Origin of the sequence: Nonomuraea sp. NPDC049400 (genome assembly GCF_044466425.1) — a bacterium.
Lineage (GTDB): Bacteria > Actinomycetota > Actinomycetes > Streptosporangiales > Streptosporangiaceae > Nonomuraea.
The window spans coordinates 56160-101579 of record NZ_JBITMP010000019.1 but is presented as its reverse complement, the minus strand read 5'-3'; the positions used below and the strand labels follow the sequence as shown (position 1 = coordinate 101579).

Annotated in this window: 44 protein-coding genes and 1 pseudogene; 15 read left to right on the top strand and 30 right to left on the bottom strand. The window is 68.9% G+C overall.

Annotation, left to right across the window (positions count from 1 at the left end; translation table 11 throughout):
* Positions 1-265: 265 nt before the first annotated feature.
* The 14 genes and pseudogenes from ACIBVN_RS28785 to ACIBVN_RS28720 all read right to left on the bottom strand — a co-directional run bounded on the left by ACIBVN_RS28785 (position 266) and on the right by ACIBVN_RS28720 (position 11981).
* Positions 266-589: a DUF2469 domain-containing protein gene (locus ACIBVN_RS28785; RefSeq protein ID WP_026215037.1), complete on the bottom strand. Its 324-nt coding sequence runs from the start codon at positions 587-589 to the stop codon at positions 266-268.
* A gap of 39 nt (positions 590-628) precedes the next feature.
* Positions 629-1297 carry a ribonuclease HII gene (locus ACIBVN_RS28780; RefSeq protein ID WP_397141533.1) on the bottom strand — a complete coding sequence of 223 codons (669 nt, stop codon included), beginning with the start codon at positions 1295-1297 and terminating at the stop codon, positions 629-631.
* Positions 1298-1349: 52 nt separating this feature from the next.
* Positions 1350-1946, bottom strand: a complete 597-nt coding sequence (lepB, locus tag ACIBVN_RS28775) for a signal peptidase I (RefSeq protein WP_397141531.1) — start codon at positions 1944-1946, stop codon at positions 1350-1352.
* Positions 1946-2803, bottom strand: coding sequence for a signal peptidase I (gene lepB, locus ACIBVN_RS28770; protein ID WP_397141529.1), 858 nt, complete (start codon positions 2801-2803; stop codon positions 1946-1948). The genes lepB (ACIBVN_RS28775) and lepB (ACIBVN_RS28770) overlap by 1 nt, the downstream gene beginning before the upstream one ends.
* A 141-nt stretch (positions 2804-2944) precedes the next feature.
* Positions 2945-3307, bottom strand: coding sequence for a 50S ribosomal protein L19 (gene rplS / locus ACIBVN_RS28765; RefSeq protein WP_397141527.1), 363 nt, complete (start codon positions 3305-3307; stop codon positions 2945-2947).
* Positions 3308-3444: 137 nt separating this feature from the next.
* Positions 3445-4224 (bottom strand): tRNA (guanosine(37)-N1)-methyltransferase TrmD, encoded by a 780-nt coding sequence (trmD, locus tag ACIBVN_RS28760; RefSeq protein WP_397141525.1) that lies wholly within the window; start codon positions 4222-4224, stop codon positions 3445-3447.
* Entirely contained in the window at positions 4224-4724 is a 501-nt protein-coding gene (gene rimM / locus ACIBVN_RS28755; protein ID WP_397141707.1) for a ribosome maturation factor RimM, read from the bottom strand. Before rimM ends, trmD begins: the two co-directional genes overlap by 1 nt.
* A 65-nt stretch (positions 4725-4789) precedes the next feature.
* Positions 4790-5035 (bottom strand): RNA-binding protein, encoded by a 246-nt coding sequence (locus tag ACIBVN_RS28750; RefSeq protein ID WP_113699978.1) that lies wholly within the window; start codon positions 5033-5035, stop codon positions 4790-4792.
* A gap of 1 nt (position 5036) precedes the next feature.
* A complete protein-coding gene (gene rpsP / locus ACIBVN_RS28745; RefSeq protein ID WP_397141523.1) occupies positions 5037-5477 on the bottom strand; it encodes a 30S ribosomal protein S16 in 441 nt (146 codons plus the stop codon).
* A 670-nt stretch (positions 5478-6147) separates the two neighbouring features.
* Positions 6148-7710, bottom strand: a complete 1563-nt coding sequence (gene ffh, locus ACIBVN_RS28740) for a signal recognition particle protein (protein ID WP_397141521.1) — start codon at positions 7708-7710, stop codon at positions 6148-6150.
* Positions 7711-7767: 57 nt separating this feature from the next.
* On the bottom strand, positions 7768-8328 hold the full coding sequence (locus ACIBVN_RS28735) for an ATP/GTP-binding protein (RefSeq protein ID WP_132637705.1): 561 nt from the start codon (positions 8326-8328) through the stop codon (positions 7768-7770).
* Positions 8329-8335: 7 nt separating this feature from the next.
* Positions 8336-8665 (bottom strand): annotated as a pseudogene (locus ACIBVN_RS28730) (DUF742 domain-containing protein); the annotation flags it as partial.
* Between the two features lie 191 nt (positions 8666-8856).
* Positions 8857-9279 carry a roadblock/LC7 domain-containing protein gene (locus ACIBVN_RS28725; RefSeq protein WP_397141519.1) on the bottom strand — a complete coding sequence of 141 codons (423 nt, stop codon included), beginning with the start codon at positions 9277-9279 and terminating at the stop codon, positions 8857-8859.
* Positions 9276-11981 carry a nitrate- and nitrite sensing domain-containing protein gene (locus tag ACIBVN_RS28720; protein ID WP_397141517.1) on the bottom strand — a complete coding sequence of 902 codons (2706 nt, stop codon included), beginning with the start codon at positions 11979-11981 and terminating at the stop codon, positions 9276-9278. The genes ACIBVN_RS28725 and ACIBVN_RS28720 overlap by 4 nt, the downstream gene beginning before the upstream one ends.
* 639 nt (positions 11982-12620) lie before the next feature.
* Here ACIBVN_RS28720 and ACIBVN_RS28715 point away from each other — a divergent pair.
* The 10 genes from ACIBVN_RS28715 (at position 12621) to ACIBVN_RS28670 (ending at position 21826) form a co-directional block, all read left to right on the top strand.
* A complete protein-coding gene (locus ACIBVN_RS28715) occupies positions 12621-13496 on the top strand; it encodes an ABC transporter substrate-binding protein (RefSeq protein WP_397141515.1) in 876 nt (291 codons plus the stop codon).
* Positions 13493-14302, top strand: a complete 810-nt coding sequence (locus tag ACIBVN_RS28710) for an ABC transporter permease (RefSeq protein WP_397141513.1) — start codon at positions 13493-13495, stop codon at positions 14300-14302. Before ACIBVN_RS28715 ends, ACIBVN_RS28710 begins: the two co-directional genes overlap by 4 nt.
* Positions 14299-15075 carry an ABC transporter permease gene (locus ACIBVN_RS28705; RefSeq protein ID WP_397141511.1) on the top strand — a complete coding sequence of 259 codons (777 nt, stop codon included), beginning with the start codon at positions 14299-14301 and terminating at the stop codon, positions 15073-15075. Before ACIBVN_RS28710 ends, ACIBVN_RS28705 begins: the two co-directional genes overlap by 4 nt.
* A 14-nt stretch (positions 15076-15089) precedes the next feature.
* A complete protein-coding gene (locus ACIBVN_RS28700) occupies positions 15090-16538 on the top strand; it encodes a dihydroorotase family protein (protein ID WP_397141509.1) in 1449 nt (482 codons plus the stop codon).
* A gap of 94 nt (positions 16539-16632) precedes the next feature.
* A complete protein-coding gene (locus ACIBVN_RS28695) occupies positions 16633-17619 on the top strand; it encodes an ABC transporter substrate-binding protein (protein WP_397141507.1) in 987 nt (328 codons plus the stop codon).
* Positions 17616-18389 (top strand): ABC transporter permease, encoded by a 774-nt coding sequence (locus tag ACIBVN_RS28690; protein WP_397141505.1) that lies wholly within the window; start codon positions 17616-17618, stop codon positions 18387-18389. Before ACIBVN_RS28695 ends, ACIBVN_RS28690 begins: the two co-directional genes overlap by 4 nt.
* Positions 18386-19165, top strand: coding sequence for an ABC transporter permease (locus ACIBVN_RS28685; protein WP_397141503.1), 780 nt, complete (start codon positions 18386-18388; stop codon positions 19163-19165). The genes ACIBVN_RS28690 and ACIBVN_RS28685 overlap by 4 nt, the downstream gene beginning before the upstream one ends.
* Before the next feature lie 57 nt (positions 19166-19222).
* Entirely contained in the window at positions 19223-20179 is a 957-nt protein-coding gene (locus tag ACIBVN_RS28680) for an ABC transporter substrate-binding protein (RefSeq protein WP_397141501.1), read from the top strand.
* The gene (locus tag ACIBVN_RS28675; RefSeq protein WP_397141499.1) at positions 20176-20955 is read left to right on the top strand and encodes an ABC transporter permease; all 780 of its coding nucleotides are present in this window, start codon (positions 20176-20178) and stop codon (positions 20953-20955) included. Before ACIBVN_RS28680 ends, ACIBVN_RS28675 begins: the two co-directional genes overlap by 4 nt.
* Before the next feature lie 31 nt (positions 20956-20986).
* The gene (locus ACIBVN_RS28670; protein ID WP_397141497.1) at positions 20987-21826 is read left to right on the top strand and encodes an ABC transporter permease; all 840 of its coding nucleotides are present in this window, start codon (positions 20987-20989) and stop codon (positions 21824-21826) included.
* Between the two features lie 10 nt (positions 21827-21836).
* Here the strand turns inward: ACIBVN_RS28670 and ACIBVN_RS28665 are convergent, their stop codons facing one another.
* The 6 genes from ACIBVN_RS28665 to ACIBVN_RS28640 all read right to left on the bottom strand — a co-directional run bounded on the left by ACIBVN_RS28665 (position 21837) and on the right by ACIBVN_RS28640 (position 27870).
* A complete protein-coding gene (locus ACIBVN_RS28665) occupies positions 21837-22280 on the bottom strand; it encodes a hypothetical protein (RefSeq protein WP_397141495.1) in 444 nt (147 codons plus the stop codon).
* A gap of 6 nt (positions 22281-22286) precedes the next feature.
* Positions 22287-23651: an aldehyde dehydrogenase family protein gene (locus ACIBVN_RS28660; RefSeq protein ID WP_397141493.1), complete on the bottom strand. Its 1365-nt coding sequence runs from the start codon at positions 23649-23651 to the stop codon at positions 22287-22289.
* Between the two features lie 104 nt (positions 23652-23755).
* A complete protein-coding gene (locus ACIBVN_RS28655; protein ID WP_344986855.1) occupies positions 23756-24343 on the bottom strand; it encodes an ATP/GTP-binding protein in 588 nt (195 codons plus the stop codon).
* Positions 24324-24743 (bottom strand): DUF742 domain-containing protein, encoded by a 420-nt coding sequence (locus tag ACIBVN_RS28650; RefSeq protein ID WP_397141491.1) that lies wholly within the window; start codon positions 24741-24743, stop codon positions 24324-24326. Before ACIBVN_RS28650 ends, ACIBVN_RS28655 begins: the two co-directional genes overlap by 20 nt.
* Positions 24743-25165 carry a roadblock/LC7 domain-containing protein gene (locus tag ACIBVN_RS28645; protein ID WP_020546542.1) on the bottom strand — a complete coding sequence of 141 codons (423 nt, stop codon included), beginning with the start codon at positions 25163-25165 and terminating at the stop codon, positions 24743-24745. The genes ACIBVN_RS28650 and ACIBVN_RS28645 overlap by 1 nt, the downstream gene beginning before the upstream one ends.
* The gene (locus ACIBVN_RS28640; RefSeq protein WP_397141489.1) at positions 25162-27870 is read right to left on the bottom strand and encodes a nitrate- and nitrite sensing domain-containing protein; all 2709 of its coding nucleotides are present in this window, start codon (positions 27868-27870) and stop codon (positions 25162-25164) included. Before ACIBVN_RS28640 ends, ACIBVN_RS28645 begins: the two co-directional genes overlap by 4 nt.
* A gap of 626 nt (positions 27871-28496) precedes the next feature.
* Here ACIBVN_RS28640 and ACIBVN_RS28635 point away from each other — a divergent pair.
* The 4 genes from ACIBVN_RS28635 (at position 28497) to ACIBVN_RS28620 (ending at position 31958) form a co-directional block, all read left to right on the top strand.
* The gene (locus ACIBVN_RS28635; protein ID WP_397141487.1) at positions 28497-29495 is read left to right on the top strand and encodes an ABC transporter substrate-binding protein; all 999 of its coding nucleotides are present in this window, start codon (positions 28497-28499) and stop codon (positions 29493-29495) included.
* Entirely contained in the window at positions 29492-30307 is an 816-nt protein-coding gene (locus tag ACIBVN_RS28630) for an ABC transporter permease (RefSeq protein ID WP_397141485.1), read from the top strand. The genes ACIBVN_RS28635 and ACIBVN_RS28630 overlap by 4 nt, the downstream gene beginning before the upstream one ends.
* Complete coding sequence (locus ACIBVN_RS28625) at positions 30304-31110, top strand: ABC transporter permease (protein WP_397141483.1); 807 nt, start codon at positions 30304-30306, stop codon at positions 31108-31110. Before ACIBVN_RS28630 ends, ACIBVN_RS28625 begins: the two co-directional genes overlap by 4 nt.
* Before the next feature lie 77 nt (positions 31111-31187).
* On the top strand, positions 31188-31958 hold the full coding sequence (locus ACIBVN_RS28620) for an ABC transporter ATP-binding protein (protein WP_349456240.1): 771 nt from the start codon (positions 31188-31190) through the stop codon (positions 31956-31958).
* Positions 31959-32645: 687 nt separating this feature from the next.
* Here ACIBVN_RS28620 and ACIBVN_RS28615 read toward each other — a convergent pair.
* The 9 genes from ACIBVN_RS28615 to sbnA form a co-directional block, all read right to left on the bottom strand.
* A complete protein-coding gene (locus ACIBVN_RS28615) occupies positions 32646-32918 on the bottom strand; it encodes a hypothetical protein (protein WP_397141481.1) in 273 nt (90 codons plus the stop codon).
* A gap of 237 nt (positions 32919-33155) precedes the next feature.
* Complete coding sequence (locus ACIBVN_RS28610) at positions 33156-34361, bottom strand: type III PLP-dependent enzyme (RefSeq protein WP_397141479.1); 1206 nt, start codon at positions 34359-34361, stop codon at positions 33156-33158.
* The gene (locus ACIBVN_RS28605) at positions 34358-35146 is read right to left on the bottom strand and encodes an HpcH/HpaI aldolase/citrate lyase family protein (protein ID WP_397141477.1); all 789 of its coding nucleotides are present in this window, start codon (positions 35144-35146) and stop codon (positions 34358-34360) included. The genes ACIBVN_RS28610 and ACIBVN_RS28605 overlap by 4 nt, the downstream gene beginning before the upstream one ends.
* On the bottom strand, positions 35146-36975 hold the full coding sequence (locus ACIBVN_RS28600) for an IucA/IucC family protein (RefSeq protein WP_397141475.1): 1830 nt from the start codon (positions 36973-36975) through the stop codon (positions 35146-35148). The genes ACIBVN_RS28605 and ACIBVN_RS28600 overlap by 1 nt, the downstream gene beginning before the upstream one ends.
* Positions 36972-38684, bottom strand: coding sequence for an IucA/IucC family protein (locus tag ACIBVN_RS28595; protein ID WP_397141473.1), 1713 nt, complete (start codon positions 38682-38684; stop codon positions 36972-36974). Before ACIBVN_RS28595 ends, ACIBVN_RS28600 begins: the two co-directional genes overlap by 4 nt.
* The gene (locus tag ACIBVN_RS28590) at positions 38681-39955 is read right to left on the bottom strand and encodes an MFS transporter (protein ID WP_397141471.1); all 1275 of its coding nucleotides are present in this window, start codon (positions 39953-39955) and stop codon (positions 38681-38683) included. The genes ACIBVN_RS28595 and ACIBVN_RS28590 overlap by 4 nt, the downstream gene beginning before the upstream one ends.
* Positions 39955-41748: an IucA/IucC family protein gene (locus ACIBVN_RS28585; RefSeq protein ID WP_397141469.1), complete on the bottom strand. Its 1794-nt coding sequence runs from the start codon at positions 41746-41748 to the stop codon at positions 39955-39957. The genes ACIBVN_RS28590 and ACIBVN_RS28585 overlap by 1 nt, the downstream gene beginning before the upstream one ends.
* Before the next feature lie 26 nt (positions 41749-41774).
* Positions 41775-42812 carry a 2,3-diaminopropionate biosynthesis protein SbnB gene (sbnB, locus tag ACIBVN_RS28580; protein WP_397141467.1) on the bottom strand — a complete coding sequence of 346 codons (1038 nt, stop codon included), beginning with the start codon at positions 42810-42812 and terminating at the stop codon, positions 41775-41777.
* A 60-nt stretch (positions 42813-42872) separates the two neighbouring features.
* On the bottom strand, positions 42873-43835 hold the full coding sequence (gene sbnA, locus ACIBVN_RS28575; protein ID WP_397141465.1) for a 2,3-diaminopropionate biosynthesis protein SbnA: 963 nt from the start codon (positions 43833-43835) through the stop codon (positions 42873-42875).
* A 252-nt stretch (positions 43836-44087) separates the two neighbouring features.
* On the opposite strand from sbnA, the gene ACIBVN_RS28570 reads away from it, so the two are divergent.
* Positions 44088-44852, top strand: coding sequence for an ABC transporter permease (locus ACIBVN_RS28570; RefSeq protein WP_397141463.1), 765 nt, complete (start codon positions 44088-44090; stop codon positions 44850-44852).
* Positions 44853-44979: 127 nt separating this feature from the next.
* Here the strand turns inward: ACIBVN_RS28570 and ACIBVN_RS28565 are convergent, their stop codons facing one another.
* Positions 44980-45351: a VOC family protein gene (locus ACIBVN_RS28565; protein ID WP_397141461.1), complete on the bottom strand. Its 372-nt coding sequence runs from the start codon at positions 45349-45351 to the stop codon at positions 44980-44982.
* Positions 45352-45420: the final 69 nt, after the last annotated feature.

The window sequence follows — 45420 nt, the reverse complement described above, 5'->3', positions numbered from 1 at the left end:
CGTTGAGCGCTCGGGCACACGGGGTCGCGGGCGTTGAGCGCTCGGGCACACGGGGTCGCGGGCGTTGAGCGCTCAGGCATGCAATCGGACCGTCATGACGGCGCTTCCGAGCGGGTACGCGAGGCCTGAGCAGCCTACGAAAGGGCCGGTACTCATCCCCCGAGAGCACCGGGCGCGCGCGTGAACAAGCCAGCGCCCCTACGAAGGAAGAAGGAAGAGGGCGCGTGGAGACGATACCCAGGGCGGAGCCGCCGGGCCCAGGCCGTTACCCCGAGAACCCCTCCTTGGGCATCTCCAGGTCCGCCTTGGCCAGCTCCTCCACGTTCACATCCTTAAACGTGACCACCCGCACGTTCTTCACGAACCGCGCCGGTCGATACATGTCCCACACCCAGGCGTCCTGCATCTTCACGTCGAAGAAGACGTCGCCGTTCTCCGCGGTACGGACGTCGAGATCGACCGAGTTGGTCAGATAGAACCGCCGCTCAGTCTCCACCACGTATGTGAACAAACCGACGACATCTCGGTATTCGCGGTAAAGCTGCAGCTCCATCTCGGTTTCGTACTTTTCGAGATCTTCTGCGCTCATCGCGGTCCTCCTGTCGTACCGGTCCCCCGGTTTGCCTGGTCAGGCAACCCCGGCCCCCATTTCATTTTCACCCATCTCCCTCGCCACCGTGACGAAGGAGTAACGGTGATCAGGACACGGACCGTGCGTTTCCAGCGCCAGCCGATGTCCTGGTGTGACATACCCCTTGTGCTCCGCGAAGCCGTACTGCGGGTAACGCTCGTCGAGCGCGACCATGAGGCGGTCTCGAGTCACCTTGGCCACGATCGACGCGGCCGCCACGCATGCGGCCACCTGATCCCCCTTCCACACGGCCAAAGACGGCGCCGGCAGCCCCGGCACCGGGAAGCCGTCCGTCAAGATGTACTCCGGATCACAAGGCAACTGTGCGACAGCTCGCCGCATTCCTGAGACGTTGCATTTGTGAAGACCTTTAGCGTCGATCTCCCCCGGCGGAATGATCACGATGCCGACGTGCGAGACACGGACGATCTGGTCGTAGAGGCGTTCGCGCACCGCCGGGGCCAGCAGTTTCGAGTCGCCGAGGCCGTCGATCTGCCTGCGCAGGATCACGGCCGCGACGACGAGCGGACCCGCGCAGGCGCCGCGGCCGGCCTCATCGACGCCAGCGATGGGGGTGAGGCCGCGGCGGGCGAGCGCCCGCTCATAGGCGTAGAGGCCGGAATCGCGCCGGACGACGCTCGGTCGAGGACGGAACGCAACTGTCATGACAGAGGCAGCGTACGCCCCATACGCCGCGAACCGCGACTGGAAGCGACCGCTACTTGACCTTGTCGAAGGTGTCAGGACGGGAGAAGAGATAGCCTCGCGACAGCGGCCAGTAACGCACCACGGCCTTGCCGATCACGTCGTTCTCCGAGATGAACCCGCCTCCGGGCTCCTCCATGTGGGCCCGCGAGTCGGCCGAGGCGCTGCGGTGGTCCCCCATCAGCCAGAGCTTGCCTGCGGGCACGGTGACGTTGAACTTATCGCCGGAAGCGTAATCGCCTGGGTACAGGTAGGAAGACTCGTCCAGCGGCGTGCCGTTGACGGTGATGCGCTTCTTGGAGTCGCAGCACACCACCTTGTCGCCGCCGATGCCGATGACCCGCTTGATGGTGTCTTCACCGTTGTTCCAGCCCTTGAACACCACGATGTCGCCCCGGTCGGGCTTGCCCGCGAGCTTGTTGACGAAGACCCGGTCGTTGATCAGCAGGGTGTTCTCCATCGACACGGACGGGATGTAGAACGAGCCGACCACGAACGCCTGCAGCAGCAGCGCGATGCCCACGCCCAGGACCAACAGCAGGACGGTCTCGCGGAAGCCGCCCTTTTTCTTCTCTTTCCCCACGCCCTCCGCCTTCTTGGTGACGGCCATCAACGCCTCCTGCGCCAGCGGCGACGAATCAGAACCAAGGGTACGGCCAGCCCGAACCCGGCGATCATCGGGACGGACCCGCCGAGCGCCTGGAGCGCGGGCTGCGCGAACGTATCGGGAATGTCGATCGAGGACGCCCGGTTGAACGGCCAGACGATCACGAAGGCGCGCCCGACAACCTGACTGACGGGAATGGAGCCGCCACCCGCGTCACCGGTATGGGAGCGGGAGTCGAGCGAGACCGACCGGTGGTCGCCCATCACCCAGAGCCGCCCTTCCGGCACCGTGATGTTGAAGAACCTGTCGGACGGCACGTTACCCGGATAGAGATAGCTCTCCTCATCGATGGGCGTGCCGTTGACCGTGATGCGTCCCTTGGAGTCGCAGCACTTGACGTGGTCGCCCCCGACGCCGATGACCCGCTTGATGTAGTCCTTCTCGCCGGGCACGAGACCGAACGCCGTGCCGACCCACCGGAAGAACGCCGCGACCGGGTTGGACGGCTCCTCCATCTGGAACTCGCCGTCCCAGGAGTCGACGCCGGAGAACACCACCACATCGCCGCGCTCGATGTCACGGGTGTGGTAGACGAGCTTGTTGACCAGGACCCTGTCGTTCTTGAGCAGGGTGTTTTCCATCGACTCCGACGGAATGTAGAAGGCCTGGACCACAAACGTCTTGATGATCAGGGCCAGCACCAGTGCGACGACGACAAGAACGGGAAGCTCTTTCCAGAACGACCCCTTCTTCTCCTTTTTCCCATCTTTTGCTGGCTTCTGAGTCTCTTCGGCGACCACGTCCACCTCGTCCTCGACAGGGCGGCGCGCAGCGCCGTACTCCTGGCTCTCGCTAGTCATCGCTGACGAGCCTAGATGATGCATCGGCTCGACAAGCCTCGACCGACGTTACACCCACGCACGAGTCGCTCCACATAAAGGAAACGGCCCTGTAAAGCCGAATGGCCCGCGCGAAGGGCGCGGGCCATGGGATAGACCAGGTTACTTCGCGGCCGTGGTCTCGCGCTTCTCGCGGATGCGGGCGGCCTTGCCGCGCAGGTCACGCATGTAGTAGAGCTTGGCGCGACGCACGTCGCCGCGGGTCACGAGCGCGATCTTCTCGATGACCGGGCTGTGCACGGGGAAGGTACGCTCGACGCCGACGCCGTAGCTGACCTTGCGGACCGTGAAGGTCTCGCGGGCGCCGCTGCCCTGCCTGCGCAGCACGAAGCCCTTGAAGACCTGGATACGGGAGCGGTTTCCTTCGACGACTCGTACGTGAACCTCGAGCGTGTCACCGGGGCGGAAATCCGGCACGTCGCTGCGCAGGGTCGCCTTCTCGAGCTCCTGGATCTTCGTGTGCATGAGAGCTGTCCTCAAGTCCTCGTGAGCACGCGGAGGTCCACCCGGCCGTGGCTCGCGGCGGACACGCCTGCTGATGTGGTGAGCCCGGGACCGTTTCCCGGGCATGACGGACCAACCGAATGACGGTTGGCAGCGATTCAGTTTGCCATATCTTCCGGCCCGACGCGAAACGACAGCTCATCGAGGAGCTTCCTGTCGTGCTTGTCGAGCGTCTCGGGGTCGAGCGCCGCCGCCAGCTCCGGCCTGTTCAGCACGGTACGGCGCAGCGCCTGATCCCGCCGCCATCTGGCGATTTTTCCGTGATGCCCGGACAGCAGCACCTCGGGCACCTCGTGCCCTCGCCAGACAGGCGGCTTCGTGTAGACGGGACCTTCCACCAGATTCCTCATGGAACCGGGCGCGAAGGAGTCGTCCACGACCGACTGGGCGTTGCCCAGCACACCGGGCAGCAGCCTGCCGATGGCCTCGACCATGACCAGCACCGCCACCTCGCCGCCGGCCAGCACGTAGTCGCCGATGCTGACCTCGTCCACGCGCAACCGCGAGCCGTACTCGGCGATGACACGCGAGTCGATGCCTTCGTATCGTCCGCACGCGAACAGCAGCCACGGCTCCCCCGCCAGCTCCTGCGCCAGCTCCTGGGTGAACGGCCGCCCGCTCGGCGTCGGCACGATCATCCGCGGCGCGCCGTCCCCGATCACGGAGTCGACGGCCTCGCCCCACACTTCGGGCTTCATGACCATGCCGGGCCCCCCGCCGTAAGGGGTGTCGTCCACGGTCTTGTGCAGGTCGTGGGTCCAGTCTCGGAGCTGGTGTACGCGTACGTCGAGCGTGCCGCGCTCGCGGGCCTTGCCGATCAGCGAGACGTCGAGCGGCGCGAAGTACTCGGGAAAGATCGTGATGATGTCGAGCCGCATCACAGAAGGCCCTCTGGCGGATCGACGACCAGCCGGCCGGCCTCCAGGTCGATCTCGGGCACCAGCGCCTTGACGAACGGGATGAGCGCCTCCTCCGCCCCGCTCCTCCGCACCACCAGCAGATCCTGGCCGTGGTGCAGGACGTCGGTGACCTCGCCCACGGGCTCTCCCGAGGCGGTCTCCACCGCCAGGCCGATGAGCTCGTGATCGTGGAACTCGTCCGGGTCGTCCGACGGCGCCACGTCGGACGAGTCGATGACCAGCATGGTGCCCCGCAGCTCCTCGGCCGCGTCGCGGTCGTCGACGCCCTCCAACGACAGCAGCAGGATGCCCTTGTGCCAGCGGCCACCCGCGACGACGAGCGGCCCCCTGTCGCGGGGATCCGTCGCGACCGACGTGCCCACGGCGAAGCGCAGCTCGGGATCGTCGGTGAGCACCTCGACGGTCACGTCACCGCGTACCCCGTGTGGACGGCCGATCCGGCCGACGACCAGCTGCAACATGAACTCCTAACGCAAGCGCCCCCACCGGCCGGCAAAGCCGATGAGGGCGCGGAAACCTGACGCTAACGGACTGTTTCGTGCAGGTCGAGCAGATCGACCCGTACGTACTTCCCGTCGGCCAGGGCGTTCACAACGGTGCGCAGCGCCTTGGCGGTGCGCCCGCCGCGTCCGATGACCTTGCCCAGGTCCTCGGGGTGCACCCGGACCTCCAGGACGCGCCCGCTGCGAATGCGGCGTGCGCGGACCCGGACATCGTCTGGATGTTCGACGATGCCCTTAACGAGGTGCTCGAGAGCCTCCTCGAGCACGTCAGGCCTCGCCCTCGGTCTGGGTCTCGGCGGGGGCCTCGGCCTCTTCCTTCTTCTTGGCCTTCTTCGGCGTGGTGGCGGCCGTGCCGGTGTCGCCACCGGACAGCGCCTCCTTGGCCGCGGCCTCGTAGACGGCGTGACGGTCAGGCGCGGGCTCGGCGACCTTCAGCGGCGCCGGGGCGGGCTCGCCCTTGAACTTCTGCCAGTCACCGGTGAGCTTGAGCAGCTTGAGCACGGGCTCGGTCGGCTGCGCGCCGACACTCAGCCAGTAGGCCGCACGCTCAGCGTTGACCTCGATGCGCGAAGGGTTTTCCTTCGGGTGGTACAGGCCGATCTCCTCGATCGCCCGGCCGTCACGCTTGGTGCGGCTGTCGGCGACGACGATACGGTATTGAGCGTTGCGGATCATGCCGAGCCGCTTGAGCTTGATCTTGACTGCCACGGGTGTGGTCTCTCCTGCATTCGAGCGTGGGTGAACGGCATCTCGCCGAGTGGGGCACGACGGGACGACGCTCCAGGGACAAACGTGTCCGGCGGGAGGTGAGAGGGCACCCGCCTGGTCACGGTGTTCCAACATGTCATTGTGCCAGATCGACGGCACTGCCAGCGACGTCCCTCCACGGCGCGCCGCGCCGTCCGCGCCCGAACTCCTCCGGGCGGCGGGCCACCTCCCGCGCGAGGGGCCTGTGCGAACGCGTGCCGTCGACGTGCAACGTACGCGGCGCACCACGCGAACGCTGATCCAGCAGGCACAACAGTCCGCGCGGCACACCACCGCGTGCGCACCGGACTGCGGGCATGCCACGGCCCGCATGGCTGCCGCAAAAGCACCCAACTCAGGCGGGGCTCCTGCGCGAAAAGGCCGTGTGGCGGTGGCCTGCCAGAAAACAGGCCACCGCAGAGGTTGAAGCAGCGCAAAGGCGAGCCCGCGCGGAAGGTGGGCCACCGCGAAAGTGGGCCACCGCGAAAGTGGGCCACCGCGAAGGTAAGGCAGCCCGAAGGCGAGCCACCGCGAAGTGGGCCGCGTGAAACCGCGGGGCCAGTCCCAAGGCGACCCGCCGGAAAGTGGCCCGCCGGAAAATGGGCCGCCGGGACGCAGGTCCCGGCGGTGGTCAGTTCTGGCCGGGCAGCCGGAGCTTGGAGGGGTCGAAGCCCGGAGGCAGCTCCATGCCCGGAGGCAGCTTGCCACCCAGATTGCCCAGCACCCCGCCCTTCTTGGGCGCGCCGTCGGCGGGACCGTCGGCGGGGCCGTCGGCGGCGGCCTTGCCGAGTGCGGCCTTGCGCGGGTCGCCGCTGACGCGCCGCCCCTTCTTGGCCTTCTTCTGCGCCTTGGCGGCCTTGCCACGACCACCCGGCATGCCGGGAATGCCCATGCCGCCCGCCATCCGCTTCATCATCTTCTGCGCGTCGAAGAAACGGGTGACGAGGTTGCTCACGGCGCTGACCGAGACGCCGGAGCCGGCCGCGATGCGGGCGCGGCGCGAGCCGTTGATGATCTTGGGATCCTGGCGCTCCGCGGGCGTCATCGAACGGATGATGGCGGCGATGCGGTCAAGGTCGCGGTCGTCGATGGAGTTGAGCTGGTCGCGCATCTGCCCCATGCCGGGCATCATGCCCAGCAGGTTTTTGATCGGCCCCATCTTCTGGACCATCATCATCTGCTCGAGGAAGTCCTCGAGCGTGAAGTTTTCGCCCGACGTGAGCTTGGTCGCCATCTTGGCGGCCTGCTCCTCGTCGAACGTCTTCTGGGCCTGCTCGATCAGGGTGAGGATGTCACCCATGTCGAGGATGCGGGAGGCCATCCGGTCGGGGTGGAAGGCGTCGAAGTCTTCCAGCTTCTCGCCCGTGGAGGCGAACATGATCGGCCGGCCGGTGATGTGGCGGACCGAGAGGGCGGCGCCGCCTCGGGCGTCGCCGTCGAGCTTGGTCAGCACGACCCCGTCGAAGCCGACGCCCTCCATGAACGCCTGCGCCGTCGTGACGGCGTCCTGACCGATCATGGCGTCGACCACGAACAGGACCTCGTCGGGCGAGACCGCGTCGCGGATGTCGGCGGCCTGCTTCATCATCTCCTGGTCGATGCCCAGGCGGCCGGCGGTGTCGATGATGACGACGTCGTGCTGCAGGCGCTTGGCCTCGTCGACCGACCTGCGGGCGACCTCGATCGGGTCGCCCACGCCGTTGCCCGGCTCGGGGGCGTAGACCGCGACCTGGGCGCGCTCGCCCACGACCTGCAGCTGCTGGACGGCGTTGGGCCGCTGCAGGTCGGCGGCGACCAGCAGCGGCGCGTGGCCCTGCTCGCGCAGCCACTTGGCCAGCTTGCCCGCCAGCGTCGTCTTGCCCGAGCCCTGTAGACCCGCGAGCATGATGACGCTCGGCGGCGTCTTGGCGAAGCGGAGCCTGCGGGTCTCCCCGCCGAGGATCGCGATCAGCTCGTCATTGACGATCTTGACGACCTGCTGCGCCGGGTTGAGCGCCTGGGAGACCTCGGCTCCGCGGGCGCGCTCCTTGACCTGGGCGACGAACGCCTTGACCACCGGGAGCGCGACATCGGCCTCCAACAGGGCGATGCGGATCTCGCGGGTGGTGGCGTCGATGTCGGCATCGGACAGCCGGCCCTTGGACCGGAGGGAGGAGAAGACCGATGTCAACCGGTCGGAAAGCGTCTCGAACACGTGGTTGGCCAGTCCTCGAAGCGAATGAACGTCTAAGACTCCAGCCTATCCGCTCCTCTAGCCGCTCCAGCCTGGCACGGCCATGCGGACTGTGAGCGCGTGCTCGACGAGGTTGATCAACGCCGCCTTGACCGAGTCCTTCGACCTGGCGTCCAGGCGCACCATCGGGATGTGCGGCGCCAGGGTGAGCGCGTCGCGCACCTCGGCGTCGCTGTGGGCGTACTGGCCGTCCCAGCCGTTCACCCCCACGATGAACGGCAGCTGGGCCTCCTCGAAGTAGTCGATCGCCGGGAAACTGTCCGCCAGGCGCCGGGTGTCCACGAGCACGACCGCGCCGATCGCGCCGCGTACCAGGTCGTCCCACATGAACCAGAACCGGTGCTGCCCGGGCGTGCCGAACAGGTAGAGGATCAGGTCACGGTCGAGCGAGACGCGGCCGAAGTCCATGGCCACGGTCGTGGTCGACTTCAGGGGCGTCATGCCCAGGTCGTCGATGCCCTTGGAGGCGTCGGTCATGACGGCCTCCGTGGTCAACGGCATGATCTCCGACACCGCGCCGACGAACGTCGTCTTGCCCACTCCGAATCCGCCGGCGACGACGATCTTCGTCGAGGTCAAACCGGGGCTAGAGCCTGCGAAGTCCACTGAGCACCCTTTCCAGCAGGTTGACGTCCGGCCTACCCGCATCCAGCTGCGGCTGATGCACCCGAACCAGGCCTTCTGCCGCCATATCCGCGATCAGAACACGCACCACACCGAGCGGGATCCGCAACAGCGCCGAGACCTCGGCCACCGACCTGACCTGCAGGCACAGCTGGCTGATCGCTTTGTACTCGGGGGTGATGTGCGAGAACTCCCTGTGCTCGGCGGTCGCCGAGGAAACCAGGGCCTCCATGGCCAGCTTGACCTTGGGCGCGGTCCGCCCGCCCGTGACGGCGTAGGGCCGTACCGGCGAGGCGGGGTCAGAGCTGGGGGGCGACGGTGGCGGCTGCCAGCTAGGCGGTGGAGGCTGCCAGTTCCCGCTGTTCTGGGAGTCCCAGGTACCGCTGTTCTGGGAGTCCCAGGTACCGCTGTTATGGGAATCCCAGGTACCGCTGTTATGGGAGTCCCAGCCCCCGCTGTTCCATCTGGGATCTGTCACCTACATCACCTGGTCTGGCTGGCGCGCAGCTCCGCGCGCACAGCCGGGGTAAGCACCTGACCGGCGCGATCAACCATCAGCGTCATCTGGTACGCCACCAAACCCATGTCACAGTCCGGGGCAGCCAGCACCGCCAAACACGAACCATCACTGATCGACATGATCAGCATCAGCCCGCCTTGCATCTCCACAATCGTCTGATTGACCGCACCACCCTCGAACACCCTGGCCGCACCCTGCGTCAGACTCACCAGACCCGACGCGATCGCAGCCAACTGATCAGCCCGGTCAGCCGGAAACCCCGACGAGGCCGCCAACGGCAACCCGTCCGACGAGACGACCACCGCGTGCGCGACGCCTGGGACCGTGCTGACGAAGTCGGTGATCAACCAGTCCACCCCACGTGCCGACTGGCTCAAGTCATTCATGCGCGCTCATCCCTGCTTTCAACACTTCTCGGACCGGAGGGATAGGCCCTGCCCTCGCTGATGTCGTCACGTGCCGCCCTGAACCCCTGCTGGAAGCTCGAAAGCCGGCTGCGCACCCGCTCCGGCGACACCGACGGCATGGGGGCGACCCCCTTGGGGGCCGAGACGGTGTCGGCGGAGCCGGGCACCAGGTTCGCCTTCGGCACCCGCTTGGGCAGGCCTGCCGCCGTCTGACCGTCACGTACGGGCTCCGCGGCCGCCTCCGCCGCGCTCCATCCCGCGTCGGCCTTGGCCGAGCCCCAGGTGGCGCTGCTCTCGCTGCCGTGGTCGAACCAGGCCGACTCGACCGAGGCGAAGATCGGGAGGTATTCGTCGCCTGCGGGCTTCACGGCTGGGATGGGGCCGGTCGCCGCGGACTCGGTCTCGGGGAAGTCGTACCGCGGCTGCCCCATGTCCATCTGGTCGCCGCTGAAGGAGGACCGCCTCGGCAAGGGGTTGTTGTCGGGCTCCCAATCGCCTGGCCGGCTGTTGGAGTTGCGCGACGGCACCCAGACGTCTGAGGTGTCGTAACCGCCGCCACTGCCGCGCTGGTCGGACGGCCAGCCCACGTTCATGCCCGGCGAGGACGGGAACGACGGCTGGGAGGGGAACGATGGGTGCCCGGGTCCCGGCTGGTAGCCTCCCCCGCCCCACTGGGCAGCGGGTGGCGGCGTCGGGGGTTGCATGGGCTGCCGAGCGCCGAAGCCCTCGTCGTACGAGTCCATGGTTCCCATGCCGTTGCCGACGGGGGGCGCGTACGCAGGGGACTGCGTGCCGAGGAGCGCTTCCGGCATCAGGACCATGGCGGTCAGCCCGCCTGTGCCGTGGGGGCGCAGCTGCACCCTGATGCCGTGGCGGTGCGCCAGCCTGGCGACCACGAACAGGCCCATGCGGCGTGACACCGACACGTCCACGGTGGGAGCGTTCGTCAGCCGGTCGTTGGCCTGGGCCAGCTCCTCCTGTGTCATGCCGATGCCGGAGTCGCTGATCGACAACATCATGCCGCCGCCGTCGATCCTGCTGCCGGAGACCGTCACCCTGGTCTCGCGGGGCGAGAACGACAGCGCGTTCTCGACCAGCTCGGCGATGAGGTGGATGACGTCGTTGACGGCCTGGCCGGCCACGGCGACGCCGTCGGGCACCTGGAGCACGACCCGCTCGTAGTTCTCGACCTCCGACAGCGACGCGCGAGCCACGTCCACCAGCTTGACCGGCTTGCTCCAGCGCCGCGGCGGGTCCTGACCGGCGAGCACCAGGAGGTTCTCGCTGTTGCGCCGCATACGGGTGGCCAGGTGGTCCAGCTTGAACAGGTTCCCCAGCCGCTGCTCGTCCTGCTCGCCCTGCTCCAGCCCGTCAATCAAGGTGATCTGCCGCTCGACCAGCGTCTGGCTGCGCCGCGACAGGTTCACGAACATCGCGTTCACATTGCTGCGCAGCCTGGACTCCTCGACGGCGAGGCGCACGGCCTCGCGGTGCACCTCGTCGAACGCCCGCGCGACTTCACCGATCTCGTCGTTGGAGGCGACACCAATGGGCTGGACGTCGACGTGGTCACTGACGTTCTCGGCCTCACGCAGCTGGCGCACGGTGTCGGGCAGGCTGCGACCGGCGATGAACAGGGCCTCCCTGCGCAGCCTGCGCAGCGGGCCGCTCAGCAGGCGCGCCATGAACACGGTGACCAGCAGTACGAGGATGAGCAGGAGCACGATCGCGCCCGCGACGATCACCGCGCTCTGCTGCTCGGCGCCTTCCAGGGCGCGGCTGCGCAGCACGATGGAGTCGGCCGCCTGCTGCTCGACCTTGCGCATCCCGTCGATGGTCTCGCTGATGGCGCTGAACCAGCTCTTGCCGTCACGGGTGAGCCCGAGCTTGACGTCCGACACGGGCAGGCCCTCGTCCTGCAGGAACAGGGCCCTGGCGGAGATGACCTCGGCGCGGTCCACGGCCCTGCCGCTGACGATGTCGTCGTACGCCTGGCGGAGCTCGAGCGGGACCTGCGACCTGAAGGTGGCGAGCTCGCTGTTCTTCTGGGCGCGGGCGGCGATGTAAGCGTCGAGCTCGTCCGGGCCGAATCCTCTGGTGGCCAGGGCCGCCACGAGCAGCGCGCGCTGGGTGGAGACGTACTGCTTGGCCCTGGCGAGGGCGGCGAAGCCCGCGCCGATCGCGGACAGGTCCTTGTCGACCGCACCCTGGTCGATCTGATCGTTCAGCGAGAGCAGGTCCGAAATCGTCCGGTCGTAAAGACCGATAACGGAGTTCACGTCGAGCTGGGACTCGATCGCGGTCTTGCGTGAGGTGGCGAGCTCGTCAAGGCGGTTCTTGATGCGCAGGGCCTCCGGCGCCTGGGCGCTGTCGGACTTCGCCAGCGTCTCCACACCGGGCCTGACCTCGGTGACGAGCTTATTCACGATCTCGTACTGAGCGGCGACATCCGACGGAGCCTGGTTTCCGCCTCTGCGGCCCTGAGCGACGTAGCGGGCGGTGAGGTCACGCTCCAGCTCCACGTCGTGGGCGAGGGCGGTCAGCTGGCTCGCCAGTACGGCGACTTCGTTGACCTTGGCGTACTCGCTGGCGGTGGCGATCGATGTGGTGACCCGCAGGCCAGCGAACACGAGCGCCGCGAGGGTCGGAATGAGGACCAGGACCAGCAGCTTGGAGCGCACTCGCCAGTTACGCAGGGAGAAGCGGCCCCCCGCTCGCTTGCCTGCCGCGCCCCCCGGCACAGGCGTCTTCGGCCCGCGGGACGCACGTCGTGGGGCTTCCTCTATTAAGCCCTGATCACCGCCCGCAGAGGGGACAACAGTCTTCACTTGCCTCCGCAACCTCTCCTCGGATGCTCTGGTGCACGAAGATCACGTCATGCACACGTTTACCGTGTGACGCCGACGCACCCTTGGGGCGAGAGCTAATTGGAGCACATCAACCAGAGATCGGCCAAGGCCGCAAAGATCACGGTCGACACACAGCCCTACATATTACGCAAGTCACAACACCTTCCCCAGACCTCAATAGTCAAGGCTGGGACCCCAAACCAATCGGACAAATGACTTTAAATCGTCATATATGTGGATATATCTTGTTAATTCCGATGACCTTGCTCCCTCCGGAACTACGGCCTGCGCTAGGGTGCCAGCGTTACTGAACACCCCCCGTCAGCGTCACCCCCCGGTTCAAAAGGAGACCCCGCAATGCGGTTCGGTGCATTAGGGCGTACTGCCCTGGTTGGGCTTGTGGCCACCCTCGTCGCGACTGGGTGCTCAAGCTCGGACGACAAGGGAGGAAGCTCTGGCGCCGCCGCCGGTATGAAGACCGACCTGCTGATCGGCCAGTACCCCGGTGCGGACTCGGCGCCGCTGTTCATCGCCCTTGAGCGCGGCTTCTTCAAGGAGGAGGGCCTCAACGTCAAGCAGGAGGCCATCCAGGCTCCTCAGGCGGTCCTCGGCAAGCTCTCCAACGGGCAGATGGACGTCGTGCTCGGCAGCTACGCCACCATCCTGACCATCCAGGAAGCGGGCACCGAGAAGTTCAAGTACATCGCCGACTCCTACCAGGGCGCGCCCAACGCGTTCGGCATCATGGTGAAGAAGGACTCGCCCATCAAGAAGGTCGCCGACCTGAAGGGCAAGAAGATCGGCGTCAACGTCGCCGCGGGTCTGGGCACGCTCACGATGAGCCCCCACCTGAAGATCGCCGGCCTGGACCCCAAGAAGGACGTCAACTACGTCGTGGTCCCGACGGACCAGTGGATCCCCTCGCTGGACAAGGGCAGCGTGGACGCCGTCTGGATGACCGACCCCTACGTCAGCCAGGCGAAGAAGCAGCTCGGCGCCACCATGCTGGTGGACACCATGTCCGGCCCGACTGACGGCCTGCCGATCACGGGCTGGGCGGCCACCGACAAGTGGACCCAGAACAACCCCAAGACGCTCGCGGCCTTCCAGCGGGCCATGGCCAAGGCCCAGCAGGTCGCGGCCACCGACCGGAGCGCGGTGACGAAGATCCTGCCGACCTACACCAAGATCCCGGCTGAGACCGCCGCCACCATCAACCTGGGCAACTACCCGACCTCGCTGAACGCCCAGCGCATCCAGCGGGTGGCCGACCTGATGCTCGACGCCGGCATGCTCAAGCAGAAGATCGACGTCAACTCAATGATCTACTCAGCCCCACAGGGATGATGAGCACGATCAGTCCGGTGCGGCGCGAGCGGGTTCCGCTCGCGCGCGCCAAGCTCCTCAAGATCTCCCGCCACGCCGCCAGCGTGGCGGGTTTTCTGCTTGCCTGGCAGATTCTCGGCATGTGGGGCCTGGTCAAGTGGCTGCCGCCGGCCGCGGACACACTGGCCAGGACGGCCGAGCTCGCCGTCGACCCGGACTTCCTCGAGGACCTGGGGGGCACGCTCATCGCCGCGGCCATCGGGCTGCCGCTCGCCATCCTGGTCGCCGTCCCCATCGGCCTGCTGCTGGGAACGGTCCCGGTGGTCGAGGAGATGACCCGGGTGTTCGTGGAGTTCCTGCGCCCCATTCCCTCGGTCGCGCTGATCCCGCTGGCGCTGTTCTTCTTCCAGCCGGAGATCAACGCCAAGATCGCTCTGATCGTGTTCGCCGCCTCCTGGCCGATCCTGATCAACACCCTGTACGGCGTGCGCGACGTCGACCCGGTGGGCAAGGAGACGCTGCGCTCGTTCGGCTTCGGAGCCGGCGCGGTGATCTGGCGGGTCTCCCTGCCGAGCGCGGCGCCCTTCATCGCGACAGGCGTACGGCTGGCCGCCTCCATCACGCTCATCCTGGCCATCAGCGTGGAGTACATCGTGGGCGGTTCGAGCGGCATCGGCGGCTTCCTCATCGAGGCGAGCACGGGCATCGGCATGGACGCGATGATCGACGTCGTCGCGGTGCTGCTGTGGGCCGGCGCGATAGGAATCGTCGTCAACACCCTGCTCATGCGCGCCGAACGCCGGCTCTTCAGGTGGCGAGAGGCATGATCCGCACACTGGTCAAGCGGCTGTGGCTGGTCCCCGTCGTCTTCGTCGGCTGGGAGCTGCTGGCGAAATCGCTCGCCACTCCGTACTTCCCCGCACCGACCGTGATCCTGTCCCGGATGTACGAGATGTGGTTCTCCGGACCGTACATCCTCACCGAGGAGGCCGTCGGCAACTTCCTGCCCAGCCTGGTCAGGGTGATCGGGTCCTGGGCCGTCGCCGTGGTCGTGGGCGTGGCCCTCGGCGTCGCGATCGGCAGGACCGCCTGGCTGGCCGACTACGTCGAGCCGTTGATCGAGTTCGGCCGGGCGGTGCCGCCCCCCGTGATGCTCCCGGTCTTCCTCGTGCTCTTCCAGATGGGCACGCAGGTGCAGGTCGCGACCATCGTCTTCGGCATCATCTGGCCGATCCTGCTCAACTCCATCGACGGCGCACGTAACCTCGACGACCTGAAGGTCGATACCGCCGCCGTCTTCGGCGTGCCCGCCCACCTGCGGTTCTTCCGGATCATCCTGCCCGCCGCGGCACCGAAGATCTTCGCGGGCCTCCGCCTGAGCGTGTCGCTGGCCCTGATCCTGATGGTCATCTCCGAGCTCAAGGCCAGCACCGAAGGCATCGGCTACCTCCTCAACCTGGCCAGCGGCAACGCCGACATGCCGGCCATCTGGGCCGGCGTCCTGCTGCTCGGCGTGCTCGGCTTCGCATTCAACTCCCTGTTCCTCATGGTCGAGCGGCGCGTGCTGGCCTGGCACCGCGACGCCCACCGCATCGCTTAGGAGAGACCATCCCTGTGACAGAGCTGCTGCTGAAGAACGTGAAGGTCGTGACCCACGAGCGGGACGAGCCCGTCGACGCGGACATCGCCGTCTCGGACGGCCGCATCGTACGGGTGGAGCCGGGGCTGACCGGAGCCGGCGAGGTGATCGACGGCGGCGGCAAGCTGGCCTTCCCCGGGGTCGTGGACGCCCACCAGCACTGGGGCATCTACAACCCGCTGCCGGAAGACACCGAGTCGGAGAGCCGCGCGAGCGCTCAGGGAGGCGTGACGACCGCGCTCACGTACATGCGGACCGGACAGTACTACCTGAACAAGGGCGGCCCCTACGCCGAGTTCTTCCCTGAGGTGCTCAGGCAGGCCGAGGGCAGGGCCTACGTCGACTACGGGTTCCATCTGGCGCCCATGTCCAGCGGGCACATCGGCGAGCTGCCCGATCTGGTGGAGCGGTTCGGGGTCCCGTCGTTCAAGATCTTCATGTTCTACGGCGGGCACGGGCTGCACGGGCGCTCCGACGACCAGCGCGCGTTCCTCATGCTGCCGGAGGGCGAGCGCTACGACTACGCGCACTTCGAGTTCGTGATGCGCGGCGTGCAGGCGGCCAGGGAACGCCTGCCCGAGCTGGCGAGCGAGATCTCGCTGTCGCTGCACTGCGAGACGGCCGAGATCATGACCGCGTACACGAAGCTCGTCGAGGAGGCCGGAGACCTGAGCGGGCTGGCCGCCTACAGTGCCTCCCGTCCGCCACACTCGGAGGGGCTGGCCGTCTTCATCGCCTCCTACCTCGCCCACGAGACGGGGCTGGCCAATGTCAACCTCCTACACCTGTCCTCCGCCAAAGCCCTGGACGCGGCCGTCCGCATGGCGGCGACGTTCCCGCACATCGACTTCCGCCGCGAGGTCACGATCGGTCACCTGCTCGCCGACATCGACACGGCCAGCGGCATCGGGGGCAAGGTGAACCCGCCGATCAGGCCGCGCGATGACGTCGAAGCCCTGTGGGGGCACGTGCTCGACGGCACCGTCGACTGGGTGGTCAGCGACCACGCCTGCTGCCGCGACGAGCTCAAGTTCGGCGACCCGCGCGATGACGTCTTCCTGGCCAAGGCCGGGTTCGGCGGCGCCGAGTACCTGCTGCCCGGACTGATCACCGAGGGGCGTCGCAGGGGCCTGCCGTACGGCAGGATCGCCGCGCTGACCTCGTGGAACCCCGCCAAGCGGTACGGCCTGCGCACCAAGGGCACGATCGCGCCCGGTTTCGACGCCGACATCTGCCTGGTCGACCCCGGGCACACCTGGACTGTGCGGGCCGAGGACTCGGAGTCGACGCAGGAGTACACGCCGTTCGAGGGGTTCGAGCTGACCGCGAAGGTCACCGACACGTTCGTGCGCGGCAACCAGGTGCTGGACGCCGGCAAGATCGTCGGCCGGCCGGTGGGCCGCTACCTGCACCGGCCCGCCTGAAAGGTCCATGCGCCTGCCAATTCGATCATTCCTCAGGTACGCTCACGCAAAGTAACGTGTCTCGCTCTCCCGAATCCCACGCAGGAGACCCCCCATGGCACGCAGACTGCGTCGTTCCGCACTCGCGCTCGGCCTCGCCGCCGCCCTCGCGCTCACCGGCTGCAGCGGGGGCGGCGCGCCCCCGGGTGCGCCGGCCGGCGGCGACGGCCTGGAGAAGACGACCATCAAGGTCGGTGCGTTGCCCATTCCCGATCCCGTGGCGCTCTACATCGCCAAGGCGAAGGGCTACTTCCAGGCAGAGGGCCTGACGGTGCAGCCGGTCACGATCACCGGCGGCGCCGCCGCGCTGCCGCAGATCGAGAGCGGCGCCCTGGACATCACGCAGACCAACTACGTCTCGATGTTCCTGGCCGTCAGCCAGGGCAAGAAGCTCAAGCTGGTGGCTGACATGTACCAGGCGGCTCCCAACACCTTCGAGATCATGGTTCCCAAGGACTCGCCGATCCAGACGGTGGCGGACCTGAAGGGCAAGACCGTCCTGGTAAACAACCTCAGGAACATCGCCACTCTGGCGGTCACGACGCAGCTCAAGGCGGCCGGGCTCAGCGAGACGGACGTCAAGTTCGCGGAGAAGCCGTTCCCCGAGATGGGCAACGCGATCAGCACCGGGCAGGGGGACGCGGGCTGGATCACCGAACCGTTCATCACCGCCAACAAGAGCAAGCTCGGCTTCCGCACGATCGCCGACACCATGACGGGACAGACGGCGGATCTGTCCATCGCGGGCTGGATGGCCACCGACGAGTGGGCGAAGGAAAACCCGAAGACGCTGGCCGCGTTCCAGCGGGCGATCTCCAAGGCGCAGCAGCTCGCCTCGAGTGACCGCAAGGTGATCGAGGCCACGCTGCCGACGTACACGAAGATCGACGCCAAGACCGCCACGGCGATCAAGCTGGGCGCGTATCCGAGCGCGCTGGATGCGGCCCGGCTGCAGAAGGTGGCCGACCTCATGCTCGAGTACAAGTACATCCGGAGCCCGGTCGACGTGAAATCGCTCGTCGCGGCGCCGGCGGGCGGATGACCGGTGCGCGCCTGCTCCGCGGCGCCGCCGGCGCCGCGGGCTTCCTTGTGGCCGGAGAGCTGGTCATCCGCTTCGGCCTGAGCGAGGACCTTCTGTTTCCGCCGCCCTCGGCCATTCTGTACGAAGCCGCGCGCCTCCCGGCGGACGCCGGCTTCCTGGCCGGCGTCGGCACCACGCTCGCCAACTGGGCGCTCGGCCTGCTGATTGCCATCGCGGTGGCCGTGCCCGCGGGCGTGCTGCTCGGCGCGCTGTCACCGGTGGAGCGGGCGATCAGGCCCGTGCTCGAGTTCATGCGCCCGATACCCTCGGTGGCCATCATCCCGCTCGCCATCCTGCTGATCCCGGTGGACGAGCTGATGAAGGTCTCGGTCATCGTGTACGCGTCCATATGGCCGATCCTGATCAACACCATGTACGGCATGCACGACGTGGACCCACTGGCCAAGGAGACCCTGCGCAGCTTCGGCTTCGGCCCCCTGGCCGTGCTCGCCAGGGTGAGCCTGCCCAGCGCGGCCCCGTTCGTCGCGACGGGAATCAGGATCGCCGCCGGGATCGCGCTCGTCCTGGCCGTCAGCGCCGAGCTGGTGGCCGGCGGCGTCGCCGGAATCGGCGTCTACGTGAACGTGGCCGGCAGCGGCAACAGGATGGACCTCATGATGGCGGCGACGTTCTGGGCCGGCGTCTTCGGCGTGCTCGCGAACGTGGTCCTGCTCGCCGGCGAGCGCCGCCTGTTCCGCTGGCACCACGCGCGGACGGGGGCGGCCGCGTGAAGGCCGTGGCCAGGCTCTGGGTGGTCCCCGTGGTGCTGGCCGTCTGGGAGATCGCCGGGCGCGCGATCAGGGACACGGACTTCCCGCCGCCCACGACGATCGTGTCCCGGATGCACGAGCTGTGGTTCTCCGGTCCGCCCGCCCGCGCGTTCCTGACCGAGGAGGCGATCGCGAACATCCTGCCGAGCCTCGGCCGCATGTTCGGCGGCTGGGTCCTGGCCGCGCTGATCGGGATCGTGGCGGGCATGCTGCTCGGGCGCTCGCGCACGGCCACCGACTACGTGGACCCGCTGATCGAGTTCGGCCGGGCCGTGCCTCCCCCACTGCTGCTGCCGGTGTTCCTCGTGCTGTTCCACGCGGGGCTGACCACGCAGCTGGCGACCATCGTGTTCGGCGTGGTCTGGCCGGTGCTGCTCAATTCGATCGACGGCGTCAGGTCGGTGGACCCCACGTACACCGACACCGCCACGGTCTTCAACCTGTCGAGGCTGCAGCGCCTGCGCGTGGTCATCTTCCCCGCCGCCTCGCCTAAGATCTTTGCGGGGCTGCGGCTGAGCCTGTCGCTGGCGCTGATCCTCATGGTGATCACCGAGCTCATCGGCGGCACCGACGGCATCGGCTACCGGCTGCTGAACGCGCAGCGCAGCTTCGACGGGGCGGGGGTATGGGCGACGATCGCGTTGCTCGGCGTCCTCGGCTACGTCGTGAACTCCCTGTTCGTACTGGCCGAGCGCCGCGTGCTCGTCTGGCACAGGCAGGCCACCGGTAGTCCGTGAACCCTCATGACTGGAAAGGCAGTGGCGATGAAGCTGGCCAGGTTTGTAGTCGCGGGTATGGCGATCGCGCTGACGCTCAGCGCGTGCGGCGGAGGGGGAGGCGGCGGCCAGACAAGCGCGGGCGGCCCCGCGTCCTCCGGCGGGCTGGAGAAGACCCAGCTGCTGGTCGGCGTGGTGCCGGTGCCGTCGTCCGCGCCGCTGTTCATCGCGGAGAAGCGCGGTTTCTTCAAGGAGGAGGGCCTGACCGTCAAGACGGAGATCATCCAGGCTCCGCAGGCGGTCATGCCGAAGATCCTCAACGGCAGCATGGACGCGTTCCTGACGAGCTACGTGTCGCTGATGGCGATCAACGACTCCGGCGCGGCCAAGCTCAAGCTCTTCCAGCACAGCCAGGAGGCCGCCCCCAACGTCGCCGGCGTCGTCGTGGCCAAGGGCTCGCCGATCAAGGCCCCCGCCGATCTCAAGGGCAAGACGATCGCGGTCAACGTGCTGAAGGCGCTCGGCCAGACACTGACCAACGCCCACCTGCAGGAGGCCGGGCTCAAGCCGGAGGACGTCAAATACGTCCCGGTGCAGTTCGCCGACCAGCTCGCCGCGCTGTCCTCGGGCAAGGTGGACGCTGCCTGGCTGGTTGAGCCGTTCCTGACCGCCGCGAAGAAGGGCGGCGCCACGCAGATCATCGACACCACCAGCGGCGTGACGGCCGGCGTGCCGATCGACGGGTGGGGCGTCGCCGAGGACTGGCTGGCCAAGAACCCGAAGACGGCCGCCGCCTTCCACCGCGCCCTGGCCAAGGCCCAGCAGATCGCGGGCGCCGACAGGAAGGCGATCGACGAGGTGGTGCCGACGTACACGCAGATCCCGGCGGACGCGGCGGCGGCGATGACGCTCGGCACGTTCTCGATGCAGGCCGACAAGGCCAGTGTCCAGAAGCTGGCCGACCTGCTGCACGGCTTCGGCTACCTCAAGTCCAAGGTGGACGCGGCGCAGCTGTTCGCGCCCGTGAGCGGATGATCGAACACCGGCTCGGGCGGGCGGCGCTCGGAGCGCTCGGGATCGCCGCCTTCATCGCCCTCGCCGAGCTGGCCGGGCGGATCGGGCTTGTCCCCGAGGTCGTGCCGCACATGTCGGCGGTGCTCGCCACGGCGGCGGAGCTGCCGCTGGAGGCGGAGTTCAGGGCCGACGTACTGGCCACGCTGGCGGCGTGCGCGAGCGGGCTGGCGATCGCGGTGGCGGTCGCCGTGCCCGCTGGGCTGCTGCTCGGGACGGTGCCGTTCGTGGAGCGGTCGGTGCGACCGCTGGTCGAGTTCCTGCGGCCGATCCCGTCGGTGTCGCTGATCCCCATCGCGATGTTCCTGTTCACCGAGAGCCAGGACGCCAAGACCGCGCTGGTCGTCTACACCTGCACGTGGCCAGTACTGATCAACACGTTGTACGGCCTGACCGACGTGGACCCGCTGGCCAAGGACACCTTGCGGAGCTTCGGCTTCGGGCCGGTCGCCGTGGCGCTGCGGGTGAGCCTGCCGAGCGCGGCGCCGTTCATCGCGACCGGCATCCGGATCGCGGTGTCCGTCACGCTGATCGTCGCGGTGAGCGTGGAGCTGCTGGCGCCGGGCGACGGCGGGATCGGCGCGTTCCAGTCGCTGGCCGGCAGCGCGAACCGGCTCGACCGCATGCTGGCGGCGCCCCTGTGGGCCGGGCTCATCGGGCTGGCCGCCAACCTGCTGTTCACGGCCGCCGAACGGCGCGTGTTCCGCTGGCACCGGGCGCGTAGCGGGGCCGCCTCATGAGGCCCCGAGCTGTGGGAGAGGGTGAGGCGGCATGAGCGCGAGTGTGCCCGAGGGCGGCGGCGTGAGCGCCCCGGTCGCGGTGCGGCGGTCCTCCTTCGGCCGGCGACTGGTGTGGTACTGGCTGCTGCCGGTGGCCGTGGCCTGCTGGGAGCTGGCCACCCGCTCGGCGCAGGCCGCGTACTTCCCGCCGCCGTCGCTGATCGTGGCCAGGCTGCACGAGCTGTGGTTCTCGGGGCCGGTGACGCAGGCGTTCCTGACCGACGAGGCCGTGGCCGACCTGCTGCCCAGCCTGGGCAGGCTGTTCGCGGGATGGGCGGCGGCGTGCGCGGCGGGAGTGGCGATCGGCGTCGCGCTCGGCCGCTCACGCTGGTTGTCGGCCCTGGTGGAGCCGCTGCTGCACTTCGGCCGCTCGGTGCCGCCCACCACGCTCGTGCCGGTGTTCCTGGTGCTGTTCAAGATCGGCACCCCGATGCAGCTGGCCTCCATCGTGTACGGCGTCGTCTGGCCCGTGCTGATCAACTCCATGGACGGCGCCCGTACGGTGGACCGCCAGTACATCGAGACCGGCGCCGTCTACCGGCTGAGCCCGTGGCAGCGGCTCACCCGGATCATCCTGCCCGGCGCGTCCCCCAAGATCTTCGCCGGCCTGCGGCTGAGCGTCTCGCTGGCCCTGATCATGATGATCATCTCGGAGCTGGTCGGCAGCAGCGAGGGCATCGGGCACCGCATGCTGGAGGCGCACGGCCAGGTCGACATCCCGGCCATGTGGGCGGGAATCGTGCTGCTCGGGCTGCTCGGCATCCTGCTGAACGCCGCGTTCCTGGGCTTCGAGCGCGTCGTGCTGTCCTGGCACCGGGGCGCGAGAAGCTGAAGGGTACTCCTCAGCTCACGCGGCGCTCGTTGATCAGAGTCCGTTTCACGCACACGCCGTCCTTGATCCACTGCCAGACGCGGCTGCGTGACTTGCCGTCCTCGCTCAGCACGATCATCTCGTAGAGCCGCAGGTCCGCACCCTCGGCCTTGTACTGCCAGGTGAGGTAGATCGTGCTGGCGTCGAGCTCCCAGAACTCCCCCTTGATCCGCTCGGTGTCGAACCCGCACCGCCCGCCGCCGAGGTACGTCCCCGGGAACTCGTGCACCTCCGTGCGCCCGTCGTCCCAGGTGTAGCGGTTGGTCTGGTGGTAGACGGCGTCGTCCCGGATCGCGCAGGTCATCCGGACGCGGTGCCGGTCGATCGGGGTCCCGTCGCGGTCGAGATGGAGGTATTCGCCCTCCCACTCGCCCTCGTGGCGGGCCAGCAGCGGCATGTCCGCGCGAAGTCCCATCAGGAGCTACTCCTTCGTCGTGTGCCACCACGGGTCGGCGGCGTCGGATCGGTTGACCAGGAAAGCCCTGCGGCGCAGAAACCTGCGGATGGAGGCGGTACCCATGCGGGAGCCGCCGAGCCCCGACAGGCGGAAGGAGTGCTTCTCCCCCTCGTGCACCAGCGCGGTCAGCGAGGCGTCGTTGACGCTGACGGCGCCCGCACGCAGCCGGGTCGCCACGGCCATGGCCTGCTCCTCCGTGGCGGCGAAGACCGCGGCCGACAGCCCGTAGACCGAGTCGTTGGCCAGGGCGACGGCCTCGTCGGCCCCGTCCACGGCCATGACCGGCAGCACCGGGCCGAACGTCTCCTCCGTCATCACCAGCATGCCGTGGTCGACGCCGGACAGCACGGTCGGGCGGCACCAGTGACCGCCGCCGTGCCGCTCGATCTCGCCGCCCGTGTGCACGGTCGCGCCCTTGGCCACGGCCTCGGCCAGGTGCGCGGCGATCACGTCCTCCTGTCCGGGGCCGATGATCGGCCCGATGGGGCCGCCCTCGCAGGTCAGCCCGACCCGAGCGGCCTTGGCCACGAGCAACGCCAGGAACTCGTCGTGGACCTCGCGCGCCACGTAGACCCGCTCGATCGACTGGCACGACTGCCCGGCGTTGGCGGTGCCGCCCCACAGGATCGCCGACGCCGCCCGCTCCAGGTCGGCCCCGGCCAGCACGATCGCCGGGTCCTTGCCGCCCAGCTCCAGGAACGCGGGCACGAATGCGCGCGCCGCCGACCGGGCGACGAGCCGCCCCGTCTCCACGCTGCCCGTGAAGACCACGGCGTCCACCAGGTCCACCAGTGCCGCGCCCGTCTCGCCGTCGCCCTCGACGACCTCGAGCGGCAGCTCGTCGGGGACCAGCCGCATCAGCGGCTCGATGAACCTGGGCGTCACCTCGCTGGGCTTGACCAGCACCGCGCATCCCGCGGCCAGCGCGGGCACGGCGTCGATGAGGCCGAGCAGCAGGGGGAAGTTCCACGGACTGATCACCCCGACCAGCTCGTACGGCACCGCGTCGCCCCCCACGAAGACACCTGGCAGGGAGGCCGGGATCTCAGTCGGAGGCTCGAGGAGGGCGGGCGCCTGGCGTACCCATCGGTCGATGAGGCCGGCGACGATCTGCCGTTCCAGCACCGACTCCCCCACCCTGCCGGTGTCGGCCACCAGCGCGGCGAGGAGGTCGTCGTCATCGGCCAGCGCGGCGCCGAACCGGGAGAGGGCCTCTCCGGCCGGCCGGCCCGAAGCACGTTTGCGCAGGTCGGCCGCGATGGCGGCGAGCCGGTCCGGCGGGACCGGGGCGAGCGGCCTGTCGTCCTCCCCGGTGAGCGGGTTTCTCACGTTCATGTGGTGCGGCCACGGGACATGATGCTCCTGCGATGCTCGGCGGGAGCCATTGTGATCAGGAGAGTGCCGCGGCTGTCAACGCGCTCGCGAACGGGAAATCAACCACCCCAGCCCGGCACGGCCATGCGCACCGAGAGCGCGTGCTCGACCAGATTGATCAGCGCGGCCTTGACGGAGTCCTTGGACCTGGCGTCGAGCCGCACCAGCGGGATGTGCGGGGCCAGGGTCAGGGCGTCGCGCACCTCGGCGTCGCTGTGCGGATACTGGCCGTCCCAGCCGTTGACGCCCACCACGAACGGCAGCTGGGCCTCCTCGAAGTAGTCGATCGCCGGGAAGCTGTCGGCGAGACGGCGGGTGTCGACGAGCACGACCGCCCCGATGGCGCCGCGTACCAGGTCGTCCCACATGAACCAGAACCGGTGCTGCCCGGGCGTGCCGAACAGGTAGAGGATCAGGTCGCGGTCGAGCGAAACGCGGCCGAAGTCCATGGCGACGGTCGTGGTCGACTTCAACGGCGTCATGCCAAGATCATCGATCCCCACGGAGGCGTCTGTCATCACAGCCTCCGTGGTCAACGGCATGATCTCAGACACCGCGCCGACGAACGTCGTCTTGCCCACCCCGAAACCTCCAGCCACCACGATCTTCGTCGAGGTGAGGCCGGGGCTAGAGCCTGCGAAGTCCACTGAGCACCCTTTCGAGCAGATTGACGTCAGGCCTGCCCTCGTCCAGCTGTGGCTGATGCACGCGGACCAGACCTTCGGCAGCCATGTCAGCGATCAGCACGCGTACCACGCCGAGGGGGATCCGCAGCAGAGCCGACACCTCTGCCACGGACCGGACCTGCCGGCACAGTTGGCTGATCGCCTGGTACTCCGGCGTGATATGCGAGAACTCCCGGTGCTCGGCGGTCGCCGAGGACACCAGGGCCTCCATCGCCAGCTTGACCCGCGGCGCCGTCCGTCCACCTGTCACCGCGTACGGGCGGACGGGCGAGGCGGGGTCAGGATTCAGCTGCGACTGGGGCTGGGGCACAGGCGGAGGCGCCCAACCGCCGCTGTTCCATCTGGGGTCTGACACGTACATCACCTGGTCTGGCTGGCGCGCAGTTCGGCGCGCACAGCCGGGGTAAGCACCTGACCGGCGCGATCAACCATCAGCGTCATCTGGTACGCCACCAAACCCATGTCACAGTCCGGGGCAGCCAGCACCGCCAAACACGAACCGTCACTGATCGACATGATCAGCATCAGCCCGCGCTGCATCTCCACAATCGTCTGATTGACCGCACCACCCTCGAACACCCTGGCCGCACCCTGCGTCAAGCTCACCAGACCCGACGCGATCGCAGCCAACTGATCAGCCCGGTCAGCCGGAAACCCCGACGAGGCCGCCAACGGCAACCCGTCCGACGAGACGACCACCGCGTGCGCGACGCCTGGGACCGTGCTGACGAAGTCGGTGATCAGCCAGTCGACTCCACGTGCCGCATGACTTAAATCATTCATGCTCCCTCCTCCCTGTCGTTGTTCTTCGGGCCAGAGGGGAACGCCCTGCCCTCGCTGATGTCGTCGCGCGCCGCCCGGAAGCCCTGCTGGAAGCTGGAGAGCCGGTTGCGGATCCGGTCCGGCGACACCGCCGGCATCGGAGTCACGCCCTTCGGCGCCGCCGAGGAGTCGGCGGAGCCGGGCACCAGGTTCGCCTTCGGCACCCGCTTGGGCAGGCCTGACGCCGTCTGACCGTCACGTACGGGCTCCACAACCGCCTCCGCCGCGCTCCAACCCTCATCTGCCTTGCTCGAGCCCCAGCTCGCCCCGTTGTTGCGGCCGAACCAGGCGGACTCCACCGCGGCGAAGATCGGCAGGTAGTCGTCCCCCGCCGACGCGGGTGGAGCGGCCGGGATTGGGCCGGTGGCGCCGGACTCGCCCTCCTGGAAGTCGAATCCGGGCCGTTGCGGCGGCATGGTGTCACGGCCCCAGCCGCCCGGCGGCGGCTCGGGGACGGGCCGCCTGGGTAAGGCGTGGTCGCCGTTCCAGGCGGGACCGCGGGGCGGCGTCCACACGTCGCTGTCGTAGCCACCGCCGAGGCGGGGCTCCGCCGGCCACCCGCCGGGCTCCGGCTGCCACTGCTGCGTGGACGCCGGCCAGTTGTGGTCCGGGTTCGACGGGAACGACGGGTGGCCTGGCCCCAGCTGGTACGGGGCCTGCGGCCAGTCCGTAGCCGGCGGCGCGGGGTGAGGTCCCGAGTACGGCTCGTCCTTGGGCCCGCCGGTCACCGCGCCCGCGAAGGCGGGCGGCTGGTTGCCGGAGAAGGACGGTGTCCCCGTGAAGTCGGGGGCCTGGGAGCCGAGCATGTTCTCGGGGATGAGCACCATCGCGGTCAGGCCGCCCGAGCTGTGCGGGCGCAACTGCACCCTGATGCCGTGCCGGTGCGCCAGCCTGGCCACCACGAACAGGCCCATCCGCCGCGACACCGACACGTCCACGCTCGGCGCGTCCGTCAGCCGGTCGTTCGCCTGCGCCAGCTCCTCCTGCGTCATGCCGATGCCGGAGTCCGTGATCGACAACATCACGCCGCCACCGTCGATCCTGCTGCCGGAGACCGTCACCCTGGTCTCGCGGGGCGAGAACGACAGCGCGTTCTCCACCAGCTCGGCCAGCAGGTGGATGACGTCGTTGACGGCCTGACCCGCCACCGAGACGCCGTCGGGCACCTGGAGCACCACCCGCTCGTAGTTCTCCACCTCCGACAGCGAGGCTCTGGCGACGTCCACCAGCTTGACGGGCTGGCTCCAGCGGCGGGGCGGGTCCTGACCCGCGAGCACCAGCAGGTTCTCGCTGTTACGCCGCATACGCGTGGCCAGATGGTCCAGCTTGAACAGGTTCCCCAGCCGCTGCTCGTCCTGCTCGCCCTGCTCCAGCCCGTCAATCAACGTGATCTGCCGCTCGACCAGCGTCTGGCTGCGCCGCGACAGGTTCACGAACATCGCGTTCACATTGCTGCGCAGCCTGGACTCCTCGCCCGCCAGCCGCACGGCCTCGCGGTGCACCTCGTCGAACGCCCGCGCCACCTCGCCGATCTCGTCGTGGGTGTCCACGCCGATGGGGATGACCGGGCCGATCGAGCCCTCGCCGTTCTCACGCAGCTGCTGCACGGTCTCCGGCAGGCGGTGGCCCGCGATGTCGAGCGCCTCGCCGCGCAGCTTGCGCAGCGGCCTGATGAGCGAGCGGGCGATGAGCGAGATGATCGCGACCACCACGAGCAGCAGGAGCAGGATGAGGCCGCCAGAGATCATCGCCGAGCGGTTGGCGCCCTCCTCCAGGGCACGTGCGCGCAGGATGACGGAGGAGGAGAGCTCCTTCTCCACGCTGCGCAGCGCGTCGATCTTGCCGGTGCTCACGTCGAACCAGGTGGCCACGTCCCTGTCGGGCCGTACGCCGATGCTCAGCTCCTTGCCCTCAGCGGACTGGGCCATGGCCCGGAGCCGGAACAGGTCGGTCTGGTCGACGTCCCTGCCCACGACTGTGTTGCGGTAGAGCTCGAGCTGGTCGAGGTTGGCCAGGGTCGCGAACAGCGTCTCCTCGCTCTCCTCGCGCGACTTGGCGTCGGTGAGGGCGTCGAGCTCGCCGCTGTCGAAGCCCTTCTTGTCCAGCGCGCTGGCCAGGACACCGCGCTGCTTGGATGCCTCCTCCTTGGCCCGGGCGATGGCGGACATCGAGCTGGCGCTGTGTGAGACCTCGTCGTCCACCGCGACCTGGCCGACCTGGTCGTGGAACTGCAGCACGGCCGCGATGATCTGCGAGTACTTCTGGATCATCGGTAGGGGCTGGATCTTCCCCTTGACGGCCGTGTCGCGCAGCGTCGGGATCTCGTCCAGGCGCCGCAGCACCGGTCGTACGGCGTCCGCATGGGTGTCCGTGAGCAGCTGTGCCCGCCGCTTGGCCTCGTCGATGAGGGCGTTCACCCCGCTGTAGGTGGTGCGGAGCTGTGCCTCGCGGTTCTCCGGCCGGCCCTGGGCGATGTAGAGGGCGGTCTCGTCGCGTTCGAAGGCCAGCTCATGGGTGACGGTCCCGAGCTGCTCGCTGAGCTCGGCGACCTCCCTGAGGGTCTGGTAGGTGTTGGCATCACTGAGCGAGGTGATCACGTTCAGTCCGCCCAGCCCCACGGCCACGGCCGTGGGAACGACGATCAGCGCGACAAGGCGCGATCGCACGTGCCAGTTGCCCAGCCCGAATCTGCGAGAAGGAGGGTTGGACAACCGTCGCTTCTGATGCCCGTGCGGCTCGCGGTCAGCGGAAGCTTCAGCGCTCTGCGTTCTCACTTGCCTTCGCAACCTCTCGCCCCTGGAGGGGAATTCTCGGTGGCCATGCAGGTAAATGCAGGTGGGGCAATATGTACGTCGAGATATGCGTCATTTGAGCACAGCAGTTGCCCAGGGCCAACCACCATCAGTGCCCTCTTGAGGTGTTTATCCCCGATTGTCCGGAAAATTCAATGGAATCGGCACAACAGCCCTCTATCTGGGGAAAGAGGCAATGCGAGACCGCTCCACGAGACGCCTCTTGACTCGTGGAAAAGATCGAATAGCATGCCCCATCAGTAACTGAAGCCCCGACCGACACCTCCTTTCCCAAACCGGACAAACAACAGTTTCATCTGGTCTTCAATTTTTCACGATAGAGCCGCAATCGGACATTGCAACTACAAGTGTTAGTTTCGCGATAATGACCGCAGATTTGGTGTTACGGTCGGATCCCTGCTGTGCGTCAGGCACACAGCCCCCGGGAGCAGAAGCCACCCGGTCCCCCCCCCTGGCTCCACCTGAAGGGAGTCCCTGACATGAGGCTTGGCCGTCCCGCCAGGGCCGCCATCATCGGGTTAGCTTTGACACTCGGCGCCGCTGCGTGCAGCACGGGCGGCTCCCCGACTGCCAGCGCGCCGCCGTCCGCGTCCGCCGGCGGCCTGGAGAAGACGAAGATCAAGGTCGCCACCCTGCCCGCCATCGACAGCGCCGCCCTCTACGTCGCCATCGACCAGAAGCTCTTCGAGAAGGAGGGGCTTGAGGTCACCCCACAGGTGGTGCAGGCGGCGCCAGAGGCCATCCCCATGCTGGTGAAGGGCGAGATCGACGCCATGTTCGGCAACTACGTGTCGATGTTCCAGGCGCACGACAAGCAGGCACTCAAGCTGCGGATCCTCGCCGAGGGCTCGCGTGCCGCCCCCGACTCGCTCAGCATCATGGCCCTGCCGAACTCGCCCATCAAGACGGCGAAGGACCTCGAAGGCAAGACGATCAACGTGAACGTCCTGCACAACTTCCAGGAACTGGCGCTGACGCAGGTGCTCAAGGCCAACAACGTCGACCCGTCCAAGATCAAGTATGTCCAGGTGACGTTCCAGAACATCATGCCCTCGTGGAAGGGCGGCCAGATCGACGCCGCGTACCTGGGCGAGCCCATGGTCACGGCGGCCACCTCCTCGATGGGCGCCCGCAAGATCCTCGACCCGGCGTCCGGTCCCGCCGCCGAGTTCCCGATCTCGGGCTACGTCGGCACGCAGGAGTGGTACGACAAGAGCCCCAAGACCGCGGCGGCGTTCCAGCGAGCCATCCACAACGCGGCCAAGCTCATGGAGAACAACCGTGAGGTGGTGGCCAAGGTGCTGCCCAACTTCACCCAGATCGACGCGTCCACGGCCGCCACCGTCACGTTCCCGTACTTCTCCAGCAGCGACAACCCGGTCCGGCTCCAGCGGGTGGCCGACTGGATGCTGGAGGCCAAATGGCTCTCGAAGGCGATCGACGTCAAGTCACTGATGTCGCCCACCACCTCAGGGTGAGCGCTCAGACTCTGTCCCGCCTCCGCCCGGCGTCCGCCGCCACGCGCTGGCGTCGCCGGGTGGCCGGGGCTCTCGCCTTCGCCGCCCTGATCGAGTTGGTCAGCCGTACGGGGCTGGCCGACCGCGAGTTCCTGCCGCCCGCGACGGAGATCCTCGGGCGAGCGGCGGCGCTGGTGTCCGATCCTGCCTTTCGCGCCCATGCCCTGACGAGCCTGCTCGCCTGGGCCATCGGGCTCGGGCTCGCGGCGTTGCTCGCGGTGCCGCTGGGCCTGCTGCTCGGCAGTGTGCCGATCGTCGACGCCGCCACCCGCTCGGTCGTGGAGTTCCTGCGGCCGATCCCCTCCGTGGCGCTGATCCCGCTGGTGTCCCTCCTGATCGGCACGGGGCTGCAGGTGCGCGTCACGCTGGTGGTCTACGCCTCGCTGTGGCCGATCCTCTACAACACGATGTACGGCCTGCGCGGCGTCGACCCCATGGCCAAGGAGTCGTTGCGATCGTACGGCTTCGGACCCGCGTCGGTGCTGCTGCGCGTGTCGCTGCCGTCGTCGGCGCCCTTCATCACCACCGGGTTCAGGCTGGCCGCCGGGGTGGCGCTCATCCTGACCGTCAGCACGGAGATCGTGGCCGGGCGGGGCGAGGGCATCGGCGTGTTCATCTTCTTCGCCGGCATCGCCGTGCCCGCGCGGATGACCGACATCCTGGCCGCGGTGTTCTGGGTGGGGCTGTTCGGGGTGCTGGTGAACGCGCTGCTCGTGGCCGCCGAACGGCGGGCGTTCCGCTGGCACCACGCCCGGTTGGGAGCGTCGGAATGAGGACCAGGGGCATGCGTACGGCGGCGTTCCGGTCGCTGGTGCTGGTCGTTCTGGTCCTGGCCTGGGAGGCGGCCACGCAAATGGCGGGCAACACGTTCTTCCCGCCGCCGTCGCGGATCGTGGCCAGGATGCACGAGATGTGGTTCTCGGGGCCGCTCCAGACCATGTTCCTGACCGACGCCGCCCTCGAGAACATCCTGCCGAGCATGGGCAGGATGGCCGCCGCGTTCGCGGGGGGCGCGCTGGCGGGGGTCGTGCTGGGACTGCTGGTGGGGCTGTCCGCGCGGGCGTACGACTATCTCGACGGGGTGCTGCAGTTCCTGCGGGCCATCCCGCCGCCCGCGCTGGTCACCGTCTTCCTGGTGGTGTTCGGGTTCGGGCTGCGGATGCAGCTGGCGTTCATGACGTTCAGCATCGTGTGGCCGGTGCTGCTCAACACCGCCGACGGCGCCCGCTCGGTCGAGCCGCTGCACCTGCAGACCAGCCAGGCGTTCCGATTGTCCAGGGCCGAACGGCTCTACCGGGTGATCCTGCCGTCCGCGCTGCCCAAGATGTTCGCGGGGCTGCGGCTCGCCCTTTCACTTTCGCTGATCGTCATGGTTTTCTCCGAGCTGCTGCCCGGCACCGTGAACGGCATCGGATTTCAGCTCACGTCCGCCTATCAGATGTTCGACCTGCCCCTCATGTGGGGTGGAATCGTACTGCTCGGAGTATTGGGCTATGTGCTCAACGAGCTGTTCCTGGTCGTGGAGCGGCGGGTGCTCGCCTGGCACCACGCCGCCCAGCAGCTCGCCGGCGAATGAGAGTACGATCGCCTAGATTTACCCGCTCCGATAGAGTGTTTCGCGTTGTCCATGGTCTCGCCCCCCGAGGAAATCCATTGCTCGAGATAGACAACCTCTCCCACGTTTACGGCGGCGGCAGCCCCAACGAGCACCGCGCCATCGAGGGCCTCAGCCTCAGCGTCGCCGAGGGCGAGCTCCTGTGCATCGTCGGGCCTTCCGGATGCGGCAAGTCGACGCTGCTGCGCTCGATCGCCGGGCTGATCACCCCCACTGGCGGGCAGATCAAGGTCGAGGGCAACGTGGTGCGCCAGACACCGGACAACCTGGCCGTGGTCTTCCAGGACTACAGCCGTTCCCTGTTCCCGTGGATGTCGGTGGCCGACAACGTGGCGCTGCCGCTGCGCCGCAAGAACATGGACAAGCGCCAGCGCCGCGAGGCCGCCCACGAGGCCCTGGAGTCGGTCGGACTGGCGGACGCGGCGCGTAAATACCCGTTCCAGCTGTCGGGGGGCATGCAGCAGCGGGTGGCGATCGCGCGGGCGCTGGCGTACCGTCCGACGCTGATGCTCATGGACGAGCCGTTCGGCTCCGTGGACGCCCAGACCCGCGAGGACCTCGAGGACCTGGTGCTCAAGGTCCGGGGCCACCACCAGATGACGATCGTCCTCATCACGCACGACATCGACGAGAGCGTCTACGTGGGCGACCGCGTGGTGGTGCTGTCCAAGGCCCCCGCCCACGTGGTCGGCGACCTCAAGGTGGACCTGCCCGCGCCCCGGGACCAGATCACGACCCGCGAGCACCCGGACTTCGTACACCTGCGCGCCGAGGTCGGCCGCCTGGTCCGCGGCCACGCCACCGTGTAGGTGGGCCGGGCTCCACCCCCCCGTTGCCCATCTGGGTGGTGAGCCTGCTGATGCCCACCCTGCCGTCTGGATCTGCAACGCTTGTTGACCATTTAGCCAATCCCGCACGGGCTCTAATAGGCGCCAGTGGTTGACTCGGGTTCGCCCTGTCGAAGACGCCCGTGCTCGTAATGAGCGGTGGCGAGGGCTGGGTCATCATCATGATGTTGGTGCGCCGGCATCTCACGGTACCCGCGCTACTGTGACAGCCGGGCGGAATGGGGACCGAGGCATTCGCATTGTGTGCAACACGCCAGGCGAGCCGTCTTTTGCGAGTTCTCGATGGCCAGGACAATCTGGCCGCGATAGTCTCGACCACTTTCGTCGCGTGTACGGGGTGTGACATGAGCGCCGCATGGACGGCGATCCTCGCCGAGGACGGCTTCCTGCAGGTGCCGTTCCACACCGATCTCCCAACGGGTGCACGCTGATGGCGTTGTGCCCCTACGACCGGGCGACGACGGGTACGACGAGCACTCAGCCACCGCCATGGAGGCCCAAAGTCTTATCCGGGATCGTTCTCAAGACTCCCCCAAGGACTGAGGCTGCCGTGGACAACGGGGAATCGATCGAGCCCAGGCGATGACGTTGGGATCGGGCTTCGGCCTCGTGGTGAGCTCGGCGACGACATGGTGTCGAGGAGATAGATCACTCGCCGTCCTGCTGCTCATCGTAGGAGCGGCCGCCGAATTCCAAGCCCTCGAAGGGAGTCGAGAGAAGAAAGTCCATAAAACCGTCGTTGGCGAGCGTGGCCCAGCGGGTGAGCATCGACTCCAGTTCGGAGATGTCGGTCTCGGCGAGTTCGGCGTCGAAGTAGGCCAACTGATCGTCGGGCAGGGACTCGCGGATCTCTCGGATGGTCCGCAGCGGATGCGTGTCATCCGGGCGGGCAGGAAGCGACATGCCGTGCGTGGCGCTCATCGTCGCTGCTTCCTCTCGACCTCGTTCCAGAATAATGGCGGTTGGTCGCCGACGTCATCGAGCCGGATCGACAAGTCGCCTGCTTGCAAGCACCAGGATCATCTTTGCCGTCGTTGACACTGCTCATCGGTACCTCGCCGCGCAGGATCTGCTCGAAGCTGCGCCTGGCGGTCGCGGTCAATGTCAAGGACCTCGCTGCGCTCGGGCAGTTCTCATTTGGGCGCCTTCGACGGGACTTCAGCGGCGTTCCCCACCGTCCGCTACGAACACGTGCTCCGGGTGCGGGTGGGAGAGGAAGTCGTGGTGCGAGATCTCCCAGCCGTAGGCGCCCGCATGACTGAAGACCAGCACGTCCCCCACACGTACGTGGGACAAGTGAACATCGCGGGCGAGCACGTCCTTGGGGGTGCAGAGCTCGCCCACCACGGTCACCGGCTCGTCGCGCAGTTCGGGCCGGGGTGCCGCCGAGCGCCACACGTCGACCGGCAGCACGGTGAACGGGTGGCTGTGCTGCCACGACGACGGCAGCCGGAACTGGTGCGTCCCGCCGCGCACCAGGACGTACGACACGCCGTGGTTGCGCTTGATGTCCAGGACCTCGACGGCGTACTTGCCGCACGGGGCGGTCAGGAAGCGGCCGCACTCGAAGTCGATCTCCCGCCAGTGCGCCGGGAAGGTCTCCACCAGCGTGGCAAGCCCGCGGGTGAAGGCCGCCCAGTCGAACTGGGCATCCAGGTCGGCATAGTTGACGCCGATGCCGCCGCCGACGTTGAGCACCTCGCACCGGATGCCGAACTCGCGCTCCCAGCCCATGACCTTCTCCCGGTACAGGCGCAGCATGTCCAGATGCGCCTCCGGAGAGAGGTTGTTCGACAGCGAGTGCAAGTGGAAGCCGGCGAGTCGCAGGCCGGGCAGGGTGGTGGCAGCTTCGACCGCGTCGGCGAGAACGCTCTCATCGATGCCGAACTGGGTCGGCCGCCCGGCCATCGCCAGCGTCGCGGAGGGGAACGGACCGGCCAGGTTCACGCGCAGCAGGACGTCGGCCGTGACTCCGGCCTCGACTGCGGCCTGCGAGATACGGTGCAGTTCGAGCACGCTCTCGGCGTGGAACCGGGTGACCCGGTGCCACAGGGCCTCGGCGATCTCCTGGGCGGTCTTCGCCGGTCCGCCGAAGATCACCGGGATGTCGGCGCCGACCGCCCGGGCCTTGGCCACCTCACCGCCGGAGGCCACCTCGAATCCGGCCACCACGGGGGCGAGCGTCCGCAGGATCGGTGCCGCGCTGTTGGCCTTCATCGCGTAGAACATCCGGCACCGCTCGGGCAAGGCGGCGACGACCTGCTCCACGTGGTCGGTCAGCGCGTCGAGGTCGTAGGCGTACAGGCACACCGGCTCGTCGCGGCCCGCCCGGTCGGCGATCCCCTTGGTCAGTACGTCGGTCATGCCGCTCCCCCGTCCTTCTGGTGCGGGCGGTGCTCGTTCAGGTGCCCACGCAGGGCGCGGGCGGCCAGTCCCCGCTCCTCGCCCAGTACGAAGGCGGTGACGCCGGCCTTGCGCCACGCATCGTGGTCCTCGCGGGCGCGCGGTATGGCGCAGTACGGCACGCCGTACTCGGCGCACACTGCCTGCATCCGCTGCAACCCCTCGGCCACCTTCGGGTGGCGGGTCTGCCAGGTCACTCCGTACGACTGGGAGAGGTCGGCGGCGCCTTCGAGGACGAGATCGATCCCTTCGCCGGCCAGGATCTCGGGCAGCGCGTCGACGCCCTCGGCATCCTCGATCATCGCGACGACCATGACCTCGTCGTTGGCCAGTCGCACGTACTCGGCGAGATCGATCAGGCCGAAGCCGGGGACGCGCCCGCCGTTGAGGCTGCGCATCCCCTCCGGTGCGTACCGGGCGGCCCGGATCGCCGCGTCCGCGTCGGCCCGGGAACGGATGTGCGGTACGACGACCCCCATGGCGCCCGCGTCCAGCGCCCGCAGGATGGCACCCGGGTCGGACTCGGGGACCCTGACGAACGGCGTCAGGCCAACTGCTTCGGCGGCGCGGATCAGGTTCTCCAGGCCCTCGGGGTCGACGAGTGTGTGCTCGCTGTCAAGGATGACGAAGTCATAGCCGGCGCAGCCGATCATCTCCACCAGGGCGGGCGCGGGGATCGAGCAGAACAGGCCGTAGACCTCCTGCCCGTCCCGGAGTTTGCGCTTGACCTCGTTGGCTTTCAGCATCAGCGGCCCCCCACGCTGTCCGGCTGCCGCCGCGTGGCCGGTTCCGCCAGCGGGTTCGCCACTGCGTGCACCCGCACCTCGGTGTCCGGCAGCAGCCGGCGGGTGGTCAGCTTCTCCACCTCGATGGCCGGCTTGAACACGTCGAACAGCTCGAAACGGGCGTCCAGGTCGGGGAATCGCTTCTGGTAGGCGCGGATCTGGTCCCGGACGACCGTCCAGAACTCCTGCTCGTCGAGGTCGTAGGTGTCGGCCAGGAACAGGCCCAGCTCGCCGATGTTGATGAAGAAGAACGCGTCCAGCAGGAAGTCGGCCACCTGGTCGAGGTCGTCGGTCTCCAGGAAGGAGTTGGCGTTGACATGGTGGGACGGCGGGGCGGCCAGCACCGGGCAAGCCTCCGGCTCCGCGAGGTGGGTGCGGGAGAAGCGGACACCGTCGTGGAAGTCCTTCAGCGCCACCCGCTGCGGCACGCCGTCCCTGTGCACCAGCACCATGTTCTGGGCGTGCGACTCGAGAGCGATGCCGTGCCGGAAGAGCAGGTGCAGCAGTGGCAGGACGGACGCACGCACCAGGTGGCGCAGCCAGGTCCGCACGCCCTGCGCGCGAACCCACGGGTCGATCAGCGGGGTGCCGTCGAGTTCACGGGCCGTCAGCCCGGTGAAGGGCACAGCCCGCTCGTCCCGCTCGAGGAAGGGGTGCAGGCTTTCCCGCCAGATGCACGCGAGGGTGCCGTAGGTGTCCGAGCGGACCAGGTCGGCGGCCGGTGCGGGGTCGACGGCGGTGCCCATGACCTCGCCGAGCACGACCAGTCGGCACTCGTCGCGCAGGAACGCGTCGCGCGCCACCACGCCGCGCAACCAGTCCGAGACCACGGGGGCGTTGCCCACGGTGTGCGGGGCGAGCACGCGGCTGGTGGAGGTGTTGACGATGGACAGGGCGAGCTTGAGGTACGGCCGCTCGGGCATGTCCCTGCAGCTGAGGGTACGGATGGACTGCTGGGCGGCGAACGCGTGCGGGTCCTCGCCCAGCAGGATGACCTCCTGGCGGCGCAGCTGGTCCGCCCACGTCGGCGCGATCTGCTCGCGCCACTGCCAGGGGTGGACGGGTAGCAGGGTGTAGTCCTGTGGGTCACATCCCGCCGCGGCGATCCGGTTCCGGAAGTCCCGCAGGGTGACCTCGCCGAGCTGGGCGGCCACGAAGGCGTCCTCGGCGAGCTCGGTTGCGGTGGCCACCCGGGAGATCCCGCGGTGCGCGGCGATCCACAGGGGCCGGATCGGGTGGAGGAACTCCGGCCCGTAGGTCAGGTTGTCCTCAAGGTCGAAGCCGATACGGGACTTGTAGGTGGGGTGGTAGCGGTGCCCGTCGGTGACCGTGCCCTCGAGGGTGTCGTAGTCGTGCTCGGCGAGCACATCGCCCCGCTCGGTGCGGACGTGCTGGGCCAGCGCGTCCTTGACCAGCGTGGCCTCCAGCTCCCGGCAGAACCGGGCCAGGCACTCGGGGTCGGCGGTCAGCGCCTGCCGCACCTCTCCGAGGAACCGGATCAGCGAGTCCGCCTCGGCGCTCTCGCCGTCGGCCACCCGCCGGACCGGCTCCGGGCCGAGGGAGACGCGGTCGAAGCCGTACCGGCGGCGGGCGGTGAACACGTACTGGACGGGGCGCCCCTGCTCGTCCGTACCGTCCACGACGGTCGCGCCGTCGCCGGTGGTGGTCACGCGGAGCGCGTCCTCGTAGACCAGCGACTCCAGCAGCTGGCGGAAAAGCCGGCGCCGGACGTCCGCATAGGTCGGTGCGCGCAGCGCGGCGACCACCAGGTCGGGGGTCGGAGGGGTCATCGGTTCACCTCGAAGAGCAGGTTGGGGACGTCCACGTACAGGGGGTTCTCGCCTCGTCCGACGAAGTAGCTGACCAGGTTGGCCTTGGCGGGCAGCACCGGCCGCTGCAGCAGGTCGGCCGCCGCCTCGCCGCCGCTCGCCGCGAGCATCTCGCGCGCCGTGCGCCACAGCAGGGCTTCGTCGGCGTCGGTGTACTGGCCGAGCACACTGATCAGATGGCCGAGGTGGTTCGTGACCGCGTAGTACCGCAGCCGCATCCACGCTTCGTCGTGGTCGTAGAGCAGCGGGCTGTCCGGCGGTACGGCCCCCGGGCGCAGCCGCTGCCGACTCACGCTGGTGCCCTCCATGTCCCGGACCCAGAAGCGGGTCGGCCATCCACCGTCCGTGTGCAGCAGCGAGTTCTGCGCGTGGGCCTCGAAGCTGACGCCGTCGCGGTCGAAGATCTCCAGGAGCGGGATCAGGGAGATGCCCAAGTAGCGGCGCAGCCATGCGGCCACGTGGTCGGCGCCGGGCGTGACATCGGGGTCCGGGGCGCAGCGGCGTACCTCGTGGATCAGGTCCGGCACATCGCCGTCCCGGTCCTCGAGCAGGGCGGCGATCACGCGCGGGGCGGCCGAGCCGTCGGTGAAGGGGTTGTCCCGGTACAGCACGGAGAAGTCCGCGGCGAGGTCGTCGCCGACCACGGCCGGGTCCACGGTACGGAAGCCGGTCTCGACCAGCGCGGAGAAGCCCGGGTGCGCCCATTCCGGCGCGAGCTCGGCGACCACGGCGCTGGCGTCGGTGGCGCGGCCCAGGTGCGGCACCGGGTTGTTGCGGATGAAATTGGTGATCCGCACATGCAGGGGGAGCTTGAAGGAGGTCGGGAAGGCGGGGTCGCAGACCGTACGCACCGAGGAGGTCGGGTAGACCTCCCGGCCGAGCGCGCCGAGGTCGACGAGCAGCCCGTCGGTGACGAGCTGCGCCACTCTGGAGTTGGCCAGCAGGTACCGCGCTTGCCACGGGTGCACCGGCAGCAGTGCGTGACCGTGGTCCGCGCCGAGCACCTCCGCGGCCGCGGCGGCCACGGGGCCGGGGATCCACGTTCCCGCTGCCACCCTGCGTTCCAGCAGGATGCGCCGGTCGACGGCGAACCAGTGAGGGACGAACGCCGCGCCGAGTTCCGGTGCGTACTTCTCCAGGTCGTCGCCGAACCCTTGGGTGCTCTTGGGCGTCGGGTGGAAGGGGTGGCCCAGGAGCAGCGACTGCTCGGCCTCGCGGGTAAGTGCGTGCGCGTCGTCCGCAGCTCGGGTGCGCCGGCTGCGCAGGTACCGCGTGGTGGCCGCGATGCTGCTCTCGATCTGCTCGGCGAGTGCGCGCTTGCGCTCCGCCCCGTCAGGCGCCGATCCGAACACCTTGGCGGCGACAGCCTCCACCTCATCGAGCAGCAGTCGCACCAGCGCGTCGTGGTCCAGGGGGACACGGCGACCGTCCCGCTTCTCGAGCCATACCTGGTCGCCGTACGCGTGGTGGCCGAACACCGAGTGGTGGCGTAGGGCCACGACGAGCGCGGCGCCCGCGGCGGGCAGGTCGATCCGTACGAGGTCGTCGCCGGTGGTGCCCAGCGGCGTGCCGGACTCCCGGAGGTAGGTGTTGAGCAGCCGCTGGCGGGCCGCCTCTTCGGCGCCCGCGCGCGCCGCGGTGGTGCTGGTGGCGGACTCGGTTGACGTCATTGCTTCACCTCGGACAGTGCCGCGACGGCGTAAGCCGCCCGGGGACGGTGGTGGGCCTGCCGTCGGCGTGCGCCGAGTGTGGCGAGGCCCGCCGCCGCGATCAGCAGCGAGCCGATGGCGGCGAAGGTTGCGGACGGGGGCAGCAGACCGACTGCCAGGGCTCCCAGCAGCGGCCCGCAGATCTGGCCCACGTCGAGCAGGCCGTTGGCGGTGCCGAGCGCGGTCCCGCGGGCCTGCTCGGGCACGACGTGGCAGACCACGTGCAGCACGGACTGGGCGAGCGCGGCGAAGCAGAATCCCTGCACGATCCGCAGCGGCACCAGCAGCTCCGGTGAGGTGGGCAGGCCCTGCAGGGCCACGGCCACGGCGCAGCAGGTGGCGGCGATGGCGAAACTCGCCGGCGCCCCCTTGCGGTCGTTGCGGATGCCCCACCACGGGCCGCCGGCCAGGGACGCGGCCCAGGTGGCGGCCTGGAGCGCGCCCACCCAGACCGTCGCCGAGGACACCGACCCGGTGATGTGCTCCACCTGCGGCGCGAAGACGACGACCAGGGCGAAGACGGCCGCCTGGCCCAACAGCCCCGCCAGGATCAGCGCGCGGCTGCGCGGGTCGCCCAGGATCCGGCACAGCACGTCCCGCAAGGCGGGCCGCTCCACCTCGGCGGTCGCCTCCGGGCGGACCGCCGTGCGGCGGGGAAGCAGGGCCAGTGCCAGGACGGCGGCGACGAACAGCAGGCCGGCCACACCGCCGAACAGGGCGCCGAAGCCGAACCGGTCGGCGAGCAGGCTGCCGGCCAGGGGCCCGAGCAGCGACCCGGCGCCGGTCGCGCCGAAGAGGCTGCCCAGGGCGCGCCCCCGGCGGTGCGGTGCGACCACCGTGCTCGCGTACGTGGCGGTGGCGCCGACGACCCCGCCGCAGGCGCCCTGCAGCAGTCGGCAGGTGAGGAACTCGGCCGGTGTATCGGCCAGCGCCATCAGCCCGACGGCCAGGGCGAGTCCGGCGTGGGCCCGCACCACCATGGCCTTGTGTCCGTACCGATCGCCGACCATGCCCCACAGCGGGGCGGTGACCAGCTGGGCGACGGCGGGCGCGGCGAGCGAGACCCCGGTCCACCACGCCACCTCGCCGTCCGGCAGCCCGAAGCCGGCGAGGTAGAACGGCAGGAGCGGAACCACGACGGTCAGGCCCGCGACGGCGGCGAACTGACCGAACCACAGGATCCGGAAAGCCCGCCGATCGGCGGAGCTGGCTATGCCTGACGTCCGAGCCATCACGTCACCGCCGCGGGGACCGGGATCAGCGGGTTGGGTACGCGTCCGGTGCCCGCCGGCATGCTGACACCGGAGGAGCGGCCCTGGCGCAGTAGCGGCGCCAGGATCTCCCGGCTGGGCCACTCCCTGGCCGCCAGCACTTCCGCGTCGACGAGCGCGGCGACGTGCGCGGGCAGGTCCAGTCGGTCCCGGCAGGCGGCGACGGCCGCGCGCAGCTCGGACCACAGGAGCCGCTCGTCGAGACCGTGGTGCCGGGCGAGGGCGTCGGCGATGCCGTACAGGTTGACCTGGAAGCCCAGGGTCTGCAGGTACGCGAGCAGGGCGCGGGGCTCTGACAGTTTCAGGGACTGGGGGGCGCCGGGCTTGATGCGGTACCCGGGGTCCTCCGTTCCGGCCGCGTCCATGAGCTCCGGGCACAGTCGCAGCGTGTCGTGGTCCCGCAGGACGAACTCCCGTACCGCGCCGTCGGCCAGGACGACGACGACGTTCTGGCCGTGCAGCTCCGGCAGGACCCCTGCCCGTAGGAACCTGAGGCCCATCGCGCAGAAGGCCTCGGCGATCGTGCGGAACAGGCCGACCGGATCGATGGTGTCGAAACCGGCCACGGTCAGCGCCGGGGTGAGGACGTCCCACTCGTGAGCGGCCAGGGCAGCCATCGGCAGTACGAGCGCGTCCTGGTCGTCGAACAGGCCCGCGGGATAGCTGCGGATCTGGGCGGCAAGGTGGCCCGGCCGGTCGGCGAACTCGTCGTCGACGCCCGGACCGCTCCAGCCGCACCACGTCCGCTCGTCGCAGACCCGGACCAGGGCACCGAGGCCGGAATCCGATCGGAGCAGGGAGGTCATGCACTCCTGCGCCCGCTCGCCGTTGTCCAGGTAGCGGGGCGGCAGGAGCCGCGCGGCGCCCAGGGTGGCGACGCCGAGGGGCAGTTTGAGGTTCAGGGCCGACTCGGGGGACGTGGTGAGGGTGCGCAGCGAGGATGTCGGGTGGAAGCCGCCGAGCCCTCTGCTCAGCCGTACGACGTCCCGGTCCGCCAGCTCCTGAGCGAACTCCCGCGGCAGGACGTGCTCGAACTGCCACGGGTGGACCGGCACCGGCTGGTACTCCCCCATCCCTACGCCGGCACGGCGCGCGTCCTCGGCCAGCACGTTCAGTTCCCGGTCGGTCAGCAGCAGCTGGGCCAGCCCGTCCGACGCCTCACCGGTACCGAGCCGAAGGCAGTCACGGCGCACCGCGACCCAGTCCATGCCGAGCGCCGCCTGGCGCATGGGGCCGTACTGCTCCAATTCGGCGGCCGACCAGCCGGCTGCCGCCCGCGCCGTCGGATGGAACGGCCGGTTCCTGGTCGCCGCGATGCGCTCGCCCGCCAGCAGCCCGCCGGGCCTCGGGGCCCGGTCGGGCAGCGTCGCGTAACCGCCGAGCGATATCGCCGCGTGGTCGACGGCGGCCTGGAGGTCGGCGGCGACCTCGGCCGTCCGTACGCCGCTTCCGTCCCGGCCGGCGTGGAGGGTGGTCAGGACTTCGCTCGGCGTGAGCTCCCGCGTCCGCCCGTCAGCGCCGATGTGCCAGACCGGCCCACGGGAGAGGCGAAGGCTCTGGAGCGCGCCGCCGGCACGCCCGCGGAAGGCGAGCGCGCCCATGCGGCACCACAGTTCGCCGTCGCCCAGCTCCGCCCCGGGCGCCGAAGCGGAGTCCGCGACCGTCACCGCATCCGCGGCCCCGGCCACGTTCTCCTGCAGCAGCGTGTCGACCAGGTCGCGCAGGACCAGCTCGGTCGGATCGGAGGACGTCATCGCCGGCACCCTCAGTACCTGCATGGTCAGTACAGGTCCAGCCAGGTGCCCACGCCCTGGTCGACCGCCCGCCGGTACACCTCGGCGGCGCAGGCGATGTCCTCGACGGCCATGCCCATGGGGTTGAGCACGATCAGCTCGTCGTCGGTCTCGCGGCCCGGACGCGTCCCGGCCAGGATCTCACCGAGCTCGGCGTGCAGCGCCTCGCGCGAGAACTTCCCTTCGAGCACGAGCTGGTTGATGATCTTCTTCTCGCGGTTGCTCTGCTCCCAGTCGTCGACGACGACCTTGTCCGCGGCGAGGAAGACCTCCTTGTGGACGTCCATGATGGAGACGTTGGACAGGAAGGCCCCACGCTTGAGCCAAGCCGCCTCGATGTAGGGCTGGTCGGTGACGGTGCAGGGGACCACGACGTCGCCCGCGCGCACGGCGTCCTCGGCGCTGTCGGCCACCTTCACGGTGACCTGCGGGTACTCCGCGGTGACACGGGCCGCGAGCGCGTCGGCGGCCGCCCGCTGACGGTCGTACAGGCGCACCGTGGTGATGTGGCCGAACTGCTCCAGCAGAGCGGTGATCTGGGCGGCGCCGATGACACCACAGCCGATCAGCGCGACGTCGGTGAAGTCCTTCCGTGCCAGGTGCCAGGCGCCGAGCACGGTCACCGCGGCGGTCCGCGCGGCGCTGATCAGGCTGCCCTCAAGGATGGCGATCGGGTAGTTCGTGGCGGGGTCGTTCAGCACGATCACCGCGCTGGCACGCTCCAGGCCGACGCGCGTCGGGTTGTCGTGCTTGCTGCCGATCCACTTCAGGCCGGACATTCCCGGCGTGCCCACGTGGGCGGGCATCGCGATGATCCGGTCGGCGATGTGCCCCTCCTTGCCGTTCACGCGCAGGTACGGCTTGAGCGGCTGGACCGTCTTGCCCTCGGCGTGCAGTTGCAGGGCATCGTTCAGGGCCTGGACGTAGAGGTCGGAACGGTCGCCGCCGACCGAGGCGACGTCACTGCGGCTGAGGTAGAGGATGCGGGGCTTGCCTGCGTCTGCCTGCGTCGTCGAGACGGTCATGGGGTTCTCCTTGCAATGGGGTGGTGATGCGCAGTTTCGAGGCGCGGTGGTGACGAGGGGTCAGCAGGCTGCTGCGGTTGCCCGGGCCCTGTCGGCACGCATCCGCTCCAGCCAGTCGTCGTCGTAGACGAGGTCGAGGTAGCGGTCGCCGCGGTCGGGGAAGATGGCCAGCACGCGGCTGGGCGTGGTCAGCCGCGGAAGGGTGCGCCGGATGGCCGCAACCACCGCGCCACTCGACCCACCGGCGAAAATGCCTTCAGCGGCCAGCAGATCACGGCAGGCTTCGGCGGCCTCCACGTCGTCGACATGGACGACGTCGTCGATCTCGTCGGGCCGGAACAGTTCCGGGACGCGGCTCGACCCGATGCCGGGGATCTCGCGGCGTGCGGGTGCGCTGCCGAAGATCACCGATCCGACCGCGTCGACCGCGATCACGCGCAGGCCGGGGAAATGTTCCCGGAGCCGGCGGGAGCAGCCAAGGATGCTGCCGGTGGTGCTCACCGGCGCGAACAGGTAGGACGGGGGCCGGACCAGCTGTTCGACGAGTTCGGCGCCAGTGCCGTGGTAGAAGGCCTGCCAGTTACGGTCGTTGGCGTACTGGTTGATCCAGATCGCGCCGGGGACCTCGGCCAGTAGCTCCTTGACGCGCCGGATCCGGGTGTGCAGGTAGCCGCCCGCTTCGTCCGGCTCGGAGACTATTTCGACCGTCGCGCCGAGCTGATGCAACAGCGCCAGGTTGGCGCTGGTCGTCTTGGGGTCGACGACACAGATGAACCGCAACCCGTGAATGCGCGCGGCCATCGCGAGCGCGATGCCGAAGTTGCCCGAGCTGCTTTCCACCACCGTGCTCCCCGGGGGGATGGAACCCTCGGCGAGCCCGGTCTCGATGATGTGGCGTGCCGACCGGTCCTTCATACTGCCGCCGGGGTTCATCAACTCCAGCTTGGCCAGCACCTCGACGCCGGGCTCAGGGAAGAGCCGCCGCAGCGCGACGACCGGGGTGTTTCCCACGCAGTCGAACACCGACTCACGGACCGACTCGTGGGCGGCGGATGGATGGGCGGTATCGACGGCTGCTTCGGCAGTCACGATGCTCCCTCAGCTCGATGCCCCGGTTCGGAGGGCAGACAGTTGATCACACTCGATGTAAGGTAAGGCTATCCTTAGTGTCTGTCAATGCCGCATCGTGCCGATCACTCTGCGATGCGGAGTTTTGGGCCGAGCCCGACCCGGAGACCAAGCCTTGATGTCTCTGCGAGCCCTTGGGGTGATTCCATGACCGCGTCGGCATCCACGCTGCTCCCGGTGAACCCGACTCTGGGCGTCGTGCTCGCAGCGCTGTTGGTCGTGGGCGCCGGGGTGGCGGCGCTGGCCCGGCTCGGGCATGCCCGCGCCATCCTCACCGCCAGCCTCCGGGCGACCGTGCAGTTGGCCGCCGTCGTCGCCGTCATCCGATGGACATTCGACTCGCGCCCGCTGCTCTTCGCCTTCCTGGCCGTGATGTTCGCGGTGGCGACCCGCACGGCCGGCCGCCGGATCACCAAGAACCACACCTGGTGGTGGGCTGCCGTGCCGATCGGCGCGGGCGTGTTCCCGGTCGTACTGCTGCTCGTAGCCGTCGGGCTGGTCCCGGTCAAAGGCATCGCGCTCATCCCCGTCACCGGCATCCTCATCGGAGGCGCGTTGACCGCGACGGTGCTCGCCGGGCGGCGCTCGCTGGAGGAGCTGGAACTACGGCACGGAGAGGTCGAAGCAGCGCTGTCCATCGGGCTCCTGGACCGGGATGCCCGACTGGAGATCGCCCGGCCATCGGCGGCCGGGGCACTGATCCCGGCGCTCGACCAGACCAGGACGGTCGGGCTGGTCACCCTTCCCGGCGCGTTCATCGGCATGCTCCTCGGCGGCGCATCACCGCTGCTGGCCGGGGCAGTGCAGCTGTTCGTCCTGGTCGCGCTGCTGGTGGTGGAGTCAGTGGCGGTCGCGCTCGCGCTGGAACTGGTGGCACGGGGCAAGCTCAGCAGAGCCCCACGGCCGGAATGACCTACGTCCAGGGACAGCCGTCCACCGAGCACGCCGGCCCTCGCACGTCACTCCGGCCGGGCACCAGCCGAACGAGCCTCCGCAAGCGAGAACGGCCCGCGCGGGGTGACGGCGATGGCGGTCATGGTCAGGCTTCGTGCGTGGTGATGACGTAGCCCTCAGGGCCGACGAACGTGAACATCCTGCCGAACGGACCATCCTCGGGTGCCTTGACGATGGGGACCCCGGCGGCGTGGAGCCGGTCGTGCAGGGCCTGCGCGCCAGTGGTCCGGAACCACAGGGCGACCCCGAGTCCGGGTCGCTCGACGGCGTCGAGATCCACTCCCGGCAGCGGCTCGCGGACGGCGAACGGAACGGGCTCGGTGGTGAACACCACGGCGCCGGGCGGCGAGGCAGGCGCCCGGCGCAGCCCGAGGTGCTGCTCGTAGAAGGCGGCTGCCGCCTCGACATCGCGCACCTGCAGAGCGATGAAGTCCGGCCCACTGACGGTGACAGTCATGAAGTACTCCTCGATCACATGTATGTCAGGACTTTGACATAAGAGGAAGATAGACGTCGCCGCACTTAC

What these genes read in the sequence shown, in the direction of transcription:
- ACIBVN_RS28785 (WP_026215037.1), bottom strand. Translation starts at nt 589, where the DNA reads ATGAGCGCAGAAGATCTCGAAAAGTACGAAACCGAGATGGAGCTGCAG.
- ACIBVN_RS28780 (WP_397141533.1), bottom strand. Translation starts at nt 1,297, where the DNA reads ATGACAGTTGCGTTCCGTCCTCGACCGAGCGTCGTCCGGCGCGATTCC.
- lepB (WP_397141531.1), bottom strand. Translation starts at nt 1,946, where the DNA reads ATGGCCGTCACCAAGAAGGCGGAGGGCGTGGGGAAAGAGAAGAAAAAG.
- lepB (WP_397141529.1), bottom strand. Translation starts at nt 2,803, where the DNA reads ATGACTAGCGAGAGCCAGGAGTACGGCGCTGCGCGCCGCCCTGTCGAG.
- rplS (WP_397141527.1), bottom strand. Translation starts at nt 3,307, where the DNA reads ATGCACACGAAGATCCAGGAGCTCGAGAAGGCGACCCTGCGCAGCGAC.
- trmD (WP_397141525.1), bottom strand. Translation starts at nt 4,224, where the DNA reads ATGCGGCTCGACATCATCACGATCTTTCCCGAGTACTTCGCGCCGCTC.
- ACIBVN_RS28725 (WP_397141519.1), bottom strand. Translation starts at nt 9,279, where the DNA reads ATGAATGACTTGAGCCAGTCGGCACGTGGGGTGGACTGGTTGATCACC.
- ACIBVN_RS28715 (WP_397141515.1), top strand. Translation starts at nt 12,621, where the DNA reads ATGAAGACCGACCTGCTGATCGGCCAGTACCCCGGTGCGGACTCGGCG.
- ACIBVN_RS28710 (WP_397141513.1), top strand. Translation starts at nt 13,493, where the DNA reads ATGATGAGCACGATCAGTCCGGTGCGGCGCGAGCGGGTTCCGCTCGCG.
- ACIBVN_RS28705 (WP_397141511.1), top strand. Translation starts at nt 14,299, where the DNA reads ATGATCCGCACACTGGTCAAGCGGCTGTGGCTGGTCCCCGTCGTCTTC.
- ACIBVN_RS28695 (WP_397141507.1), top strand. Translation starts at nt 16,633, where the DNA reads ATGGCACGCAGACTGCGTCGTTCCGCACTCGCGCTCGGCCTCGCCGCC.
- ACIBVN_RS28690 (WP_397141505.1), top strand. Translation starts at nt 17,616, where the DNA reads ATGACCGGTGCGCGCCTGCTCCGCGGCGCCGCCGGCGCCGCGGGCTTC.
- ACIBVN_RS28680 (WP_397141501.1), top strand. Translation starts at nt 19,223, where the DNA reads ATGGCGATCGCGCTGACGCTCAGCGCGTGCGGCGGAGGGGGAGGCGGC.
- ACIBVN_RS28675 (WP_397141499.1), top strand. Translation starts at nt 20,176, where the DNA reads ATGATCGAACACCGGCTCGGGCGGGCGGCGCTCGGAGCGCTCGGGATC.
- ACIBVN_RS28670 (WP_397141497.1), top strand. Translation starts at nt 20,987, where the DNA reads ATGAGCGCGAGTGTGCCCGAGGGCGGCGGCGTGAGCGCCCCGGTCGCG.
- ACIBVN_RS28665 (WP_397141495.1), bottom strand. Translation starts at nt 22,280, where the DNA reads ATGGGACTTCGCGCGGACATGCCGCTGCTGGCCCGCCACGAGGGCGAG.
- ACIBVN_RS28650 (WP_397141491.1), bottom strand. Translation starts at nt 24,743, where the DNA reads ATGTACGTGTCAGACCCCAGATGGAACAGCGGCGGTTGGGCGCCTCCG.
- ACIBVN_RS28645 (WP_020546542.1), bottom strand. Translation starts at nt 25,165, where the DNA reads ATGAATGATTTAAGTCATGCGGCACGTGGAGTCGACTGGCTGATCACC.
- ACIBVN_RS28635 (WP_397141487.1), top strand. Translation starts at nt 28,497, where the DNA reads ATGAGGCTTGGCCGTCCCGCCAGGGCCGCCATCATCGGGTTAGCTTTG.
- ACIBVN_RS28625 (WP_397141483.1), top strand. Translation starts at nt 30,304, where the DNA reads ATGAGGACCAGGGGCATGCGTACGGCGGCGTTCCGGTCGCTGGTGCTG.
- ACIBVN_RS28615 (WP_397141481.1), bottom strand. Translation starts at nt 32,918, where the DNA reads ATGAGCGCCACGCACGGCATGTCGCTTCCTGCCCGCCCGGATGACACG.
- ACIBVN_RS28610 (WP_397141479.1), bottom strand. Translation starts at nt 34,361, where the DNA reads ATGACCGACGTACTGACCAAGGGGATCGCCGACCGGGCGGGCCGCGAC.
- ACIBVN_RS28605 (WP_397141477.1), bottom strand. Translation starts at nt 35,146, where the DNA reads ATGCTGAAAGCCAACGAGGTCAAGCGCAAACTCCGGGACGGGCAGGAG.
- ACIBVN_RS28600 (WP_397141475.1), bottom strand. Translation starts at nt 36,975, where the DNA reads ATGACCCCTCCGACCCCCGACCTGGTGGTCGCCGCGCTGCGCGCACCG.
- ACIBVN_RS28595 (WP_397141473.1), bottom strand. Translation starts at nt 38,684, where the DNA reads ATGACGTCAACCGAGTCCGCCACCAGCACCACCGCGGCGCGCGCGGGC.
- ACIBVN_RS28590 (WP_397141471.1), bottom strand. Translation starts at nt 39,955, where the DNA reads ATGGCTCGGACGTCAGGCATAGCCAGCTCCGCCGATCGGCGGGCTTTC.
- ACIBVN_RS28585 (WP_397141469.1), bottom strand. Translation starts at nt 41,748, where the DNA reads ATGACGTCCTCCGATCCGACCGAGCTGGTCCTGCGCGACCTGGTCGAC.
- sbnB (WP_397141467.1), bottom strand. Translation starts at nt 42,812, where the DNA reads ATGACCGTCTCGACGACGCAGGCAGACGCAGGCAAGCCCCGCATCCTC.
- ACIBVN_RS28570 (WP_397141463.1), top strand. Translation starts at nt 44,088, where the DNA reads ATGACCGCGTCGGCATCCACGCTGCTCCCGGTGAACCCGACTCTGGGC.
- ACIBVN_RS28565 (WP_397141461.1), bottom strand. Translation starts at nt 45,351, where the DNA reads ATGACTGTCACCGTCAGTGGGCCGGACTTCATCGCTCTGCAGGTGCGC.